Below are 56,887 nucleotides of genomic sequence, written 5' to 3' on the forward strand. Positions count from 1 at the left end.
GGGAGCGGAAGGGAGATCGAGGCGCATGAGGTCGGCGAACGAGGATCGAAAAAGACGGCGCGCACCCTGCACGCCGCTGTCAGGACCGCATCGTAGGCTTCGACATCTCATGAGACAAACGTATTTTTCTGATCAACTCATGTATTTTTCGAATACTAGAGCCACGACACCCCACAGCGGGGCATCGTGCCCCGCCGCTGCCGCCTCACTCCGGATAAGTCACCCGCTCCGGCTCGCGCCGCATGATCACCTTCCCGTGCCGCACCGACAGCGTGGCTTTCGCCTGCCGGCGCACCGCTTCGTAATCGCTGTCCGCGTCGAGCACGACGAGGTTCGCCGGGCGCCCGACCGCGATCCCGTAGCCGTCGCCGAGATGCATCGTCGTCGCGCTGTGATCGGTCACGAAGTCGAGGCAGCGCTGCAGGTCCTGGTAGCCCATCATGTGGCAGATATGGAGCCCCGCATCGAGCACCCGCAGGATGTTGCCGTTGCCGAGCGGATACCACGGATCCTTGATCGAATCCTGCCCGAAGCACACGTTCAGGCCCGCGCGGTCGAGCTCCGCGACGCGCGTGACGCCGCGCCGCTTTGGAAACGTGTCGAAGCGCCCCTGCAGGTGGATGCTCTCGGTCGGGCACGAAATGAAGTTGAGCCCCGCGCGCTTGAGCAGGCGGAACAGCTTCGAGCAATACGCGTTGTCGTATGAACCCATCGCGGTCGTGTGGCTCGCCGTCACGCGCGCGCCCATCCCGCGCACGCGCGCTTCTTCCGCGAGCACTTCGAGAAAGCGCGAATGCGGATCGTCGGTCTCGTCGCAGTGCACGTCGACGAGACATCCGGTGCGCTCGGCCAGATCCATCAGGAAGCGGATCGAGCTGACGCCCTGCTCGCGCGTGTTCTCGAAATGCGGAATCCCGCCGACGACGTCCGCGCCGAGCTCGATCGCCTGCTCCATCAACGCGCGCCCGTCGTCGAACGACTCGATGCCTTCCTGCGGAAACGCGACGATCTGCAGGTCGATCAGCCCGCGCGCCTCGTCCTTCACTTCGAGCATCGCCTTCAGCGCGGCCAGCGTCGGATCGGTGACGTCGACGTGCGTGCGCACGTGCTGGATGCCGTGATCGCGCAGCATGCCGATCGCCGTGTGCGCACGCGTCTTCGTATCTTCGTGCGTGATCGTCGCCTTGCGTTCAGCCCAGCGCTCGATCCCCTCGAACAGCGTGCCGCTCATGTTCCAGGCCGGCTCGCCAGCGGTGAGCACGGCATCGAGATGGATATGCGGCTCGACGAGCGGCGGGATCGCGAGGCGCCCGCCCGCATCGACGTCGTCGGCGCCGACGGGCGTGACCAGTGCGGTTTGCGCGTCGATCCGCGCGATCTTGCCGGCGTCGATGCCGATCGTGAACAGTCCGTCGCGGCCGCGCAGGCGGGTATTGAACAGGTTCATGTGGGTCCAGGCGTCATGCGGCCCCGGCGGGCCGCGTGGTGGGGAAAACCGGCTCGGGCAACGCGTCCGGCCGTTATCTGAAATCCTCGATCGTCAGGCCGGTCGCCGCGCTCATCTCGTCGTTCGACACATCGCGCACGTGCTTGCCGAACGTCCATACGTGCCGGCCCGGGTCGCGGGCGCGATACACGCGCTCGCCGTAGAACTGGTCGGCCGGCGCCTGCAGGATCTCCGCGCCGGCGGCACGCGCGCGTTCGCAATGCGCGTCGATGTCCGCGTCGTCGGGAAGATGCACGTGGACGTTCTGCGTGTTCCGGTCGCCGGTGTCTTCCGGCGACGCGATGAAATCGGCCCACGAACCGCCGACCATGACGACACCGTCGCCGAATTTCATTTCGGCGTGTGCGATGTCGCCTTCCGGCGTGGTGACGACGATCCAGCGCTGGAAGCCGAATGCGCGCTCGAGCCACGCGAGCGCGGCTTTCGGATCGCGATAGCACAGCGCGGCGCTGAAGGACGGACGGCGAGGCGTGGTCATGGGGTGTCTCCGGATCGTGTCGTCGGATTGCCCATTCTCCACGCACGCGCGGCGGCGATCAACTCCCATCCCAGGCAACGCGCGTGTTGTCGATGCGCGACACGGGGTGCGCGGCCATCGCGCGCCACATGCCGCATTTCGGGCGAAAACCCATGCCCCGCTGAGCGCGAGCCGGTTTGTGAACGCCGTGTGACGCACTCTTGCGCGACTCGCAATGGTGCACTCGGGCCCTCATCGCCGGAATCAGGCGAACGCGCCCCTACACTTGCGCCGAACTTGATCGACAGACCCACACGCAGGAGTCCTTACATGAAAAAAACCACCGCTACCGTCGCATGCACCGTCGTGCTGTTCGCCCCGCTCGCCCATGCGCAGAGCTCGGTCACGCTGTACGGCCTGATCGACGCCGGCATCGCGTACACCAACAACGTCGGCGGCGCGGCCCAGTGGCGCATGGCCACCGGCACGATCAACGGCAGCCGCTTCGGCCTGCGCGGCACCGAGGATCTCGGCGGCGGCGTGAAGGCGCTGTTCGTGCTGGAGAACGGCTTCAACGCGAACAACGGCGCGCTCGGCCAGGACGGCAAGCTGTTCGGCCGCCACGCATACGTCGGCCTGAGCGGCAACGGCTACGGCACGCTGACGCTCGGCCGCCAGTACGACACGATGGTCGACTTCGTCGCGCCGCTGTCCGCCACGTCCGGCGACTTCGGCGACACGGGCTTCGCGCATCCGTTCGACAACGACAACCTGAACCATTCGGTGCGCATCAACAACGCGGTCAAGTACACGAGCGACACGATCGCCGGCTTCAAGGTCGGCGCGCTGTACGGCTTCTCGAATTCGACGAACTTCGCCGGCAACCGTGCGTACAGCGTCGCGGCGAGCTACACGAACGGCCCGTTGAAGCTGGCCGGCGCTTATCTGCAGATGAACGGCACGAAGGGCTCGACGAGCGCGAGCGCCGGCGCGACCGACGTGGCCGAAGCGAAAAGCGTGAGCCAGGGTGGCTGGTCGGTCGGCGCGGATCGCATGCGTGCGTACGGCGGCGGCATCGGCTACGTGTTCGGCCCGGCGACGGTCGGCTTCGTCTATACGCGCTCGCAGTACGACAACTCGGGTTCGTTCGGCTCGACCGGCCAGGTCGCGTTCAACAACTTCGACGTAAACGTGCGCTATGCGGTCACGCCGGCCGTCAGCCTCGGCGCGGCATACGTGTACACGGACGCCACCGTATCGAACCCGGACAGCAAGCACGGCACCGATCCGAAGTGGCACCAGGTCGACCTGCAGGCCGTGTACAAGCTGTCGCGCCGCACCGACGTGTACGCGGAGGCGATGTATCAGCACGCATCGGGCCGCGGCTACCAGGCGTTCATCAACACGTCGGGTGGCGCATCGAGCACCGCGAACCAGATCGTCGGCACGATCGGCATGCGCACGCGGTTCTGATCGGCATCGGCATCGGCATCGGCAAGCGTTGCCCGCCGGCAGCGAACCGGCCGCACCCGGCGGGTTCGTTCGACGCGGGCGGCGCTCGCCAATGTTGTGCCATCTGGAAAGATGCCTGCCTGGAATCGGGGTTTTTGTGATGGCGCGCGCTGCCTAGACTGACGTCAGCGGTTCGGATCGAACCTCGATCGCCGAACCGGCCACACCCCGTCTACAGGAGAACATCGTGAAATCGCTCGTCGTTACCGCCGCCGCTGCCGTGCTGCTTGCTGCACCGGTCCTGTCGTTCGCCCAGTCGGCCCCATCGCACGTCACGCGCGCGCAGGTGCTGCAGGAACTGGTCGATCTTGAGTCGGTCGGCTACAACCCGGCGCGCGGTGAAGTGGGCAACTATCCGGAAGACATCCTCGCCGCCCAGGCTCGCCTGAATGCGAAGCGCGACGCCGCGCAAGCCGCATACGGCCCGGCAGGTGCGCCGGCAACGGAATCCGGCGCGGCGAAGCCCACGCTGTAACGACGTGACGACACGCGCCGCCCGCATCGAAGGTCTGCTGCGGGCGGCGCGCGTATTGAAGAACCGGGATGAAACGATCGGGCCGGACGAAGCGTTCAGCGTCCGGCCGGTTCGCGCTCAGGCGGCCTGCGCTTCGCGGCCGATCGCGTTGAGCATGTCGACGTCGCGCGCAATCATGCCCGGCACCTGCGCACGCAGCATCTCGACCCACGTGCGCACCTTCGCGTCGACGAAACGGCGCGACGGATACAGCGCATACACGTTCATCTTCTGCAGGATGTGCCCCGGCAGCACGCGCACGAGCGTGCCGTCGTGCAGCGCGTCGATCGCCGAATACAGCGGCAGCATGCCGATCCCGATGCCGTCGCGGATCGCGAGCGCGAGCGATTCGGCGGTGTTGGTCTGCACCGGCCCGGTGACGTGGATCTGCTCGACGCCGTCGGCCCCTTCGAGCACCCATTCGTGGGTCGGAAAGGCCGGCGTGCAGAGCGTCAGGCACGCATGCGCGCCGAGATCCTGCGGGCGTACCGGCGCGCCGTGCCGCTTCACGTACTCGGGCGACGCACACAGGATGCTGAAGGTCGAGCCGAGCAGGTGCGACACGAGTTCCGAATCGGGCAGCGACGACGCGGTCACGACCGCCATGTCGCTCGTGCCGTCGAACAGGTCGGGCATGCGCTGCGACAGCGACAGCTCGATCGACACGTCCGGAAACTGCGTGTGATACCGCGTGAGCGCGGGCATCACGTAGTGATGGCCGACGCTCGCGAAGCTGTGCATGCGCAGCACGCCGGCCGGCCGTTCGTGCGCACAGCTCGCTTCTTCTTCCGCGCGATCGACGTCGGCGAGGATCTGGCGGCAGCGCCGCAGATAGCTTTCGCCGGCCGACGTCAGCGCGAGACGGCGCGTCGAGCGATTCATCAGGCGGGTGCGCAGGCGCGCCTCGAGCTCCGAAACCGCGCGCGACATCGCGCCCGTCGTCGAATTCAGCGATTGCGCGGCCGCGGTGAAACTGCCCGTCTCGACGACGCGCGTAAACACCCGCATGTTTTGTAAGGTATCCATTCCTGTGAGCACCGGTAGCGGAACCGCTATTTTCCTCCAGCGGGTGCGACAGATTGTTACGTGGTCTGCAACTATCGTTTCCCCGTAGCTGCGTTAATGCGCGCGCGCCGCGCTCCTACAATCGGCGCCTCAACAGTCGAACGGACCCGTCCGGACGCGCCGCGGCACCGCACGCGCCCTTTTTCTTTCATGAAGCCACAACCTGCGATCGAGCGACCTTCCATCGAACCGGCACGATGGAGGAAATGGCTGGATCCGCTCGGCGACGCGGCGCGCGACTGGGCCACGAGCGACGGCCTTATCTGGCTGCACCTCGCGAAAACCGTGCTCGCCGCGCTGCTGGCGATGGGCATTGCGATGCGGCTCGAGATGTCGCAGCCGCGTACGGCAATGACGACCGTGTTCGTGCTGATGCAGCCGCTGTCGGGGATGGTGTTCGCGAAGAGCTTCTACCGCGTGCTCGGCACGGCCGCCGGCCTCGTCGCCGCGCTCGCGCTCGGCGGGCTGTTCGCGCAGCAGCCGGAGCTGTACATGGCCGGCATCACGCTGTGGATCGGCGCCTGCATCGCGCTCGCGGTGCGCAACCGCCACTTCCGCTGGTACGGGTTCGTGCTCGCCGGCTACACGGCCGCGCTGATCGGCCTGCCCTCGGTGATGACGCCTCAGACGCTGTTCCAGTCGGCGCTCACGCGCGCCGGGGAAGTCGCGCTCGGCATCGCCTGTTCCGGCGCGGTCAGCGCGCTGATCCTGCCGCTCAGTTCCGCGAAGACGCTGATGCGCACGCTGACCGCCCGTCACGTGAAATTCCCGGCGTTCGCGGCCGGCGCGCTGTCGGGCGAACTTGCACGCGGCGACTTCGAACGGCGCTTTGCCGATTTCGTCGACGAGATCGTCGGTTTCGAGGCCAATCGTGCCTTCGCGTCGTTCGAGGATCCGCATATTCGTGCGCGCAGCCGCCGGCTCGCGCGGCTGAACAGCGAATTCATGAACGCGTGCACGCGGCTGCATGCGCTGCACCAACTCATCAAACGCCTGCGCGCGAACCGGTCGGACGCCGTGCTCGACGCGCTCGCCCCGCATCTCGACGCGCTCGCGCACCGGATCACCGCGTTGCGCGACGAGCGCCAGCGCGGCATCGCATCGACGACCGGCGCGCTGCTCGAACTGCGCCGCTTTCACGACGCGCTGCCGAAGGCCGCGCGCGCGACGCGCCGCGAGATCGAAGCGCACGCGGCCGGCGGCGTGCTCGACTTCGATACCGCGATCGAGCTGATGTACCGCTTCATCGGCGAATACCTCGGCTATGCCGACACCTATGCGTCGCTCGACCAGGACAATCACGCGCTCGAACGCTCGGTCACGCACTACGCGGTGAAGACCAATGCGTTCTTCGTCGGCTTCGCGTTCCTGCGCACGCTCGTCGCCGTCGGCGCGATGAGCGCGTTCTGGCTCGCGTCCGAATGGCCGAGCGGCTCGCTCGCCGTGATTGCCACCGCCATCGCGTGCGCGCTGAGCTCGACGTCGCCGCGCGCGCCGAAGTTCGTCGCGCAGATGGGCGTCGGCGCGGCGTTCGCGACCGCCGTCGGTTACGTGTTCCTCTGCTACGTGTATCCGAACATCGACGGCTTTCCGCTACTGTGCGCGGTGCTCGCACCGGTGCTCGGTCTCAGCGCGTTTCTCGCGATGCGCCCGGGCCTGTCCGGCTACGGGATCGGCTTCGCGGTGTTCTTCTGCCTGCTCGCGGGCCCCGACAATGCCGTCGCGTACACGCCCGAGGTGCTGATCAACAACGGCTTGGCGATCGTCGTCGCGATGTTCGCGTGCTCGATCGTGTTCGCCGTCGTGTTTCCGACCCGCATGCCGTGGCTCACGGGCCGCATCGCGCACGACCTGCGCCGCCAGGTCACGCTCGCATGCGAAGGCGTGCGGGACGGCCTCGCGCCGCGCTTCCAGTCGAGCACGCACGACCTGATGGCGCAGCTTCGCACGCTGCTCGTGCAACGCACGCGCCAGCATCGCGACGCGCTGCGCTGGATGCTGGCGACGCTCGAAGTCGGTCACGCGGTGATCGACCTGCGCGACGAGCTGCATGCATTCTGCGACGCGAAACCGCCGCAGACGCTGCACTGGACCGCGTCGATCGACGCGGTGCTGCACGCGCTGCCGCGCTTCTTCGACGATCCGACGCCGAGCCACCACGCCCGCACGCTGAAATCGGTGAACCTGGCGATCCGCGCGGCGCAGCACACGCTGCATGCGTGGTATGCCGTGCCCGAAGCGCGTCATCGCATGCAGCGCATCGTCGGCTGCCTGCACTTCATCCGCAGCGCGCTGCTGGACAAGGACGCACCGTTCAACCATCACCGTCATTGAACGTCGACGGCGATCGGTGCGCACAACGTCATCCTTGTTCCGTTTGGAAATAAGCTCTGCACCCGCGGCGATTAATCTTCAAGCAGTGCGAGCCTATAGTTTCCTCACTGCCAGCGAGACTGGCAATCACCCAGGAGAAACCCAAATGAAGCCGCTGCACCTCGCCCTCGTTGCCCTTTCGCTCACCGCTGCTGTCGCACACGCACAGCCTGCGCCGGCCGAGCTCGCGCAACAGCAGGCGAACCGCGCCGAAGCCATCCAGGCTGCCGGCCGCGTCGATCGTGCGCAATCGAAGCAGGAAGACCCGAACGCATGCGTCGGCCCGGTCAGCTTCTGCAACATCTACTTCGGCAGCTGAGCATGACGCGTCGTCACGGCCAGGCCCGCCGCTCGCGCAGCGCATGCGCGAACGCACGGCGAGCCGGCCGATCGTCGCTCCCGCAACAAGACCGCACGCCACGCCGCTGTTGAAGCGGCGCATGCCGTTTCAGGCGCCGCGCCCCGGCCGCCACCCCACTTCGCGCAACGCATCCAGCAAGCGCGCCTGCCCCAGCCCTTCGACCCGCGCCCCGCGCGACGCGACGTCGCCGCCCGCCACCAGCGCATTCACGATCGCCTCTTCCACCGCTTCCGCCGCCGCGACGAACAGCGCGGAGATGTGGTCGTTGTTCACCATCCGCACGTCGGTCGTCGGCGCGCCCTTGCTGCCGTAGTTCGCGGCCGGCAGCCCGTCGTTGCCCGTTGCGAACGCAAGGAAGATGTCGCCGCTCGAATCCTCGGTGCCGCCGCCCACGCGCGCCAGCCCGACGCTCGCGCGCTGCGCGAGGCGCGTGCACTGATGCGGCAGCAGCGGCGCGTCGGTCGCGATCGTGACGACGATCGAACCCATCCCGGCTTCGCCCCGCGCATCGGCCGCACGAAACGGCGAATGCACGTGGCGCAGCACTTCGCCGACCGGATAGCCGGCCACGCGCAGCATCTCGCGCACGCCGTAGTTCGCCTGCACGAGCGCGCCGACGGTCCAGCCGCCCGCATCGGCCGCGGTCACGCGCGACGCGGTGCCGATGCCGCCCTTGAACTCGTGGCAGATCATGCCGGTGCCGCCGCCCACGCCGCCTTCGGCGACCGGCCCCGACTGCGCGTCGGCCAGCGCACGCTGCACGTGCGCGGCGCTCACGTGCTGCCCCCAGATGTCGTTGAGCAAGCCGTCGTAGGTTTCCATCACGACCGGCATGCACCAGTACACGCGGCCGGCCGCCGCTTTGCGCTCGTTCGCGACCAGCGCATCGCGTACCGCGCCGACGCTGTGGGTGTTCGTATAGGCGATCGGCGTCGTCAGCAGGCCGGCCTCGCGGATCCATTCGAGCCCCGTCGCATCGCCGTTGCCGTTCAACACGTGGACGCCCGCGAAGCACGGTGAATCGTGCGCGGCGAGCGCGCGCGGTTCGATCACGGTGACGCCGGTGCGGATCGACGCGTCGCCGTTCTCGACTTGCAGCGTGCAATGTCCGACCCGCACGCCCGGTACGTCCGTGATCGCGTTGAAGCGGCCCGGCGTGCCGAGTCCGATGCGGATGCCGAGATCCCTCGTGCGCATGATGCAGTTCCTCCAGTCTTTCAATGGTTCGATGTTTCGGTATGACAAGGTTTCGACGCGATGTTCAGAGCGAGCGGAACGCATCGCTGTGGCGCGCCCAGACGCCGTACATCACGAGCGCGGCGACCAGTAGCCCGCCGATGATGAGCAGGTCGGTCGACTTGGTTGCCGTCGCCAGCGTCGTGTAGAGCGTGTATGCGGCGCCCGCCACCGCGACGAGCGGCGTCACGGGCCACAGCGGCATCCGGTAATGATGCTCGACGTCGCGGCGCACGTACCGGCTCGCCAGCGCGGCCAGCCCGACGACGAGGTAGATCAGCAGCAGCAGGTCGACCGTGAATGCGGTCAGCTCGTCGAGGCTCGACACGAACACCAGCCCCGCCGACGGCACCGCCAGTGCGAGCGTCGCGAGCCACGGCGATTCGAGGCGCGGATGGATCGTCGAGAATGCGCGGTTGCAGGCGCGCGACCAGAGCTCATGGCGGCCGCTGCTGTAGAGCAGGCGCCCCATCGTGATCACGATCGCGATGATCGCGTTGAACACCGACAGGAAGATCCCGCCGCTGACGATGCGCGACACCACCGGATTGCTCAGCGAACGCACGACGTAGCCGATCGGGTCGGCGCTCTTCGTCAGCTCCGTGAGCGACGGCGCGCCGAGCACGATGGCCGTGAGCGGCACCAGTTCGACGACGAGGATCACCAGCAACGAATAGATCACCGCCTTCGCGACGTTGCGGTTGCCGCCGCGCAGGTCTTCCGCGAGATACGCGGCGGAGCCGAAGCCGTTGTAGCAGAAGATCGCCGTGCCGATCGCCGGCACGATCGCCGCGAGCGTGGCGGGCACCAGCGCAGTGCCGCTCACGACGACCGGCGCGACCAGCACGTCCGCGCCGCGATGCGGGGAGCCGAAGCCGAGCCCCGCGATCAGCATCAGCACGCCGATCTCGACGACGAGGAACGCGCCGGTGATCCACGCGTTCGTCTTGATGTTCAGCATCCCGAGCACGTAGCTGAGCAGCACGATCGTCAACGCGACCGACTGGTTGCTGAAGTGCGTGCCGAGCGCGTTGTTCAGGTACGGCGCGGCGCCGCTCGCGAGCACGGCCGGAATGAACACGCTGACGGACAGCACCGTGATGAAGGTCAGGTAGCCGGGCAGCGTGCCGAACACGCGCTTGGCCATCACGTACTCGCCGCCCGCGCTGCGGTGCGCGGCGCTCAACTCCGCATAGCAGAGCGCGAACGCCAGCGCGAGCACGCCGCCGAGCACGAACGACAGCACCGCGCCGCTGCCCGCCTGCTGGATCGCGAACGGCGCGATCACGAAGATCGAGCTGGCCGGCGTCACGCCCGACACGGTGATCATCACTGCGTCGCGCACGCTGAGCGTCTGCGACAACGCGCGCGGCGCGTCTTCCGTTGCAGGCGTCGCTTGCAGCGTGCCCGTCGATTCCGACATCATCGCCATTTCGTTCTCCTGTGCGCCTATGCTGCTTTTTTTTGAACGCCCATACTCGGGCCCGATGGATTGCGTGGCAGTCTAGGAAGCCAAATTCAGGACCGCTATTCCCCCTTCGTGTTACGCCCTCCGGTGGTGGTATGGATCGACTCTTCTCCGAAATCGCGATGCACCAGGCGCTTGGCCGCACCATCGATCATCTCGGCCAGCCGCGCTTCTGGCGTTTCCTGGTGCTGCTGCTCAACGAAATGGTGCCGTTCGACAATGCGCTCGCGACCGCGATCGGCCGCGACGGCGTGCCGCTCGTGCTCGACGAATACGACACGGGCGGCACCGACAGCGCGTCGCCGGTGCCGCTTTACCTCAATGGGTTATATCTGCTCGACCCGTTCCTGCAGGCCGCGCACGACGGGCTCGCCGACGGCTGCTACCGGCTCGAGGAAGTCGCGCCCGACCTGTTCCGGCAGAGCGAATATTTCCTCAGCTATTTCCGCGATGCGGTCGGCGACGACGAGATCCAGATCCTGCTGCGACCGAACCCCGACACGCTGCTGTCGCTGTCGCTCGGTGCGGCTGCACGCTTCGACGTCGAGCCGCTCGGCAAGCTGACGGCCGCGATGCCGTGGGTGCTCGCGGTGATCCGGCAACACTGGCGGCTGGTGGGTGATGCCGCACGCGCCATGCCCGACACCGACCTCGGCGCGCGCGTCGAGCAGGCGCTCGCGCGTTTCGGCGCGGGTGTGCTGACCGATCGCGAGATGTCGATCGCACGCATGGTGCTGCGCGGCAATTCGTCGAAGGCGATCGCGGAGCGGCTCGCGATTTCACCGGAGACGGTGAAGGTGCATCGCCGGCACCTTTACGCGAAGCTCGGGATCTCGTCGCAACCGGAGTTGTTCTCGCGGTTCATCCAGGCGCTGGGGGAAGATGCGGCCGTATGAGTGCATCGCCCAGGACGGATGGCAACGGGCGCGGCATCGGGCACGATCCGTGAATCGCCGCGAGCCGTGGTCATCCGGTGAAGCGGTCACGCAGGTTCCGTCGACAACAACATTGCCCCGAAACAGGAAACCCGATTCATGTCGCTCATTCCGCTCATCGGACTTGGCTGGTTGCTTCTGTGCGCCATCAGCGCCGCGTCGATCGTGCTCGTGCCGCCCGTGGTGCTGATCGCGTGGCTGACAGGAAACGATGTCTGGTCGATCCTGACCCGGGGCCGGCTGCAGTTCGCGTTCCTGGCGTACCTCGGCTCGGCGCCGGTGCCTGCCGTCTTCACGTTCCTGCTGGAAGCCGGCGCCGCGGCCGGGAGTGCCGGAGGCTCGGCATCCGACAGCCTGAACGCGTGGAACGCGCGGTGCCTTTTCGTTTTCCTCAGTGCGGCGGCACTGAGCGGCCTGCTATTGCTGTTGCGACCGAAAGACAGGCAAGCGGCCCACGTCGAGCCGTCACAGCCTGCGCGATAGTCGGCACGCGAACGCCACGCCATGCGTCCCGCCCGGTTGTCGGGCGGGGCATGGTCATGCGCAGTTTCCTGCTACTTCCACTTCGCGCCGAGTTGCGCAAGCCCGGCGTTCCGGAGATCGTCCGGCAGCATCACCACACGGAATTCGCAGTCCGCATTCAACATCAGGAACCACGGCTCCGCGAGCGCGGGGATCTGCGACGGGTCATCCAGATTGACGATCGCGACCGCGCCGCGCGCGCCGTGCTGCTCCGTGAAATACACGGCCTCCGGCTTGACCGCTTCGAGTATTCGCGAGATCACGTCGCCGACGCTGCCGTCACGCACCAGCGTGTTGAACGGCTCGTGAGGGATTCGTATGTTGAGAAGCATGCGCATGATCGTCCTCCTTGGGCTCCGCCCGGCCTGGGCCCTTCAAGCATAGGTGCTGCGCGATGCCGCGCCAGGGGCGCCGCAAGCCGTTGCCGGCATGCGCTCACATTCCGACGATTCGATGACGCCGAATCGCGCGAACGGCAGTCGCTCGCGCGAGGCAGGCCGGGTCGAATCGACCGCTCTTGCCCCTGTCATGCGGAGACCGTAACGGCCGTCAGCCCCGTCGGCGCGATCGTCAGATGCAACGGCTGCGCCGGCCGCAGCGTCACGTTCAGCACCGGTCGCGGCGGCGGCGTACCCGGCGGCATCGCCAGCACGTGCCGCTGCAGGATCATCGCGGCCACCACCGTCATTTCCGTCATCGCCAGATGCTGGCCGAGGCACACGCGCGGCCCCGTCCCGAACGGCATGTACGCGCCGCGCGGGATCGCCGGCGCATCGTCGGCGAAGCGCTCGGGGCGGAATGCGTGCGGCTCCGGAAACCAGCGCGCATCGTGATGCATCAGCTGAATCGGCAGCATGAACAGCGTGCGCGCGGGAAACTGCCACGCGCCCAGCGCGACCGGCCGCACGGCGCGACGGCTGATCAGGATCGGCGCGGCCGGATACAGGCGCATCGTTTCCTCGAGCGTCTGCGTCAGGTAGCGCAACGCCGGGCGCGTGTCGGCGCTCGGCGCGCGATCGCCGAGCACGCGCACGACCTCGTCGCGCGCGGTGGCCTGCGCGGCCGGATTCGCGGCCATGTTCCAGGCCCACCAGGTCAACGTGGCCGCGGCCGTCTCGTGGCCGGCCAGGAAGGCGGTCATGCACTCGTCGTGCACGGCCTGCAGCGGCCAGACGTGTGCATCGGCACGGTGCAGGTGCAACAGGCGCGACAGCAGATCGTCGGGCCAGTCCTGCGCCGGCAGATCGAGACGGGCCCGCAACTGCCGGTCGATCAACCCGTTCAGCACCGCCAACGCCCTCGCCTTGCCGCGCTTCCACGGCATCCAGTCCGGCGCGCTGGCCGGCTGGTAGAACTCCGCGTTCGCCGCCGCGCCCACCGTGCGCACGGCGTCCTCGGCAACCCGCGCCTCCGCGCCGATCGCGTCCGAAAACATCGTGCGCATGATCACGTCCATCGCCAGCGACGTCAGCGCGCTTTCGATTGGCCAGTGCGCGTCGTGCGCGGGCCACCGCGCGAGCGCCTGACCGGCGGTCGCGGCGATCGCCGGCACGAAGGCCTGCACCGGTTTCGGCATGAAATTCGGCTGCAACGCATGCCGCTTGTCGCGCCATGCATCGCCTTCGGCGACCAGCACGCTGTGTCCGTGCACCTGGGAAAACACGCGGATGCCGCGCTCCCAGCGCACGAGTGCATCGTGATGCGTGACGAGCAGTTCACGCACGAGTTCGGGATCGGTCACGACCACCGCCTGTTCGGGCCGCATGCGCAGGTGCACGACGTCGCCATGCGCACGCTGCCAGCCCGCGAGCGCACCGGTCAGGTCGCGCGACATCGCACGTAACAGCCGCCACCCCGTCAGGCCGGCGCGCGGCCCCGGCGGCCACACGCCGGGCGGATGACGGGCGGGCAACGCGCCGGCGGCGTCCGCGGCGAATGGGCATCGGGGAGAGGATCGTGTGTTCATGCGCCGGATTGTCCGGATCGACACACGCGCGGTCTTGAACGCAAACGACATCGACACGGGCGGTGCCGGTGCCTATACTCCGGCGTCATGCTCTCCGGTCCGTCTTCGACATTGCCGCCGTGTCCCGATCCGCTTGCACGTGCGGCGCGCGTGTCGTGCGACGGCCGGTCGCCGCATACGCGGCTGTATCCGCCGTCAGCCGCGCTGCAAGGCGCGGTCGTTGCGATCATCAGCCGCGACACGCGCGGCTTCACGTTGACCGACGCGCAGCGACTCACGCATTTCCCCGCGTCGCCGATCGTCTGCCTGTCGTGGTATCGCGGTTTCGATGCAGGGCTCGTCGCGCGCGCCGACGACGGCCCCGTGTGGCGCCCGTTCGGTGCATCGGCGACGCTGTCGGGCAGCCAGTCGATGCCGATCGCGAGCTGGGCGCCGACGAACGGACAAGGCGGCATCGTCTGTCTGCATGCCGATGCGGCGCGTGCGCTGTTCGGCATCGCGCTGCCGACGCTTCACGACACCTTCGTCGATGCGCGCGCGTGCCTCGACGATAGCTGGCGGCCACTGCTCGACGCGTTGGGCGAAGCCGAACACGACGACGATGCACTGGCCGCGCTCGACCACCACCTTGCTCCCCGCTGGCACGCGCTGCGCGGCAGCATGTCGCCGCTGTCGTCGCTGCGCGATGCGGGGCGCAGCTGGGTCGTGCGTCTCGCCTCCAAAGCGCGCGAATGGCGACACACCCACAGCCCGCGTCAGGTCGAACGGCGCATCAAGTCGTACAGCGGACGCTCGCTGCGCGACTGGCAAACGCTGGTGCGCACCGAAGGCGTGTTCTTCGCCGCCCGGGAAAAACAGGACGCCGGGCAGCCGGTCGACTGGGCCACGCTCGCGCTGGACGAGGGGTTCGCCGACCAGGCGCACCTGAGCCGTGCGACACGGCGCATCACGGGCTTCTCGCCGACCGAGTTCGTACGGCGCTTCGCCGAAGACGAATCGTTCTGGATGTACCGGCTCTGGGTGTGACGGACAACTGCCCGCCCCGCCTCAACTACCCGATTCGATGAACCCGCCGGCGGGCGCCGGGTGCGGCACGTACCAGCCGAAATACACCTCGGCCCCGACGATCCGGCCGTCGCGCACGCACAACCGCTCCGCGTTGCGGAACCGCCTGCCGGCGGTCGTGACGGCTTCGTACACGACGAACACGTATTCGCCGTGCACGGCGACGTCGACGAACTCGAAACCGGCGAGCATCGCGCTGTTCGGCCAGCAGCGCGCGAGATACGCGTCGCGGTCGAGCCGGTTGTCGAGCGGGCTCGTGAAATGGAAGTCCGGCGCGATCAGCGCTTCGATCGCGTCGCGGTCCTTGTCGACATACGCGCGATAGCTGGCGCGCGCAACTTCACCGGGGTCGTCAGGCATCGTCGCTACCTCCGCGAAGGGTCGGGGTACACGCCGCGGCACGCGCCGCGACGCATCGGTCAAACGAATCCGGGCGGCACGAACGACCGCGGCCGGTCCCGCGTTCGCAGATATGCGCGCACGCGTGGCGCGCGGCCATTCACGAAAACCCGCACGCGTCGCCCTGCAATCGCCACCACCGTCGGCCCATGCCGCGGTTGCCCGTTTCCATACGCACGGGCATGATGTCCGCCAGCCTGCCGGCCCGCATTCATCCGCTGCCGCGGTCATGGATCGCCCGATCTGCATGGCCCCATACGCCGCATCGGTCAACGAGCAATCCGCATGCCGGCCTTTCGCCGCCCACCTCATCGAGCCCATGTCACTACGCGCATTCAGAACCCTGGTCGCGATCGCCCGATACCGGACCTTCGCGCGCGCCGGCGAAGCGATCGGCCTCACGCAGTCGGCCGTGAGCCTGCAGATCAAGACGCTCGAAAGCGAATACAACGTCCAGCTGTTCGACCGCTCGCGCCGCCAGCCGGTGCTGACCGAAGCCGGCAACATCCTCGTCGCACAGGCCGAGCAGGTGCTCGCGATGGTCGACCGGATTCCCGATGCGCTCAGCGACGAGAAGAAGCTCGTCGGCCGCCTGCGGATCGGTGCGATCCAGACCGCGCTGTCGGGCCCGCTGCCCGATGCGCTGCTCTCGCTACGCGACGCGCATCCGTCGTTGCGCGTGCATGTATCGGCCGGCATGTCGGTCGAACTGGCGAACCGCGTCGCGGCCGGCGAACTCGATGCGGCCATCACGACGCGCCCGGTGCGCCCGCACCCGGCACAGCTGACGTGGACGACGCTCTACGAAGACCGCTTCTGGCTGCTCGCGCCGCCGGAATACGCGGAGCGCGACGCGGGCTCGCTGCTCGAAGCGCTGCCGTTCATCCGCTTCGACGCGCAGGCCTGGGCGGGCCGGATGATCGCCGCCGAACTGCGCCGCATCGGCGTCCGGGTACGCGAAGAGATGGTGCTCGACAGCGCGGAGACGATCGCGCGCATGGTGGCGCGAGGGCTCGGCGTGGCGGTCGTCGCGCTGCCCGACTCGACGCTCGCGCGCCTGCCGCCCGTCACGCGCTTGCCGTTCGGCGAACCTCAGATGGGCCGCGCTGTCGTGTTGCTCGAACACCAGTCGCGTCCGGCCGAGCGTTTCGCGCGTGCGCTGGCCGCCGAAGTCGCCGCGTCATCAATGAGAATTTCTCATTGAACACCCGATAATTAACAATTATTCCTGTTGCAAGCGCGTGTTAACTTGGCGCCATCGTCATTCTTTCGATCGCGTGCCGCCATGTTGTCCGCCGGATGGATTCCCGCTTCGTTCCGCCGCCCCGCCTGCAAGCCGTTCCGACCGGCCCGCCTGAAGGCGCGCCGATGATCGGCCCGATCCTGCTCGCGCTCGCGCCGGTCGCGCTGCTGGTCGCGTTCGGCCACGGGCTGAGGCGCACCGGCTTCATCGGCGACGCGTTCTGGCCGCACGCCGAGCGGCTGTGCTACTACGTGCTGCTGCCTGCGCTGTTCGCGGACGGTCTCGCGAACGCGAAGCTGCAATCGCTGCCCGTTTTACCGCTCGCGGCGGCGCTGGTCGGTTCGACCGTGCTCGTCGCGGCGCTTCTTCTGCTGGTGCGCCGCTTCGTGCAGGTCGACGGCGCCGGGTTCACGTCGGTGTTCCAGGGCGCGGTGCGCTTCAACAACTATGTCGGCACGGCGCTCGCCGCCGGACTGTTCGGCGCGCACGGCATCGCGCTCGCGGCGGTGTGCGTCGCGGCGATCGTCCCGACCGTGAACCTGATGTGCGTGCTGGTGTTCGCGCGCTACGGCGAAACGCGGCTCGGCGCGCTGGCGCTCGCACGCCAGATCCTGTCGAATCCGCTCGTCGTCGGCTGTGCGCTCGGGATCGCGATGCAGGTGAGCGGCATCGCGTTTCCGGCCGCCGTCGAGCCGGCCGTGCGCGCACTCGGCGCCGCCTCGATGCCGCTCGGCCTGCTGTGCGTGGGCGCGGCGCTGAAGTTCGACGCGGCGCGTGGCTGGATGCAGCCGATGTGCGTCGCGTCGGCGTTCAAGTTCATGGCGATGCCGCTCGTCACGCTCGCGGCCGGCCGCCTGTTCGGGCTCGGCGACGCAGCGCTGACCATCGCGCTGCTGTTCCAGGCGCTGCCCACGTCGTCCTCGTCGTACATCATGGCGCGCCAGCTCGGCGGCGATGCGCCGCTGATGGCCGGCATCACCGCGTTCCAGACGATCGCCGCCGCGCTCGCGATGCCGGCGGTGCTGACAGCGCTCGCGGCTGCGCCGGTGTTTCGCTGACGGCGCGGCAGCGGCAGCACGCCCTCTCAACAGCAATCGTCACCGCCACCGCCTGCTGCCGTCGACGCGGCCTGAATCCGCCCGTCGCGCGGGCCGGCGCCGTTCGCCCTGCGATCGCGCCCGCATCACCGCCGTCACCTTCCGGAACACGCCGCACATGAACGCTCCCGCTTCCTCCAGCGGCCTCGTCGCCGCCCGGCCGCACGCGGCCATCTACGTGAAACTCACGCTCGTCGCATTGTTCTGGGGCGGCACGTTCATCGCCGGCCGGATCCTCGCGGGAACGATGTCCGCGACCGGCGCGGCGACGGGCCGCTTCGCGATCGCGGCGGCGCTGTTGACGGCGCTCACGTGGACATTCGAAGGCGGACTGCCTAAGCTGAGCGGCCGCCAGATCGTCACGACCTTCGCGCTCGGCGCGACCGGCATCTTCCTGTACAACGTGTGTTTCTTCGCGGCGCTCGCGCGAATGCCGGCCGGCCGCACCGCGCTGTTCGTCGCGCTGAATCCGGTCGCGACCGCCGTGCTGCTGTCGATCGTCGAAAGGGAACGCCTGTCGCTGACGCGCTGGGGCGGCATCGCGGTCGCGCTGTTCGGCGCGCTCGTCGTGATCAGCCGCGGCCAGTTGCTGCGGGTGCTGACCGATCTCGGTGATACCTTCGGCGGCGGCGAACGCACCATGCTGTGCGCGGTGCTGAGCTGGGCCACCTATACGGTGATCGGACGCCGCGCACTCGACGGGCTGTCGCCGCTGGCCGCGACCACTTACGCGACGCTGTGGGGCCTCGCGCTCCTGATCGTCGCGCACCTGTTCGGCCCGCACGCGGGCGGCAACACCCCGCTCACGTGGCAGGCCGCCGCGTCGATGCTCTATCTCGGCGCGATCGGCACCGTGGTCGCGTTCGTCTGGTATTCGCAAGGGATCCGCGAACTCGGCGCGGCGCGCGCCGCCGTGTTCACCAATCTGGTGCCGGTGTTCGGCGTGCTGCTGTCGGTCGCGCTGCTCGGCGAGCCGTTGTCGGCGTCGATGCTCGTCGGCGGCACGTTCGTGATCGCGGGCGTCGCGCTGACCAATCGCGCGCGGCGCTGACCGCGCTGACGCCACGGTGCGGGCTTCCCGAGCGGTTCGCACCGGGCCTGGAACGACGGACGCCGGATGCCGTCACCCGGCTGTAAAACCCGCGTCGTTGCGTCAGACATACGCAACGCGGATACGCCCCCGGTTCTTCTCGCAGCCCCGCCAAAAACCGCCTATGGTGAAAGAGCGCGTCCGTTTTGCCGCCATTCGACTCCGCGTCGCTCGCACCGGCGGCCACGGCGCAGCGTTCCGGCACCATTCCCCGTCATCGCGCGCACGCCCGGCCATGCACGTGACGGCGCCGCCCACCGGACTACAAGGAGGCACCCATGAAAGCCGCGCTGTTCGTCAGTTCCGCCCTGCTCGCCCTCGCATCCGTTTCGGCTTCGGCTCAAGGCTCGATCACCAAGGTCGAAAACGGCGCACTCGTCGCCGCGAACGGGATGACCGTCTATGCGTTCGACAAGGACAAGCCCAATGCCGGCACCAGCGCCTGTTCGGGCCAGTGCGAAACCTTCTGGCCGCCATACAAGGCCAGCGCGACCGACGTTCCGGTCGGGCCCTACTCGATCGTCAAGCGCGAAGACGGCAGCCCGCAATGGGCGTACAAGGGCAAGCCGCTGTACTTCTTCTCGAAGGACATGAAACAGGGCGACCGCAACGGCGACAACTTCAAGAACATGTGGCACGTGGTCGCGCCGTAAGCGCTTCGTTCCCTGCCTTGCGCGGCGGCGTAACCGCCGCACACGTGAAAAGGCCCGCCCCGATCGAAGACCGGGGCGGGCCTGTGCGTCTTCACGCCGGCTGTGTCGCAGCCGCGGCGCGCGTCGGCAATCTCAGCGGTTCGACGGGAAGCTGAACACCGTGCCTTCGCGCACGCCGGCCGACGGCCAGCGCTGCGTGATCGTCTTGCGCTTCGTGTAGAACCGCACCGCATCCGGGCCGTACGCGTGCAGATCGCCGAACAGCGAGCGCTTCCAGCCGCCGAACGAGTGATACGCGACCGGCACCGGCAGCGGCACGTTGATGCCGACCATGCCGATCTGGATGTTGTCGCTGAAGTAGCGCGCCGCTTCGCCGTCGCGCGTGAACAGGCAGGTGCCGTTGCCGTATTCGTGCGCGTCGATCAGCGCCATCGCCTCGTCGAGCGACTTCAGGCGGATCACGCCGAGCACCGGCCCGAAGATCTCGTGCTGATAGATCGGCATGCCGGGCTTCACGTTGTCGAACAGGCACGGGCCGAGGTAGTAGCCGCCGTCGTGGCCGTCGACCTTCACGCTGCGGCCGTCGACGACGAGCTTCGCGCCCGCGTCCACGCCCGCTTCGACGAAGCTCGTCACCTTCTCGAAATGCTGCTGCGTGACGAGCGGCCCCATGTCGACGCCCGCGCCGTTGCCCGGCCCGACCTTCATCTTCTCGATCTCGGCCTTCAGCCCCGCGACGACCTTGTCGCCCGTTTCGTCGCCGATCGCGACGACCAGCGGGATCGCCATGCAACGCTCGCCGCACGAACCGTACGCGGCGCCCATCAGCGCGTTCACCGCGTTGGGGATGTCGGCGTCGGGCATCACGACCGCGAAGTTCTTCGCGCCGCCGAGCGCCTGCACGCGCTTGCCATGCGCGCAGCCGGTCGAGTAGATGTATTCGGCGATCGGCGTCGAGCCGACGAAGCTCACCGCCTTCACGCGCGGGTCGGTCAGGATCGTGTCGACGGCTTCCTTGTCGCCGTTCACGACGTTCAGCACGCCCGGCGGCAGGCCGGCTTCGAGCGCGAGTTCGGCCATGCGCAGCGTCGACGACGGCGTGCGCTCGGACGGCTTCAGCACGAACGTATTGCCGCACGCGACGGCCATCGGCCACATCCACAGCGGCACCATCACCGGGAAGTTGAACGGCGTGATGCCGGAGACGACGCCCAGCGCCTGGAACTCGCTCCACGAATCGATCGCGGGGCCGACGTTCTTGCTGTGCTCGCCTTTCAGCAGTTCGGGCACGTAGGTCGCGTATTCGACGTTCTCGATCCCGCGCTGCAGTTCGCCCATCGCGTCGGCGAGCACCTTGCCGTGCTCGGCGGTGATCAGCGCGCACAGTTCTTCCGCATGCTCTTCGAGCAGCGTCTTGAAGCGGCTCATCACGCGGGCGCGCTTCAGCGGCGGCGTGTTGCGCCACGCGGGGAACGCGGCCTGCGCGGACGCGATCGCGGCTTCGACGGTCAGCTTGTCGGCGAGCGCGACGCTCTTGTGCGACTCGCCGGTGGCCGGGTCGAACACCGGCTGGACGCGGCTGCCGCCGTCGACGCGCTTGCCGTCGATCAGGTGGCCGACGGTGGAAGTCACATTGCTGTCGTGTTTCATGTGTCTGGCTCTTTCGTGAATTCGGTTATCTCGGTGAACGCGCGGCGGCTCAGTCCACTTCGTTCAGCGCGTCGGACAGCGCGTTCACGAGATTGTCGATCTCGCGCTTCTCGGCGATGAACGGCGGCGCGAGCTGGATCGTGTCGCCGCCGTAGCGCACGTAGAAGCCCTTCGCCCAGCAGCGCATCGCGATCTCGTACGGGCGCCGTGCCGGCTCGCCCGGCAGCGCCGCGATCGTCAGGCCGGCCGCCAGCCCGTAGTTGCGGATGTCCGCGATATGGCGCTGGCCCTTCAGCCCGTGCACGGCCGCTTCGAAATGCGGCGCGAGATCGCGCACGCGGTTCACCGCGTCGTCCTTCACGAGCAGGTCGAGCGCCGCGACGCCGGCCGCGCATGCGACCGGGTGCGCCGAGTACGTGTAGCCGTGCGGGAACTCGAGCATGTACTCGGGGCCGCCCGCGGCCATGAACGTGTCGTAGATTTCCTTGGTCGCGATCACGCCGCCGAGCGGCTGCACGCCGTTCGTCACCTGCTTCGCGAAGTTCATGATGTCCGGCACCACGCCGAATGCGTCGGCGCCCGTCATCGCGCCGGCACGGCCGAAGCCCGTGATGACTTCGTCGAAAATCAGCAGGATGTCGTGCGCGGTACAGATGTCGCGCAGGCGCTTCAGATAGCCCTTCGGCGGAATGACCACGCCCGCCGAGCCGGAGAACGGCTCGACGATCACGGCCGCGATGTTCGATGCGTCGTGCAGCGTGATCAGGTCGAGCAGGCGATCGGCCAGATCGGCGCCGTTCTCGGGCATCCCGCGCGAGAACTTGTTCTCGGCGAGTTGCGTGTGCGGCAGGAAATCGGCGTCGATACCCTGGCCGAACAGCTTGCGGTTCGCGCTGATCCCGCCGACCGAGATGCCGCCGAAGTTCACGCCGTGATAACCCTTCTCGCGGCCGATCAGGCGCGTTTTCGTGCCCTTGCCCTTGGCGCGCCAGTACGCACGGGCCATCTTCAGCGACGTGTCGGCCGCTTCCGAGCCCGACCCCGTGAAGAACACGTAGTCGAGGCCGGCCGGCGTCAGGTCCTTGATCTTGTTCGCCAGCTCGAACGACTTCGGATGGCCGAACTGGAATGCCGGCGCGTAGTCGAGCTGCGCGACCTGGCGGCTCACGGCTTCCGTGATTTCGGCGCGGCCGTGACCGAGGCCCGTGCACCACAGACCCGACAGGCCGTCGAAGATCTTGCGGCCTTCGCCGTCCGTGTAATACGCGTCCTTGGCCGACACGATCATGCGCGGGTCCGACTTGAACTGGCGGTTCGCCGTGAACGGCATCCAGTGGGCGTCGAGCCAGGCGGCGTCGGTGCGGAGATTCGTCTCTTCGTGCTGGTTGGCGATGGTCGTGTCGGTCATGTCGGTCGGCGCGGCGCGCCCCTCCTCCTTGTGTTGATGTTGCGCATTGTCGGGACGCCAATTAGTCTTTTGAATATCGCAATATCAATGTTCACTTGCGCAACTATGCAAGCAAAGAAACCGAAGAGTCGCGCGCTGCTCGGGCAGCTCAGCGACATGGATCTGCGGCTGCTGCGGGTCTTCAAGGGCGTCGTGCAGTGCGGCGGGATGGCGGCGGCCGAACTCGAGCTGAATATCGGCATTTCGACGATCAGCCGGCACGTGAAGGATCTCGAAACGCGCCTCGGCCTCGTGCTGTGCCGGCGCGGCCGCGCGGGCTTCACGCTGACGGCCGAGGGCCAGACCGTGTACGAGGAAACGCTGCGACTGCTCGCGTCGATGGAGGCATTTCGCAGCAGGATCGACGGCATTCACGACAAGATGGGCGGAGAATTGCACATCGCCGTGTTCGACAAGACGGCCACCAACGCGAACGCGCGGCTCGGCGACGCGATCCGCCAATTCGCCGACGAAGCGCCTGACGTCGCGCTGAACCTGCATGTCGCGTCGATCAACGAAGTCGAGCGCGGGATCATCGACGGCAGCTATCAGGTTGGGATCATTCCCGCGCACCGCAGCTCGGGCAGCCTCGTGTATTCGGAATTGTTCGACGAGCGGATGCTGCTGTACTGCGGCCGCCAGCATCCGCTGTACGACGCGCCGCACGGCAAGCTCACGTGGACGACGATCGGCAACCATGCGTTCGCCGGGCTCGGCTTCCACTCACCGAACATGGAACTGAGCCATCGCGCGAAGCTCACGCGCAGCGCGACGGCGTCGGACCAGGAATCGATTGCGACGCTGATCCTGTCCGGCCGCTACCTGGGCTTCCTGCCCGACCATTACGCGGAAAGCTTCGAAAACAAGGGGTTGATGCAGGCGATCGCACCGCACCGGTTCAACTACCGGTGCCGGTTCGTGAGCCTGCTGCGGCGCTCGCCGCGGCCGTCACGGGCGGCGCTGCTGTTCCAGTCGTGCCTCGAGGCCGCGCATGCGGCGGCGCAGCAGCCCGGCCACGACGGCGACGCGTAGCCGGGCCCGTTCACGCGTCGCCGTCGGCCTGCGCGCGTTGCCGCATCCGCATCAGGAAATAGACGGCGACGAGCGCCGCCGCGAACCCGGACGCCGCGCCGACGCCGAGCGCCCAGCGCGGACCCAGATGGTTCGCGACCCAGCCCGCGACCGGTGCGCCGATCGGCGTGCCGCCGAACGCAACCGCGAGGCGCAGCGCCATCACGCGCCCGCGCATCGCCGGCTCCGTCGACAACTGCATCAGCGCATTGGTCGACGTGGTGAAGGTCATCGCGGCGACACCGGTCAGCACGAGCGCCGCCGCGAACAGCCAGTAACCCGGTGCGATCGCGCCGAGCGTGCAGCCGACGCCGAACATCGTCGCGCCGATCCACAGATGCCGGAACAGCGGCCGTTCGCGGCGCGCCGCGAGCAGCGCGCCCGAGATCGTGCCGACCGCCATCATCGACGACAGGATCCCGAAGCCGCGCGCGTCGACGTGGAATACGCCGGCCGCCATCGTCGAGATGAACAGCGGGAAATTCAGCCCGAACGTGCCGATCAGGAACAGCATCGCGAGCGTCGCTTTCAGGTCCGGGCGCCCCCACACGTAGCGAAAGCCGTCGAGCAGACTCCCTCGCGCATGGCCGGCGCGCGCGTTTTCGCGCAACTGGTCGGCACGCAGCAGCGACAGCGACGCGAGCACCGCGACGAAGCTGGCGCCGTTGATCAGGAACGCCCAGCCGGTGCCGACCGACGCGATGATGAAGCCGGCCGCCGCGGGCCCGATCATCCGCGCCGCATTGAACGACGTCGAATTGAGCGCGACGGCGTTCGCAAGCTCGCGGTCGCCGACCAGTTCCGCGACGAAGGTTTGCCGCACCGGCGCATCGAACGCCGATGCGCAGCCGAACAGGAACGCGAACAGATAGACGTGCCACAGCTGCACGACGCCCGTGACCGTCAGCAGCCCCAGCGCGAGTGCAAGGCCGCCCATCAGCGCCTGGGTCGTCATCAGCAGCCGGCGCTGGTTGAAGCGGTCGGCCGCATAGCCCGTCCACGGCAGCAGCAGGAGCTGCGGGCCGAACTGCAGCGACATCACGATGCCGACCGCCGACGCGTCGTGGTGCGTGAGCTGCGTGAGCACGAGCCAGTCCTGCGCGGTGCGCTGGATCCACGTGCCGACGTTGGACACCAGCGCGCCGGCTGCCCAGACCCGGTAGTTGAAGCTGCGCAGCGAGCGGAACACGCCCGCGGCCGGCACGCTCATGGCCGCTCCGGGGCATTGCCGCCGTGCAGCGCGCCGAAGTGCCGCGCGAGAAACAGGCCGATCGCCAGCACGCCGAGGCCGAGCGAGGCCGCGTCGGCCGTGCGCATCAGGTCGAAACGGCCGATCCGGCCAAGCAGCGCATAACCGATCGCGAGATTGACGACGCCCCACACGACGTTCACGGTGGACGACGACAGGCCGCGGCCGGGCGGCTTCGCGAACGGCGTCTGGAACGGCTCGCCGCGCAGCCCGCTGACGAGATGCGGAACGGCGTTCGCCAGAAAGGCGCCGCCGAAAAAGCAGCACACGAGATGCAGGATGTTCATGGTCAGGCGCTCCTCCCGCCGGGCAGGTCGATCGGGTGCACGGGCGCGCCGTCGTGGAATTCCGCGAGCCGCTGCAGCAATTGCACAGCCGCCGCGAGTTCGGCCTGCTCGTGGGTCGACAACTGCGCGTGCAGCGCGCGGAACAGCCAGTCGTCCTTGGCCGCACGGTTGGCCTGCAGCCGGTTGCGGAACGCGGGCGTGAGCGCGATCAGCGTCTGCCGGCCGTCGGTCGGATCGGGCGCGCCGCTGACGGCGCCCATCGACTCCAGCGTCGCCACCGTCATGCGCATCGACTGCGGCCGCACGCTTTCGGCTCGCGCGAGCGCGGACACGGTCGCCGCGCCGTCGCGGTCGAGGCGCAGCAGGACCGATTTCTGCGACGACGTCAGATCGTTCGGGTGGGTCTGCTCGCGCATCCGCCGCATCAGCTTGCTGACGGAGATGCGGAGTTCGCCGGCGAGCCCGGCCAGATGCAGCGCGTCGGGGGGCAAGGATGGTGTGTTCATAAATTCAAGATAGCATATATACAGCAAAACTGTACAGTTAGACTGTATATATGCCACCCGGGACGACGCGTGATGGATCAATCGGCGCTCCGCCCCCGTTCTTCGGTCCGATGCGGCTCTGCGATAATGCGGGCTTCTCGTTCCCGCACCGCCTTCCGCCATGACGCAGCCGCCCGCCCCGCTTCCCACCGACCTGCCGCCGATTTCGTGCCTGCCCGGCGACGCGTTGCCGTGGCTGCCGATGAGCGCGGACCTGCCGGGGCTCGCGATCAAGTATCTGCACATCAATGCGGCCGAAGATACGCTGACCGCGCTGCTGAAGATGCCGGCCGGCGGCACGCTGCCGCGCCACCGTCACGACGGCGAGGTGTTCGTCCATACGTTGCAGGGGGCGTGGCGCTACCTCGAATACGACTGGATCGCGCAGGCCGGCTCGACGGTGCTCGAACCGGCCGGGTCGGTTCACACGCCGGAAACGCTCGGTGCGCCCGGCGAAGACGTGATCACGCTCAACGTGATGCGTGGCGATCTGGTGCTGCTCGACGACGACGGCCGCGAGACCGCGCGCGAGAACTGCCGCGTCGCGCTGCTGCGCCAGCGCAAGCATGCGCGCACGGCGCCGAACGACGCGGCGCCGTTCGTCACGCGCTGAGCAACCCGTATCGAGCGAGGGCCCTTCAGGCCATCTCGCGTTCGTCCGCCCGTGCGCTGCGCCGAATCGCCTGCGGCGGCACGCCGAAGCCGCGCATGAATGCGTCGCGCAAATGGCGCCGGTCGCGAAAGCCGGTCTCCTTCGCGATCACGTCGAGCGGATGCCGGCTCTGCTCGATCATCAGCCGCGCCGCCTCGAGCCGCAGCCGCTCGATCGCCTTCGCCGGCGACTGCCCCGTTTCCAGCGTGAACACGCGGCTGAACTGACGCGGGCTCAGGTGCACGGCGTCGGCCAGTTCGTCGACGGTCAGCGCGCGGCCGAGGTTCTGCCGCGCATAGTTCAGCGCGCTCTGGATCCGGTCGGATTTCGGCGCGAGATCGAGCATTTCCGAGTGCTGCGACTGTCCGCCCGCACGCCGCTGATGCATCACGAGCTTGTGCGCGACCGAGCGCGCGGCCTCCGCGCCGAGATCCTTTTCCACCATCGCGAGCGCGAGATCGAGGCCGGCCGTCATCCCGGCCGACGTCCAGACCGGCCCGTCGACGATATAGATCCGGTCTTCCTCGACCCGAATGTCCGGGTAGTGCTTCTGCATGTCGCGGCCGTACGCCCAGTGCGTCGTCGCGCGGCGTTGCGCGAGCAGCCCGGCCTCGGCGAGCACGAACGCGCCCGTGCAAATGCCGGCGATCCGCCGTGCACGCATGTTCGCGCCGCGCAGGAACGCGACGACGCCGGCCGGCGGCGGCAACGCGAGCGGATCGTTGACGCCCGCGACGATCCACGTATCGACGTCGAGCGGCCCGCGCAGCGGCTGCGTGGCGACCGGCAGCCCGAGCGACGAGCGCACGTCGCCGCCGTCGACGGAGTAATTGGCCATCACGTAGAACGGTTCGCCCGTGCCCATGTTCGCGTACTCGAACACCGACTGCGCGGCGAGCGCCATGATCTGGAAGCCGTCGCTGATCAGAAAGCCGATTCGGTGCATGAGAATCTCCGGTGCCGGGCGTGGCGGTCGGGCCCGATGTCCGAAATCATACCCATCTACGTCATTTGTGTCGCAGCGCTTCGACGCCAGAATGGCTTCACGCCTTCACCCTTTTTCGAAACGGAGCGACATCATGACTCAAGCACATCGCGGTACCGCCGTCATTACCGGTGCATCGTCCGGCATCGGCGCGATCTACGCCGAGCGCCTCGCGCGCCGCGGCTACGACCTGATTCTGGTCGCGCGCAATCGCGACCGGCTGATCGCCCTCGCCGAGCGCATCACCAACGACACGCAGCGCAACGTCGAGATCGTCGGTGCGGACCTCAACGACCGCGCGGCGCTCGCCGCCGTCGAGGCGAAGCTCAGGCAGGACGCGAGCATCACGCTGCTCGTGAACAATGCGGGCGTCGGCACGCACGCGCCGCTGCTCGACAGCGACGTCGACGCGATGACGCGGATGATCGACCTGAACGTGACCGCTCTCACGCGCCTGACCTATGCGGCGGTGCCCGGCTTCGTCGCGCGCGGCCACGGCGCGGTGATCAATATCTCGTCGATCGTCGCGCTGTCGCCGGAAACGCTCAACGGCGTCTACGGCGGCAGCAAGGCGTTCGTGCTCGCGTTCAGCCAGTCGCTGCATCACGAACTTGCCGACCACGGCGTGCAGGTGCAGGCCGTGCTGCCCGGCGCGACGGCGACCGACTTCTGGCAAACCGGCGGACTGCCGCTCGAGCACCTGCCGAAGGAAATCGTCATGTCGGCGTCCGACCTGGTCGACGCCGCGCTGGTCGGCTTCGATCGCGGCGAACTCGTGACGATTCCGTCGTTGCATGCGGTCGGCGAATGGGATGCGTACGAAGCCGCACGCCGCACGATGGCACCGCACCTGTCGACGGATGCGCCGGCGCCGCGCTACGCGGCCGCGCGCTAGCCGGGCGGTATCGGCCTCGCGCCCGGGCCGCACCGGGCGCGGCGCTTTCGATTCGAATGGCGTCGATGGCACGCGGGCTGCGAGCCGGGAACCACGAGCCGCCGCTGCCGCGAAGCCCGCACGTCACCGCGTTTCGCCCCATCCCCGGCGCGTTCCGACCCGCTTGCCATGCCCTCCCCGCAACAGTAATCTCTACGATTGCAGTTTCCGGAGCTGCGCTCCGGCATTCGTCCGATCATCGGCGCTATCGACCGTTGCGAAATTCGACCATGCGGTTCCGTATGTTCACCACCGGGGCCGGCGACACGCCTGGCCCCTCCTGCGTGCCCGCCGACAGCCGGCCCGCGTTTGCGCCGTTGCCCGAGCTGGAAATCGTGTGCCGGATCGCACGTGCGCAGGTCGGCACGGCCGGCGCGCTGGTCGTGCATGGCGAAGCCGGCGCGCAATGCGTGCTCGCGTTCGACGGAACGCTGCCCGCGTCGCTGCCGCCCGTGTTGTTCCCGCCGCAGGTCGCCCGCGCGTCGTCTATCGGCAGACGATTCATCGCGCTCAACGCGAGCGCGCGTGCACGTCACGCACCGCACATCGCCGCAGCCTGCGAACTGATTGCGCCGGAAGGCACGAGCCTCGGCGCGCTGTGCGTCGTGAGCGACGGCGACTTCACGCTCGACATCGCGCAACGCACCTTCCTGGACGATCTGGCCACGCTGGCCGAACGGGCAATCGGCCGCGCCATCGCGGAAGCCGCGCTGCAGGAACGGCTCGGCGCGATCGAGGAACACAGCGCGCTGACCACGCTGGCGCTGACGGAAAGCGGCACCGGCGTCTGGGATCGCAACGTGGAAACCGGCGAAATCCATTACTCGGCGGCGTGGAAGGCGCTGCTCGGCTATGCGCCGCACGAGCTGACCAGCCGCATCGAGGACGCGTACGAGCGGCTGCACCCGGACGACGTCGACGACGTGAAAGCCACGATGCTCGCGCACTTCGAAAGCCGGACCGACAGCTACGCGGTCGAGCACCGCATCCGCTGCAAGGACGGCTCGTACAAATGGATCTGCAGCCGCGGCAAGGTCATCGCGCGCGACGACAACGGCCGCGCGCTGCGCATGGTCGGCACGACCACCGACATCACCGCGCTGCGCGAGCTCGCCGGCCGGCTGCGCGATTCCGCCACGCTGGTCACAAACCTGACCGACCAGGTGCCGGGCCTCGTGTTCCAGCTACGCCAGGCGGCCGACGGCCGCCGCTTCTTTTCGTATGCGAGCGCCGGCGTGCGCGACATCTACGAGCTGAGGCCCGAACAGGTCGCGCGCGACGCGGATGCCGTCGAAACCCGGATCCATCCGGCCGATCTGGCCGCGTACCGCCAATCGCTGCAAGCGTCGGCGGAGCGGCTGACGCCGTGGCGGCTCGAATATCGGGTGATGCTGCCGGACCAGGGCCTGCGCTGGCGCGAAGGCGATGCGCGCCCGCAACGCACGCCCGACGGCGGCACGGTGTGGCACGGCTTCATCACCGACGCGACGGAGCGCAAGCACATCGAGGCCGAGCTGCACCGGATGGCGACGACCGATCATCTGACCCAGCTGTCGAACCGCCACGCGTTCATGCGGGAAAGCGAGGCCGCGTTGCGCGCCGTGCGCGCGACCGGCCAGGACGCCGCGGTACTGATGCTCGATCTCGACCACTTCAAGGCGCTGAACGACCGCTGGGGCCATCCGCTCGGCGACCGCGCGCTCCGCCATTTCGCGCGGCTGCTGCTCGCGGAGATCGGGCCGAACGGCATCGTCGGGCGCATCGGCGGCGAGGAATTCGCGATCGTGCTGCCGCGCTCGGGGGTCGACGCGGCGTTCGCGCTCGCGCTGCGCGTGCAGCAGCGCGCGGCCGACACGCGGCTCATGCACGAGGATCAGCGCGTCGCGCTGACGGTCAGCATCGGTATCGATGCGATGCGGATGTCCGACTTCGGCGCGTACCAGTCGCTGTCGCGTGCCGACAAGGCGCTGTATGTCGCGAAGGAACACGGCCGAAACCGGATCGAGGTCTATCGGGCGTAACCCGCGCGCCGCCGTTCGCGCGGCCCACCGATGGGTCACGCCGTCGATCACGCGCTCAACGCGGCGATTGCGCCGCCTCGCGCGGCGTGGCGCGCACGCCCAGCAGCATCGCGACTGCACACGCGGCCAGCAGCGCGGCGATCATCAGCATCGCCGGATCCATGCCGCCGGTTCGCGTGCGGATCACCCCGACGATCCACGGCGTGATCATCCCGCTCGACACGCCGATACTGCTGATCAGCGCGATCCCGCCAGCCGCGCCGGCACCCGCGAAATACGCGGACGGCACGGCCCAGAACACCGGATGCGCGGCGAAGATCAGCATCGCCGCGATCGACAGCAGCGCCATCATCGCGACGATGCTCGACAGATGCAGCGTCAGCAACGCAAGCGCCACCGCGCCGCCGAATGCGCACGCGGCGAAATGCCAGCGCCGTTCGCGCTTGCGGTCCGAACGCCGCGCGATCGCGATCAGGCCGGCCGCGCCGACCGCGTTCGGCACGATCGACAGCAGGCTGATCTGCACGACGTCGTGAATCCCGAATTCGCGGATCATCAACGGCATCCAGAACAGCAGCATCAGCAGCGCGGTCGTCAGCGAGAAATAGATGAACGCGAACAGATAGGTGCGCGGCTCGGCCAGCGCCTGCCGCAACGAGCCAGCGACGTGCGCGGGCGCGCCGGCGCGATCGGCGGCGAGGTCGGCCGCGAGCCGTTGCCGGTCGTCGTCGGACAGCCAGCGCGCGTGCTCGGGACGGTCGCACAGCCAGAACCACGCGATCACGCCGAGCAGGATCGCGGGCGCGCCTTCGATCGCGAACATCCATTGCCAGCCGTGCAGACCGAGCACGCCGGACATCCCGCGCATCAGCCAGCCAGACAACAGCCCGCCGATCATCCCGGCCACCGCGACGCCCGCATAGAAGATCGACAGCACCGACGCGCGCCGGCGCGCCGGATACCAGTACGTCAGGTAGAACACGACACCGGGAAAGAAACCGGCTTCGAACAGCCCGAGCAGGAACCGCAGCACGTAGAAATGCTTCGCGCTGTCGACCGTGATCATCGCGACCGACACCGCGCCCCACAGGAACATGATCCGCGCGAACGTGCGGCGCGCGCCGAAGCGGCGCAGCAGCGCGTTGCTCGGCACCTCGAACAGCACGTAGCCGACGAAGAACAGCACTGCGCCGAGGCTGTACATCGCGTCGGTCAGGCCGAGATCCTGGCGCATCTGCAACTGCGCGAAGCCGATGTTGCTGCGGTCGAGAATCGACACGATGTAGCAGATGAACAGGAACGGCACGATCCGCATGCCGATGCGGCGATACAGCGCGTCGTTGTCCGATGCGCGGGAACCGGGCGCGACCGCTTGCGCGGCGTCCGCTTGAAGCTGGGCTGACATCAATCGTCTCCTCGATGGATGCGAATGCTGGGTACGAATGCGGGCCGCAAGATCGAACGCCGGTCGCCGCCGCCCGCCGGCAGCGACCGGCCGCGGGTCAGGCGCGTGACGCGGGTTCGCCCTTCACGCCGAGCATCAGCGCGGCGCCGCTCAGCGCGAGCAGCGCGGCAAGCAGGTACACCGCGAAATCCATGCTGCCGGTGCGCGTACGGATCATCCCGATCACCCACGGGCTGACGATGCCGCTCGTGATCCCGATGCTGCTGATCAGTGCGATCCCGGCCGCGGCCGCGTTGCCCGACAGGTAGCGGGTCGGCACGGCCCAGAAGATCGGCAGCGCGGCGAAGATCAGCGTCGCCGCGATCGACAGGCACGCGAGCATCGCCGCGAAGCTGTGCAGAGGCAGCGTCAATCCCGCGAGCGCGAGCCCGCCGCCGATCGTGCAGCACGCGAAGTGCTTGCGGCGCTCGCCGGTGCGATCCGAATGGCGCGCGATCAGGATCAGGCCCACCGCGCCGACCGCGTTCGGCACGACCGTGTACAGGCTCACGGCCACGACGTCGGTCACGCCGAAGTCGCGGATCATCAGCGGCATCCAGAAATTGAGCGTCAGCGACGCGCAGGTCAGCGCGAAATAGATGAACGCGAACAGGTAGACACGCGGGTTCGCGAGCGCGGCCGCCACGCTGCGTGCGTCGTGCGCACCACGCGCGGTGCCGTGCGTGCGGCTGTCCGCGCACAGGGCGGCCACCCGCGCCTTTTCGTCGGACGTGAGCCATGCGGCGTCCTGCGGCCGGTCGACCAGATACGTGAACGCGAAGAACGCGAGCACGATGGCCGGCGCACCTTCGATCGCGAACATCCACTGCCAGCCGTGCAGCCCGAACACGCCGCTCATGTCGCGCATGATCCAGCCCGACATCAGGCCGCCGAGCACGCCGGCGACCGCGACGCCCGCAAAGAACACCGAGATCGCCGCCGCGCGCCGGTTCGCGGGGAACCAGTAGGTCAGGTACAGCACGATGCCGGGGAAGAAGCCGGCCTCGAACACGCCGAGCATGAAGCGCAGCACGTAGAAATGCGACGGCTGCGACACGAACATCATGCCGGTCGACGCGAGGCCCCACAGCAGCATGATCCGCGTGAACGTGCGGCGCGCGCCGAAGCGGGCGAGCAACATGTTGCTCGGCACTTCGCAGAACACGTAGCCGACGTAGAACACCGCGGCGCCGAGGCCGTACATCGCATCGCTGAAGCCGAGATCGTGCTTCATCTGCAATTGCGCGAAGCCGATGTTGATGCGGTCGAGGAACGACACGACGTAGCAGAGGAACAGGAACGGCACGATCCGCCACGCGATCTTGCGGAACAGCAGCGCGTCGCTGGATTCGGACTCGTGTGCGGAAGTCGACGCCGCCGCACTCGCGTGCGCGATCGTCGCTTCGGCGGGAAGCGATTGGGGCATGTCTCTCTCCAAACGGGCCGCGCGAATCGAGCGCGCAGCAGTCTCCGAGGGCGTGCATGCGCCCTGCTTTCTTGTGAGATCGGAAATCGGCGCCGTGGGCGGCGGCGCAACGCCGCCGCCGTTCACGGGCCGTCAGGAAAACGGCGGGACGTCCACCCGGACGCCCCGCCGTCACGACCCGCTCAGTCCTGCAGCGCGGCCCACATTTCCTTGTCGCGCTGCGCGGTCCAGATGCGCGGATGCGTGATGCCGCTCGCCTCGTCGAACGCGCGCGACACGTCGAACGGCAGGCAGTGTTCGTAGATGAACACGTGGCCGAACTTCGGGTCCATCGCTTCGCGCGTGAGCGCCATCGACGCCTTCAGGTCGAGCTTGCGCTCCACCGCCTTGCGGCCCTGCGCGAGCAGCGTCGTCACGAAGTCCTTCGTGTAGTCGAGGCCCTTGTTCACGTCGGCCGGATTCAGCAGCGCGGGGCCGCGGCCCGGCACGAGCTTCTCGGCGCCCAGCGCGCGCAGCGCCTCGAGCGTGGTCGGCCATTGTTCGAGCTGCGCGTCGCCGCAATAGCAGGCCGCGTCGTATTCGACGAGGTCGCCCGAGAACAGCACCTTTTGCGACGGCAGCCAGACGATCGTGTCGCCCTTCGTGTGGCCCGAGCCGACGTGCATGATCTTCACTTCGAGCTTGCCGAGGAACAGCGTGATCTCGCGCTCGAACACGAGCGTCGGCCACGTGAGGCCCGGCACCGTCTCGACGCCCGCGAACAGGCGCGGGAAGCGTTCGATCTCCGACTTCATGTCGGCCTCGCCGCGCTCGACGATCATTTCGTACGTGCCGCGGCTCGCGATCACCTGCTGCGCGCCTTCGTCGAAATACGCCGATGCGCCGAGCACGCGCACCGCGTGGTAGTGCGACAGCACCACGTGCTTGATCGGCTTGTCCGTCACGCTGCGGATCTTCGCGATCAGGTCCTGCGCCATCGCGGGCGTCGCGGTCGTGTCGACGATCAGCACGCTGTCGTCGCCGATGATCACGCCCGAGTTCGGGTCGCCTTCGGCGGTGTACGCGTATGCGTTCTCGGACAGCTTCGTCCAGGTGACCTTCTTCTCTTCCAGATCGGCTTGGGATGCGAATGCTTTGGCCATGTGGCGTTCCGTGGCTGCGAGCCATGTGTTGAGGGGAGTGAGCGGATCATCGTACCGCGCCAAATATTTGTCAATGGCAAATCCGCTTGCTATTGTTTAATACGGGTAAACGTGTGGGCTGGTGCAGGAAATGGCGTCGGATACCATGCGGGGTTTCGTCAACGGAAGAATCATCGCGTGCAGAACCACGAAGTCAGCGCAGACGACGCGCCGCCCAAGGCGCAGCGCGGCATCCAGAGCGTCGAGGTCGGCGGCCGGCTGCTCGACGCGTTCGCGCGCCGGCGCAAGCCGCTCGGGCTGTCGGAGCTGGCGGGCGCGGCCGACTTGTCGACCGCTCAGGCGCATACCTATCTCGTGAGCCTGACGCGCCTCGCGCTCGTCAAACGCGACGCGATCACCGGCAACTACGAGCCGGGCCCGCTGTCGCTGCGGCTCGGGCTGATGTCGATCGAGCGCCAGCCGGCCTATCGCGCGGCGTTGCCGCATGCGGCGCGGCTCGCGGAGACGGTGGGCCTGAGCGTCGCGCTGTCGGTGCCGGGCGCGCTCGGGCCGACGATCGTGCGCATCGAGCACGGCGGCTATCCGCTGCACGTGAACCTGCACGTCGGGTCGGTGATGTCGCTCGACACGACCGCCACCGGCCGCGTGTTCCGCGCCTTCGGCGATCCCGCGCAGCTCGACGCGATGGCGGCCAGCCAGGCCGGTGCGGGCGACACGCTCGCCGGCGCGGAAGACGCGCCGCCGGCGACCGATGCCCCTGCGCAGCAGGCCGGGCTCGACGCGATCCGCGCGCGCGGGATCGAGCGCGGCGTCGATCGGCCGAGCCCCGGCGTCAGCGCGATGTGCGTGCCGGTGCTGGATGCCGGCGGGCGCCTGCAACTCGCCATGACCGTGATCGGTTCGACCGGGTCGATCGACGTCGGCTGGGACGGCCCGATCGCGACGGCGTTGCGCGACGCCGCGCGGCAGGCCACCGCGTCGCTCGACGCGGGATGCGACGCACCGCCGGCCGTGCCGGCCGCAGCGCCGGCCACGCCGCGCGTGCCGCCCGCGCTCGGCGACGATGCGAAGACGCAACGCGGCATCAATGCGCTCGACAGCACGGGCGAGCTGCTGCTCGCGCTCGTGTCCGCGGGCCGCGCGCTGCCGCTGCGCGATCTCGCGGCGGCGGCCGGGATGCCGGCGGCCAAGGCGTTTCCGCATCTGGTGAGTCTTCAGAAAATCGGCCTGCTGAGCCGCGACGACGCCGGCTGCTTCGGCGGCGGCCCGCTCGCGCAGGCGCTGGGCCTGATCGCGATGCAGCGCGTGTCGCCGACGCGCGATGCGGAAGCCGAAATCGTCGCGCTCGCCGGCGCGACCGACATGAGCGTGGCTGCCGCGACGCTCGGGCCGCTCGGACCGACCGTGATCCGGCTCGAGGAATCGGCACGGCCGCAGCACGTGAGCCTGCAGGTCGGCACCGTGATGTCGCTCGTCAATACGGCGATCGGCCGGATCTTCGCGGCCGGCATGTCCGACGACGTGCTGGCCGGGCTGCTGGCCGACGAACCGGTGCGCCTTGCCGGCAACACGTCGCCGGTCGACGACGCGTTTCGCGCGCGGCTGGCGGCGATCCGCGCGGGCGAACTCGATTTTGCGTTCGACGCGCCGGTGCCCGGCATCGGCACGATCGCCGCGCCCGTGTTCGATCACACCGGCAGCATCCGGCTCGTGATCGCGATCATCGGCTCGTCGCGCGGCTTCCCGCGCGGGCCGGACAGTGCGCTCGCGCATACGCTGCTCGCGGCGACGCGCCGGCTGTCGTGGCGGTTCGGGTGGATCGGCGCCTGATCGCCGTACGACCACCGCTCATCCGCCCCGACTGCCCTCCCTTTTTCCATTCCCTCGATGCGAGGCCGTGCTCGCCACGGCCTCATCGCACCGGCTCGCCACGACGGTCCGCATGGGTGCGCTCCGTGTTGCGCAGTAGCAACAGAGAATGTCAGTAATTCTCATATAACGAAATCGCATTTCACAAAGCGGTGAAGTTTCTTTATGATTAGGGTTATCCCTAATCCACCACTTATCTGGGGTTTCGTCATGCAAACGTCTAATGTTTCGAACCGTTCCACCGAATCCGCTGGCTGGCTCGCACGTGTTGGCGAGCTGATCGCAGAAGCCTGGTCCCTGCACCTGGAAAACTGCGAAGTCATCGCTGAAGCGCACGCTCGCCTGCCGCACTAAGCACGGCAACCGGCCGCCAGCCGGCGGCACGATGACCAGTCCGATCCGCTTGTCGGGACGCGCGCCGCAAGGCCGCCGCATCCGGCATCGGAGCGCCGGACGAATTTCATGAAACAGGGCCGCATGGTCCTGGTTCGAATGGCCTCGGCACGATGCGAGCGCCATGGATGAGTCGATGCCGACATGCCGTCGGCACCGTCTTGAGCGTCAGTGAGCGCAGCGGCTGGCGGCTGCGGGCGCTGGCGACGCGCGATCACGCAGCATCGTGTCGCGCCGGGTCGCCGCGGAAGATTCATCCGTTTTCCGGCCCCGTCGGCGTTTTTCCGCCCGTATTCGGTTGAGGGCCGCGCGCACGCGTCGCGCAGCCCGATCGCCGCCCCTCTTCTGCGCAGCCGAATCCATCGTCACCGCGACGGATCGTCGGCCCGACGCGATCCCGTCAGACCTGAATCGACGGCACATCCTTCATGCACCGCAGCGCGAACATCGAGCGGCTGTGGCGGATGCTCGAAATCCTGTACAGCTTCTCGCGCAGGAAACGTTCGTAGCCGGCCGTGCCGTCCACCGCGACCTTGATCCAGTAGTCGTATTCGCCCGACACGAGATACGCCTCGAGCACCTCGGGCAGCGACGCGAGTTCGGCGCCGAAGCGCGCCAGCGCGTCGTCCTCGTGGCGATCGAGCGTGACTTCGAGGATCACGATGTCCGCGTAGCCGAGCATCTTCTGGTTGACGAGCGCGACGTACCCGTCGATGTAGCCGTCAAGTTCGAGTTGCCGCGTGCGGTTCCAGCACGCGGTGGTCGACATGCCGATCTGCTCGGCCAGTTCGGCGTTCGACAGACGCGCATTTTTTTGCAGTGCACCGAGGATCTTGCGGTCCTGATTGTCGAGGGTTTTCGGCGAGCGTTCGCGGGTAGCCATGGCAGGAAGAATCTTCTACTGAAAATCGGCATTCTATCTGAACAGGATTCCGGTTTCGGGTCTGTTTTGCTGGAAAACAGGAAGCCTTTTAACCGGCCCGCTTGATACATTTTCTCCATGCCTGTTGTCTGGCACGCTCCCCGCGACAACCCCTTCGCACCGGGACGCCTGGCCGCAATCACGAGTTGCGGCGCCGGACCTGCAGGCATGCGATTCCCCGCCTCCCGCGCGGCCTATCCGGCTGCCGGGCCGGCGCCCGACTTCCCTGTTCCCGTACTATCCCGTCATGTCGTTCAGGCTTTATCTGTCGTTCCTCGCTGCATCCGCCGTCCTCATCTACGCTCCCGGCCCCGTCAACCTCCTCACGATGAACCAGGCACTGCGCACCGGCTGGCGCCGCGCGCTGCCGTGCGTATGGGGCGGCACGCTCGCCGTGCTGCTGCAACTCGCGCTGACCGCGCTGTGCCTGAATTCGCTGGTCCATCTCAACGAACATGCGTTGACCGTGCTGCGCTGGGCAGGCGCCGCGTACCTCGTATGGCTCGGCTGCAAGCAATGGCTCAGCCGCGCACCGGCAAACGCGCCTGCCGCGTCGGCCGCCCCCGGCGCTGCGGCATCCGACGCCGACACCGGGCGCGCGCTGTTCTGGCGTGGCGTGGCCACCTCCGGGCTGAATCCGAAGACGCTGCTGTTCTTTCCGTCGTTCTTTCCGCAGTTCATCGTCCCGAACGCCGACTGGAGCCTGAACGCGCAGTTCCTGCTGCTCGCGACGACCTTCGCGGTGCTGTTCGCCGGCGGCGTCGCGTCGATGGCGCTGTTCTCGCACCGGCTGAGCCGTGCGTTGCAACGGCCGGCGCGGATGCGCGCGATGAATCGCGTGACGGGCGGGCTGCTGGTCGGGATGGGCGCGATCATGGTCGGCTGGAACTGACGCCGGAGACCGGGCGGCTGCACAAGCGGGTGCCGCGTCGCCCGGCGGCGCCGCCCCTCGAAAAAGCAGCCGATCGCGGAATGCTTTAGGGTAGCGCCTGGTTCGTTGGACATGCCCGGCTCGCCCGGGCGAATGCATGAAGCACGTCACTACCCGCCTGCGGCGCCTGTTCGCGCCGATCGGCCTGCACTGGTATCTCGCTCTCCTTCTCGCGCTCGATGCACTGATGGTGCTGCGCCCCGTCGTCGCACATGCGAAGCTCGGCGTCCATCATGCGTGGCTCGCCGACGCGCTGAGCCTCGTCGACAACGCGGGCCTCGTCGTGTTGCCGCAGGTCGTCGTCGCGGCCGGCCTCGCGACGATGGCCATCGGCATCGTGCTGCGCGCACGCGTCGCGTGGGTGCTGTCGATCGTGCTGCTGGTCGCGGCCGCCGCGATCAGCATCGTCGGCGGTTACCGCAGTCATGCCGTGTTCGTCTACACGGCCGTGCTCGCCGTCGCGCTGATCTACTACTGGCGCCACTTCGATCGCGCGAGCGTCGCCGCGAGCAGCCTGTTCGCGCTGCTCAGCATCGTGTCGCTGCTGATCTACGCGACCTTCGGCGTGCTCTATCTCGGCGACGAATTCACGCCGCCGGTCCACGATCTCGCCACCGCCATCTACTTCTCGATCGTGTCGATGTCGACGGTCGGCTACGGCGACATCGTTCCGCACGCGCCCACCGCGCGCCTCTTTACCGCGTCGGTGATCGTGCTCGGCATCACGGTGTTCGCGACGTCGATCAGCGCGGTCATCGGCCCGGTGATCGGCGGCAATCTGAAACGGATCGTCCAGGGAGGCATTTCGAACGTGATCCGCAAGCATCATTTCCTGATCGTCGGCGCGACGCCCGTCGCGCATGCGGTGCACGACGGGCTGCGCAAGCGCGGCTACGCCGTGACCGTCATCGTGCCGGCCGGCGTCGAGCACAGCTATGCGGGCGGGACCGACCTGATCGTCGGCGACGCCACCGACCACGCGGTGCTGGAAGGCGCCGGCGCGGCAACGGCCCGCGCGGTGCTCGCGCTGCGCTCCGACGACGCCGAGAACGCGTTCATCATCCTCGCGATCCGCGAGATCGCGCCGACGGTGCGCACGGTGGCGCTCGTGAACCAGCAGCGCAACCTCGAACGGCTGCGCCTGCTGAAACCCGACATGGTGTTCTCGCCGCAGCAGCTCGCGGGCGAACTGCTCGCGAGCACGCTCAACGACGAACCGGTCGACAAGTCGATGATCTCGCACCTGCTGTTCGGCACCGCCGACGCCGCGTGAGCGATGCCGGCCGCTGCGCGGCCGGTACAATCGCGCGATGTCCGAATTGCTCACTTACGGCGGCCTGTTCGCCGTGTCGATGGTCGCCGCGACCCTGTTTCCGCTCCAGTCCGAAGCCGTGCTCGCCGGCCTGCTGCTCGCCGGGCGCGAGCCCGTGTGGGCGCTGGTGCTGGTCGCGAGCGTCGGCAACGTCGCCGGCTCGGCGATCAACTGGGCGCTCGGCCGCGGCATCGAGCATTTCCGCGATCGCCGCTGGTTTCCGGTGAAGCCGGCCGCGCTCGCGCGCGCCGAGGGCTGGTACCAGCGCTATGGCCGCTGGTCGCTGCTGCTGAGCTGGGCGCCGGTGATCGGCGATCCGCTGACGATGATCGCCGGCGTGCTGCGCGAGCCGCTACCGACCTTCCTCGCGATCGTCACGATCGCGAAGGTCGGCCGGTATCTGGTGATTGCGTGGCTCGTCGTGCATTGATGCGTTGACGCCCGGCGGCGTCGAACCGCACGACGCGCGCCGGCGACGTTACTTCTTGTCCCCCGCCAGATCGATCGCCTTGTCCGATCCGACCGCGTTGCGCAGCTGGAATTTCTGGATCTTGCCGGTCGACGTCTTCGGCAATTCGCCGAAACGCACGGCCTTCGGCACCTTGAACCCGGCGAGCAGCTGCTTGCAGTGCGCGACGATCTCCTCCTCGGTCGCGCTCGCGCCTTCGCGCAGTTCGACGAACGCGCACGGCACCTCGCCCCACTTCGGGTCGGGCATCGCGACCACGGCCGCGACCGCGACGGCCGGATGCCGGTACAACGCATCTTCCACCTCGATGCTCGAGATGTTCTCGCCGCCCGAAATGATGATGTCCTTGCGACGATCCTTGATCCGGATATAGCCGTCCGGCGTCAGCACGCCGAGATCGCCCGTATGGAACCAGCCGCCGTGGAAGGCTTCATCCGTCGCGTGCGGGTTCTTCAGGTAGCCCTTCATGCAGATGTTGCCGCGGAACATGATCTCGCCGAGCGTCTCGCCGTCGGCGGGCACCGGCGCCATCGTGTCCGGGTCGAGCACCGTCGCGCCCGCTTCGAGGTGATACCGCACGCCCTGGCGCGCATTGAGCCGCGCGCGTTCGTCGTCGGGCAGCACGTCCCAGTGCGCCTGCTTCGCGCACACGGTCGCCGGGCCGTAGACCTCGGTCAGCCCGTACACGTGCAGCAGGTCGAAGCCGATCTCCTTCATCTTCGCGATCACGGCCGGTGCGGGCGCCGCACCGGCGACCATCGCGTGCACCGTGTGACCGATACCTTCGCGGAACTCGGCCGGCGCATTCGCGATCGCGCTCTGCACGATCGGCGCGCCGCAGTAATGCGTGATGCGCTCGCGGCGGATCAGGTCGAATACCGTCTTCGCATCGAACTTGCGCAGGCACACGTTCACGCCCGCGCGCGCCGCGACGGCCCACGGAAAGCACCAGCCGTTGCAGTGGAACATCGGCAGCGTCCACAGATACACGGCGTGCTTCGGCATGTCCCATTCGAGGATGTTGCTGATCGCCGCGAGATGCGCGCCGCGATGGTGATAGACGACGCCCTTCGGGTCGCCGGTCGTGCCGGACGTGTAGTTCAGCGCGATCGCGTCCCATTCGTCGGCGGGCGGCGTCCATGCGTAGTCGGGGTCGCCGCCCGCGACGAACGCTTCGTAGTCGGTCGCGCCGGCGAAGCGCGCGGGGTCGGCCGGCATCGCGTCGGCGACGCTGATGATCTTCAGGCCCGGCACCTCGAGCGCCGCGCGATGCGCGAGATCCGCGTATTCGGTGTCGACGATCAGCACCTTCGCTTCGCCATGACGCAGCATGAACAGCACCGACGAAATGTCGAGCCGCGTGTTGATCGTGTTGAGCACCGCGCCGGCCATCGGCACGCCGAAGTGCGCCTCGACCATCGCCGGGATGTTCGGCAACACCGCCGCGACCGTCTCGCCGCGCGCGACGCCGGCCTGCGCGAGCGCGCTCGCCAGCTGCTTCGCGCGCGTGTAGGTCTCGCCCCACGTGCGCCGCACGTCGCCGTGCACGATGGCCAGGCGCGCGCCGTAGACTTCGGCCGCTCGGACCAGGAAGTCGATCGGCGTGAGCGGCACGTAGTTGGCGTCGCGGCGGCCGAGTCCGGCCTCGAACATCTGCGTCATGATCCTGTCTCCCGTTTTCTGTCGACCGGCGCGGGCATCGACGCCGCGGCGCACGCATCGGTCTCGTGTTCAGCCGGAGTGCATGCACCCCGATTCGTTTTGATGTGGTTCAATTGCCGATAGCCTAACGGGCGCTATTGTGAGCCGTCTGTCATCGAAACGACAGAGTGCCTTTCGAGCGCTGCGCGTTATCCCTATCCTCGCAAACCCGCACTCATGCACGACCACCTCGTTGCGCCGCCCGACGCGGCCGCTACCCCGCCCGGCACGGCCGGCACGCCGTTCGAACCGGGCCCGTTGCCGGCGCTGTCGACGCTGTTCGGGCAATGCGCGTGGTTCCGCGCGCTCGCGCCGGCGCATCAGGCGCTGGTGCTCGCGCAGTCGCGCGCCGAGCAGCGCGAAGCCGGCGACGTGATCGCGCAGCGACTCGCGCCGTCCGAGTACTGGATCGGCGTGCACCGCGGGCTGCTGAAGCTGGCGATCTTCAATGCATCGGGGCGCGGCTGCACGTTTTCCGGCGTGCCGTCGGGCGGCTGGTTCGGCGAAGGCAGCGTGATCAAGCGCGAGCTGCGCAAATACGAAGTGGCCGCAGTCCAGCGCTCGATCGTGCTGTTCGTACCGGTCGACACGTTCCATGCGCTGCTCGACACCAGCCTGCCGTTCACGCGCTTCGTGATCCACCAGTTGAACAACCGGATGGGCGAGTTCATCGCGTCGATCCAGAACAGCCGGCTGCTCGACGTCGATGCACGCGTCGCGCAGGCGCTCGCGCAACTGTTCAATCCCGATCTGTATCCGGACACCGGTCCGTCGCTCCCGATCTCGCAGGAGGAACTGGGCATGCTCGTCGGCGTATCGCGACAGCGGATCAACCAGGCGCTGCAGCAACTCGAGAAACGCGGCGTGCTGCGGCTCGCGTACAACCAGATCGAAGTCGTCGACCTGGCCGCGCTCGCGCGGGTCGGCATGGAGCAGATCTGAGCGCGGCGCGATGAACGAGACCGTCGCCGCTGCAGCGCGGGCCGCCGATCCGGCAGCCGTTTTCCGGCTTCCGCGCCTGCCCGCTTTCCATCGGACGAATCGGCCAACCCTCACCGCGCCCGAAACTGACAATTTCGCCAGTTTCATGTCAGTAACGCGTTCAGCCCCGACGCCTATCATTCGGGTTCCCTTCACCGACGCCTGATCACGCCTGTCCCGCTGCCTCCATGTGGATCGTCAATCTCGCCCTCAGGCGCCCCTACACGTTCATCGTGATGGCCATCATGATCGTACTGGCCACCCCGCTTACGCTGATGCGCACGCCCGTCGACGTGCTGCCGGCGGTCAACATCCCCGTCATCAGCGTGATCTGGAATTACAACGGGTTCTCGGCGACGGACATGACCAACCGGATCACGGCCGTTCATGAGCGGATCCTGACGACGACGGTCAACAACATCCAGCACATCGAATCGACGTCGCTGCCCGGCATCGCGGTCGTGAAGGTGTTCCTGCAACCGGGCGCGGACGTGCAGACGGCGATCGCGCAGACGGTGTCGTCCGCGCAGGCGATCGTCCGGCAGATGCCGCAGGGCGCGACGCCGCCGCTCGTGATCACCTACTCGGCGTCGAGCATTCCGGTGATCCAGCTCGGGCTGTCGAGCAAGACGCTCAGCGAGCAGTCGCTCGCCGACATCGCGCTGAACTTCCTGCGCCCGCAACTGATCACGGTCCGCGGCGCGCAGATCCCGTTCCCGTACGGGGGCCGCACGCGCGTCGTCGCGATCGACCTCGATCCGCAGGCGCTGCTCGCGAAGGGCCTCACGCCCGCCGACATCGTCAATGCGATCAACGCGCAGAACCTCGTGCTGCCGACCGGCACCGCGAAGATGGGCCAGACCGAATACCGGATCGACACGAATGCATCGGCCGACACGATCGCCGACATCAACAACCTGCCGATCCAGACCGTCAACGGCGCGACGACCTACCTGCGCGAAGTCGCGGCGGTGCGCGACGGCTTCGCGCCGCAGACCAACGTCGTGCGCCAGAACGGCCAGCGCGGCGTGCTGATCTCGATCCTGAAGACCGGCGACGCGTCGACGCTGAAGGTCGTGTCGGACCTGAAGGCGCTGCTGCCGAAGGTGATCCCGACGCTGCCCGAAGGGCTCACGATCACGCCGCTGTTCGACCAGTCGGTGTTCGTCAACGCCGCCGTGCAGGGCGTGATCCACGAGGCGCTGATCGCCGCCGTGCTGACCGCGATGATGATCCTGCTGTTCCTCGGCAACTGGCGCAGCACGCTGATCATCGCGATCTCGATCCCGCTGTCGATCTTCACGTCGCTGATCGCGCTGTCGGCGCTCGGCGAGACCATCAACATCATGACGCTCGGCGGGCTCGCGCTCGCGGTGGGGATCCTGGTCGACGACGCGACCGTCACGATCGAGAACATCGAGCGGCACCTGCACCTGGGCACCAACCTGCACGAGGCGATCCTCGAAGGCGCCGGCGAAATCGCGGTGCCCGCGTTCGTGTCGACGCTGTGCATCTGTATCGTGTTCGTGCCGATGTTCTTCCTGACCGGCGTCGCGCGCTTCCTGTTCGTGCCGCTCGCCGAGGCCGTCGTGTTCGCGATGCTCGCGTCATACGTGCTGTCGCGTACGCTCGTGCCGACGCTCGCGATGCTGCTGTTCCGCCCTCAGCAGGCGAGCACCGGCCCCGACCATTCGACGTCGCGCTTCGCGCGCATCCATCACGCGTTCAACAACGCGTTCGAGCGGCTGCGCGCGTGGTACATCGTGCTGCTGAGCATCCTGCTAGTGCGTCGCCGCTTCTACGCGATGTGCTTCCTCGGCTTCTGCGTGCTGTCGACCGGCCTCGTGTTCACGCTCGGCCGCGACTTCTTCCCGAATGCCGACTCCGGCAACATCCGGCTGCACATGCGTGCGCCGACCGGCTACCGGATCGAGGAAACCGCGCGCCTCGCCGACCAGGTCGAGCGCGTGATCCGCGAAGCCGTGCCGCCGGACGAACTCGGCGCGATCGTCGACAACCTCGGGCTGCCGGTCAGCGGCATCAACCTGTCGTACAGCAACAGCGGCACGATCGGCTCGCTCGACGGCGAACTGATGATCGCACTGAAGCCCGGCCACCGCGCGACCGAGCATTACGTGAAGACGCTGCGCGCGCTGCTGCCGCAGCGCTTCCCCGGCGTCGAGTTCTTCTTCCAGCCGTCGGACATCATCACGCAGATCCTCAACTTCGGGCAGCCGGCCGCGATCGACGTGCAGGTGCTGGGCAACGATCTCGCGAGTAACATGACTATCGCGAGCAGCCTGATGAAGAAGATCAGGCAAATCCCCGGCGCCGTCGACGTGCACGTGCTGCAGCGCAACGACGGACCGACCCTGCTGGCCGACATGGACCGTACGCGCATGCAGCAGCTCAATCTCTCCGCGCAGAACGTCGCGCAGAACATGCTGATCTCGCTGTCCGGCAGTGCGCAGACGACCCCGTCGTTCTGGATCAACCCGCGCACCGGCGTCCAGTACCCGCTGCAGATCCAGACCCCGCAATACAACATCTCGTCGGTCGACGACCTGCTCGCCACGCCGATTTCCGCGAGCGGCCGCGCGGGCACGCCGCTGCAACTGCTCGGCAACCTGGCGCAGATCCGCACGACCGAGACCCCGGCCGTGATCACGCACTACAACATCCGGCCGGCGATCGACCTGTACGTGAGCGTCGAAGGCCGCGATCTCGGTTCGGTCGCCGGCGAGATCGACCGGGTCGTGTCCGACGCGCGCGCGACGCTGCCGCGCGGCACCGACCTGTCGGTACGCGGCCAGGTCGAGACGATGCGCACCTCCTATATCGGCCTCGGCGCGGGCGTCGCGATGGCGATCGTCCTCGTCTACCTGCTGATCGTGGTCAACTTCCAGTCGTGGCTCGACCCGCTGATCATCATCAGCGCGATGCCGGCCGCGCTCGCCGGCATCGTGTGGATGCTGTTCATCACCGGCACGCACCTGAGCGTGCCCGCATTGACCGGCGCGATCATGACGGTGGGCGTCGCGACCGCCAACAGTATTCTGGTCGTGTCGTTCGCGCGGCAGCGCCTCGCGGCCGGCGCGCCGCCGCTCACCGCCGCGCTGGAAGCCGGCGCGACGCGGATCCGGCCGGTGATGATGACGGCACTCGCGATGATCATCGGGATGGTGCCGATGGCGCTCGGCCTCGGCGAAGGCGCCGAGCAGAATGCGCCGCTGGGCCGCGCGGTGATCGGCGGCCTGTTGTTCGCAACCGTTTCGACGCTGCTGTTCGTGCCGCTCGTGTTCGGCGGCGTGCATTCGCGGCTGGCCCGCCGGCGCGCGCGCCAGGCCGGACACTGACTTTCGCCTATAGACCGGTTAATTCATGGAAGAGAAACATCACAGCGCCGTCGGCATCCAGGTGGATGAACACGGCATGCACCTGCCGAGCCGCACGTCGGTGTCGCGGCGCGGGCGGATCGTGCTGATCGTGATCGGCGTGCTGCTCGCCGCCGGCGCGGCGCGCACGATCGTCGTCAACGTGCTGAACCGCAGCCAGCTCGACGCCGTTGCCGTGCAGAACACGCGCCAGTACGTCAACGTCGTGCATCCGGTCGATGCGGCCACCGGCGGCAAGCTGACGCTGCCCGGCACGCTGCGCGGCTTCATCGAGGCGCCGATCTACGCGCGTGCGAGCGGCTACGTGCTGCGCTGGCAGGCCGATATCGGCGCACACGTGAAGCAGGGGCAACTGCTCGCCGAGCTCGACACGCCCGAGCTGAACCAGGAGCTCGCGCAGGCCACCGCGCAGCGCCAGCAGGCGCAGGCCACGCTCGCGCTCGCGAAGACGTCGTTCGACCGCGCTCAGCAGCTGCGCCAGCGCGATGCGGTATCGCAGCAGGAACTCGACGACCGCCAGGGCGCGTTCAACCAGGGCACCGCGAACCTCGCCGCGGCCGACGCGAACGTGCGCCGGCTCACCGAGCTGAAGGGCTTCCAGCGCATCGTCGCGCCGATCGACGGGATCGTCACGCAGCGCAACGTCGACGTCGGCGACCTCGTGAACTCCGGCAACGCGGGCCGCTCGCTGTTCACCGTCGTGCAGGCCGACCGGCTGCGCCTGTACGTGCAGGTGCCGCAGGCGTATGCGCAGCAGGTGCAGGTCGGCCAGCACGTGAGCATCGCGCAAGCCGAACTGGCCGGCCAGACCTTCGACGGCACGATCACGCGCACGTCGCAGGCGATCGACGTCGCGACGCGTTCGCTGCAGATCGAGATCACGCTGCCGAACCCGGACGGACGGCTGCTGCCCGGCGCGTACGTGCAGGCGACGCTGCCGATGACGCCGGTCGGCCGCCTGCAGATTCCGGCCAACACGCTGCTGTTCCGCGCCGAAGGGCCGACGGTCGCGACCGTCGGCGCGAACGGCCACGTGCACCTGAAGGCCGTGTCGGTCGTGCGCACGATCGGCCAGACGCTCGAAGTCGACGGCCCGCTCACGCCGAACGACCGCCTCGTCGCGAACCCGAGCGACGCGCTCGCGGACGGCGACACGGTCGTCGTGCAGGCGCCAGCCGCGCAGCCGGCCTCCGCGGCTGCGGGAGCGAAGTCGTGATCGCGACGCGCGCCCGCCTGCGCCCGACGGCGGTTGCCGCCGTGGCGATGGTCGCGCTCGCGGCCCTCGCCGGCTGCACCGTCGGCCCCGATTACCGCCGCCCGGCCGTCGATACGCCGGCCGCGTGGCGGCTCGACCCTGCCGATGCGTACTGGCACCCGGCCGCGCCGGCCCGCGCGCCGCTCGATCCGGCGTGGTGGAGCGCGTTCGGCGATGCACAGCTCGATGCGCTGGAAGCCGACGCGCTGCGCAACAACCAGAACCTGAAGGCCGTCGCCGCGCGCTACGACCAGGCGAAGGCGACGCTCGCGTCGGTCGCGTCCGCGCAGTATCCGGCCGTCGGCCTGAACGCCAGCGGCCAGCGCTTCAAGATCTCCGCCGACCGGCCGCAGACCAACTATGCGACGGCAAGCACGTCGACCGTGCAGAACGACATCCAGGTCGGCGCGAGCGTCAGCTACGAGCTCGACCTGTTCGGCCGCGTGCGGCGCAGTGTCGAATCCGCGCAGGCCAGCTCGGAGCAGGCGCGCGACGATTTCGCGAACGCGCGCCTCGTGCTGACCGCCGATCTCGCGTCGAGCTACTTCGCGCTGCGCGAGCTCGATACCGAGATCGACGTGGTCAAGCGCTCGATCGACCTGCAGCAGAAGGCGCTCGACTACGTGAGCGCGCGCCACGACCTCGGCGCGGTCTCGGGCCTCGACCTGCTGCAGCAGCGCTCGCAGCTCGACGCAACGCGCACGCAGGCGCAGTTGCTGCTCCAGCAGCGCGTGCAGGTGGAAACCGCGATCGCGACGCTGGTCGGCACGCCGGCCCCCGCGTTCTCGCTGCCGCCGCGCGTCGTGCCGATCAACGCGCCCGAATTGCCGACCGGCATGCCGAGCGACCTGCTGCAGCGGCGGCCGGACGTCGCGTCCGCCGAACGCGCGATGGCCGCCGCGAACGCGCAGATCGGCGTCGCGCGCGCCGCGTATTTCCCGCGCATCGCGCTGTCGCCCGATATCGGCTGGGATGCGACGCGCTTCGCCGGCCTGTTCACCGTGCCGGCGCTGCTGTGGTCGGTCGGCGCGTCGGTCAGCCAGCCGCTGTTCGAAGGCGGCAAGCTGAAGGCCGGCGTCGATTACGCGCAGGCCGGCTACGTGGCCGCGCAGGCCAATTACCGGCAGACCGTGCTCACCGCGTTCCAGGAGGTGCAGAATGCCGTAACGGGCCTGTCGGTGCTCGCGCAGGCCGCGCAGCAGGCGTCGGCCGCCGTCGACGATGCGCGCAAGCTCGTGTCGCTCGCGCAGGACCGCTACGCGGGCGGCCTGACGCCGTTCATCGACGTGCTGACCGCCGAGCAGCAATTGCTGACGAGCGAGCGCCAGGCCGTGCAGATCCAGGGCCAGCGCGCGGCGCTCGTCGTGTTTCTCGCGAAGGCGCTCGGCGGCGGCTGGGACGGCACCACCGTGCCAACCGCCGTCGCGGCGGCCCCGCAGCACGATGCGGGCGTGGCCCCCTAACCCGGTTACGCGGACAAGCCTATGAAAGTCCTGATCGTCGAAGACGAACCGAAAGTCGTCGAATACCTGAAAAGCGGCCTGACCGAGGAAGGCTGGGTCGTCGATACCGCGCTCGACGGCGAGGACGGCGCGTGGAAGGCGGTCGAGTTCGACTACGACGTGGTCGTGCTCGACGTGATGCTGCCGAAGCTCGACGGTTTCGGCGTGCTGCGCGCGTTGCGCGCGCAGAAGCAGACGCCCGTCATCATGCTGACCGCGCGCGACCGCGTCGACGACCGCGTGCGCGGGCTGCGCGGCGGCGCCGACGACTACCTGACCAAACCCTTCTCGTTCCTCGAGCTGATCGAGCGGCTGCGCGCGCTGACGCGCCGCGCGCGCGTGCAGGAATCGACGCTGATCTCGATCGGCGATCTGCGCGTCGACCTGATCGGCCGCCGCGCGACCCGCGACGGCACGCGCCTCGACCTGACCGCGCAGGAATTCCAGCTGCTCGGCGTGCTCGCGCGGCGCAGCGGCGAAGTGCTGTCGAAGACGACGATCGCCGAACTCGTGTGGGACGTGAACTTCGACAGCAACGCGAACGTCGTCGAGACGGCGATCAAGCGGCTGCGCGCGAAGCTCGACGGCCCGTTCGCGGAGAAACTGCTGCACACGATCCGCGGCATGGGCTACGTGCTCGAGGCGCGCGAGGACGCCGACAGCGAGAGGCACGCATGAAACGCTCGATCACCCTGCGCCTGTCGGCGATGTTCGGCATCGTGTCACTGCTCGTGTTCACGCTGGTCGGTTGCGGGTTGTTCGTGATGATGGAGCGCCAGTTGTTCGCCGAACTGCGCGCAACGATCGACACGCGCGCGAAGGTCGCGCAGATGATCGTATCGCACGCGACCACGGCCGCGCGCGGCCGGCTGATGCAGGAAAAGCTCGCCGACCTCGAACCGCCCGACGGCTCGACGCGCTACCAGGTCGAGAGCCCGGACGCCGATTTCCGCTTCGGTCATCCGATCGACGGCGCGCCCGTCGGCAAACCGTTCGGCGCATTCCAGCAGTACGCGCTCAACCACAGCAGCTACGACGTGATGACGAAGACCGTCCCGATCGCAGGCAGCGGCGAGCGCCCTGACCTGAAGCTGATCGTCGCGTCGTCGTGCGAGCGCACGCAGCGGATGCTGCGCCGGTTCGTATGGACGCTCGCCGCGCTGATCGCGACGGCCACCGTCATTACGCTGCTGCTGAGCCGCGCGGTCGCGCGCTTCGGGCTCGCGCCGCTCGAACGGTTGTCGCAGGACGCAACGGCCATCAGCGCTACCAACCGCCGCCAGCGGCTGCAAACTGAAGCGCTGCCGACCGAGCTGCGCGATCTCGCCGCGTCGTTCAACGGCGCGCTCGAACGCATCCAGCAAACCTACGCGCGGCTCGAAGCCTTCAACGCGGACGTCGCGCACGAGCTGCGCACACCGATCAGCATCCTGATCGGCCAAACCCAGGTCGCGCTGACGAGCCGCGACCGCTCGGTCGACCGGATGCGCCAGACGCTGCAGTCGAACCTCGAGGAGTTCGAACGGCTGCGCGTGATCATCAACGACATGCTGTTCCTGTCGCGCAGCGATCGCGGCGAGCGCGCGACCGACCTGAAGCACGTGTCGCTCGCCGACGAGGTGCGGCGCATGCTCGACTTCCTCGAAATTCCACTCGACGAAGCGCAGTTGCGCGCCGAACTGCACGGCGACGCGCGCGCGGCCGTCGATCCGTCGCTGTTCCGCCGTGCGATGACCAACCTGCTGATCAACGCGATCCAGCATTCGGCGCCCGGCGCGGCGCTGAACGTGACGATCACGCGCCGCGACACCCTCGTCGACGTGTCGGTCGCGAACCCCGGCGAACCCATTGATCCCGTGCAGCGTTCGCACGTGTTCGAGCGCTTCTACCGGCTCGAGGAAGCGCGCGCGAACAGCAAGGAGAATCACGGGCTCGGGCTGTCGATCGTCAAGGCCGTCGCGGAGATGCATGGCGGCAGCGTGTTCGTCGCGTGCTCCGGCGGCATCAATACGTTCGGCTTCTCGGTGTCGACGCAACCGTGCACCGGCACGCCGCTGCGCGCGGCCGACGCAACCGACCCGCCTGCGCTGCATCCGACGCACGCGTCGCGCGCGATGCACTGACGGCGGCCACGCCGCCGAGGGCAGTTTTCTTCAATACGAGCCCGCCCCGCTTGTTTAGTCTCGATGCGACTTTCACATTCGCATGGAGATATCCGATGAGCATGCTGGTTTCGATGGCCGCGTTCGCGCTGGCGTCGTCGATCACACCCGGTCCCGTCAACATCGTCGCGCTCAGCGCGGGCGCGCGCCACGGTCTCGGCGCAAGCCTGCGCTATGCGGCCGGCGCGACGCTCGGCTTCGTCGCGCTGTTCCTGTTGATCGGCCTCGGGCTGCACGAGGCGCTCGCGCGCTGGCCGATGCTGACCACGGCCACCCAATGGTCGGGAATCGCGTTCCTGCTCTACCTCGCACTGCGGCTCGCGCTCGACGACGGCCGGCTGTCGGCCGACCCCGCCGATCCGGACGCGCCGGCCGTCGCCGGCCCGTCGGCGGCGGCCGGCGCGGCGATGCAGTGGCTGAATCCGAAAGCGTGGCTTGCATGCGTGGCCGCGATGGGCGCCTATGCAGCCGACGGCGACCGCACGCAGGTCTGGCAATTCGCGGCGCTGTATCTGGTGATCTGTTTTGCGTCGATCGCATGCTGGGCGTATGCGGGCGCATCGCTGCGGCACCGCCTCGCGAACGCGCGGCGGATGCGGTTGTTCAACCGCGCGATGGCGCTATTGCTCGCGGGCAGCGCGCTCTATCTGCTCGATATCTAGCGTGGTCGTGGCGCGATAGGCGCGTTGCGCCGCGGTATTTGACCGGCGTCGCAGAGGCCTGACCTTGCCCGCCGCTCAGCTCGCGGCGCTTCGATATTGCCCCGGCGTCGCGGCCGCGATGCGGCGGAACGCGCGCTGGAAATGCGCCTGGTCGGCGAAGCCCGCATCGAGCGCGACATCGGCGATCGGCCGGCCGCGGCGCAGTTCGGCGCGGCCGTACTGCACGCGACGATCGATCAGGAACGCATGCGGCGTCATCCCGTAGCGGGCGTTGAACGCGCGGATCAGGTAGGACGGCGACAGATCGGCGGCCGCGCAAATCGCATCGAGCGTGACGGCCTGCCGGCAATGCGCGGCGATGTAGTCGGCCGCGCGCGCGAGCTTCGCGTTGTCGGCGCCGCGCGCGGCGTCCGCAGGCAGGTCGCGATCGAGCGAGCCGTGCAGTCGCGTGAAGAATTCGACCGCCGCGCTTTCCTTGCCGAGCGGATCGACGCCGGGCGACACGAGCGTGCGGTAGAACCCGCCGAATTGCGCGAACAGGTCGCGCCGTTGCGTCAATTTCGGCGAAAAACCGCGAAAATCGCCATTCGGATCGCGTCCAAGCGAATGCTGCAGCCGCGTGAGCCACGGCACGTCGACGTAGACCATCCGGTAGGCCCACGCGTCGGGGCCGTACGGGTTGCACGCATGCACCTGTTCCGGATCGATGATCACGAGCACGCCGCGCCCGACGTGCTCCTTGGTCGCGCCGTTCAGGTAGGTGCTCGTGCCGCCGACGATCGCGCCGAGTGAAAACGTGTCGTGCGTGTGTTTCGCGTAGCAGATCGTCCGCCCGTCGTCGACGGTGCGCGCCTCGATGAACGGCAGCGCGGCATCGCGCCAGAATGGCGACGGCACGGCGATGGTGTTGGCGGAACGGCTCACGCGACAGGCTCCCGGATCGGATGGCGAACGCACACCGTACAAGACTGCGTCGCGCGACGCAACCGCGCGCCGACGCTTCGCGGCCGGATCGCCTAAGCTTTGAATTCCGGCCGCCGCGGCGCATGCGGCGGGTTCCGTTCCCTCTTCAAACCGGTACGTTCATGCACATCGATCTGAAAGGCAAGACCGCGGTCGTCACCGCCTCCACCGCCGGCATCGGGCTGGCGATCGCCGAAGGGCTCGCGCACGCGGGCGCACGCGTCGTGGTCAACGGCCGCAGCGACAAGTCGGTCGACGCCGCGCTCGCGCTGCTGCGCACCGCGGTGCCCGGCGCGGAGGTCGACGGCGTCGCCGCCGACCTGTCCGGCGCCGACGGCGTCGCGCGCATCACGCAGCACACGCCGGAGGCCGACATCCTCGTCAACAACGCGGGCATCTACGGGTTGAAGGCGTTCTTCGACATCGACGACGGCGAATGGGAGCATTACTTCCAGACCAACGTGATGTCCGGCGTGCGTCTCGCTCGGCATTACCTGAAGGGGATGCTCGCGCGCAACACCGGCCGCATCGTGTTCATTTCGTCGGAATCTGGCCTGAACATCCCGGTCGACATGATTCATTACGGCTTCACGAAAACCGCGCAACTGGCGATCGCGCGCGGCCTCGCGAAACTCGCGGCCGGCACGAACGTGACGGTCAATTCGGTGCTGCCGGGGCCGACGATGTCGGAAGGCGTGCGGGCGATGCTGAAGGCGACGGCCGACGAAACGGGCCGCAGCATCGACGATGTTGCCGTGGATTTCGTGCGCAGCGAGCGGGCAAGCTCGATCATCCAGCGGCCGGCGACGACGGAGGAAGTCGCGAACCTGGTCGTGTACGTGTGCTCGCCGCAGGCCTCGGCGACCACAGGCGCGGCGTTGCGCGTCGACGGCGGCGTGGTCGACACGATCGCGTAACGGCAAACCCGACCAATCTGGCAGGCGCGGCGGACGGCCGCCGCGCTATCGGGAAGCGGCCTTGCCCGGCTGCAGCGCGCCCTTGCGGTCGGCGTCCATGCAGGTATCGAAGCCGCGTTGCGTGACGGCGCCGGCCTTGTCGAACACGACGAAGTAAGGCCGATGATCGTTGCCGTGCTCGATGAAGTAGTTGTAGCAGACGCCGCTGCCGTTGCGGACCATCCACACGCTGCGCGGATTGCCGCCCGCGCGGACGACGTCGGTGCGCATCGCGCCATGCCGTGACGCGGCCCTTGCCAGCGGGGTACGTGAATACGAGAACGGCAGCCACGAATCGAACCACGCGCAGCCGTGCAGCATCAGGCAGCTGGCCGCCAGAGACAGCGTCGCTGCGGGACGGGACATCGGAATCAATCGCATGCTTGGAAGACTCTGCTGCGCCGTGCCGGCGCGATCGAAAGCCCCATGCTACTAGACCTTGGGGTTCGGATCGAAAAGAAATGTTGAGATCGGTGTCCGGCTGCGCGGATCATGCACGCCGCGCGCAAACCGGATCGCGGTGGCGCGCAGCGGTGCCGTACGGGCTTTGACCCGCCCTCGCCGATACCCCGATGCACCGTTACGCCGAGGTGGCCCGGCGCGGCGGCCGGCACCGTCATGCGACCCATTCGGCCCACAGCATCGTCAGCACCGTCATCAGCGCGGGGCCGACGAACAGCCCGATCAGGCCGAACGTCTCGGCGCCGCCGAGGATGCCGAACAGCACGAGCAGGAACGGCAGGCGCGTCGAGCTGCCGATCAGCACCGGCCGCACGAAATGTTCGGCGACGAACACGACCACGAAGCCGACCGCCAGCACCACGATCGCCCACACGGTCGCCCCCTGCACGAACAGCCACAGCGCCGCGCCGCAGAACACAACCGGCGCGCAGAACGGCAGCATCGCGGCGATGGCCGTCACGAGGCCGAGCAGCGCCGAGTGCGGGACGCCCGCCAGCGCATACGCGACGCCGAGTATGGCCCCCTCGCCCAGCCCGACGACGACCAGCCCCGTCACCGTGCCGTACACGGCCGCGACCATCCGTTCGATCAGGTCCGCCCCGCCGCGCCCGAACGCGCGCCGCGCGCCCTGCAGCAACGCGCCCGACAACTTGTGGCCGGCGCGCAGGATCACGAACAGCGTGACCAGCATGAAGCCGAATTCGAACAGCCCGTGCGCGAGCTTCGTGCCGAACTGGCGGCCGAACGCGATGAATTTCTCGCCGCTCGCGCTGTGCATCGCCGTGCCGGCATGCAGCGGATGACCGAGATTGGCCTGCCACCACTGGGTAATCTGCGCGGAGCCGTAAGGCAGCCGCCCGACCACGTCCGGCAGCGGAATGCCGTTGTCCTGGATCGAGTGCAACCACATGCGCAGGTCGTGCTCCTGCGCGAACGCCTGCCCCAGCGCGAGCGCCACCGGCAGCACGACGAGCAGCGAAACCCCGGCGGTGATCACCGTCGCGGTCAGGGTCGGCCGGTCGCGAAACCACCGGTCCGACTCGAAGCGCTTCAGCAACGGCCACAGCGCGATCGCGATCACGCAGGCCCAGGCAATGGCGGGAATGAAATCGCGGATCACCCACAGCGCGAGCACCAGCAACACCGCATACAGCACGGCGCGGGCGATCTGCTGCACGCGCGGTCGCACGGCGGCATCCTGGGAGGGCGAGACATGTGCGCGCATGGCACCTCTGTCGAAATGAAAAAATGGCGGTTCGCCCGGGCCGCAAGCCCGGTCGAAACCGCCATTCTATCCATCGTCGCCGCGATGGCATGCCGACGTCGCGCGCCACGTCGTCGAACGCGGGCCGCGAACGCCGCGCCGTCGCGCGACCGGACGCGTGCTCAGGCCACCTTGTCGGCGACGCGATAGCGCTCCAGCCAGTGCGCGTACGGCGCGGGCAGCATCCACGACGGACGCTCGACGCCGAGCTGCTTGGCCGCGTAGTACGGCCAGTGCGGATCGGCAAGATGCGCGCGGCCGACCATCACGAGGTCGAGCTGCTGCTCGGCCACGACCCGGTTGGCCAGTTGCGGCGTGTCGATGCCCCACGCGGACGACACCGGCAGGCCAGCCTCGCGGCGCACGCGTTCGGCGATCGGCGCGAGGAATGCCGGGCCCCACGGAATCTGCGCGTCCGGCGTCGAGAAGCCGACCGACACGCTCAGCATGTCCAGCCCTTCCTGCTTCATCCGCTGCGTGAGCGCGATCGACTCGGCGAGCGTCTCTTCATCGCGGCCGTCGTATTCGATCACGCCGAGGCGCGCGGTCAGCGGCAGGTGCTCCGGCCATACCTGGCGCACCGCCTTCAGCGTATCGACGAGGAAGCGGCCGCGGTTTTCGGCCGAACCGCCGTATTCGTCGTCGCGCTGGTTCGAATGCACCGAGAAGAAGCTCTGGCCGAGATAGCCGTGCGCGAAGTGCAGCTCGAGCCATTCGAAGCCGAGGTCGCGGGCACGCTTCGCCGATGCGACGAAGTCGGCCTGCACGCGCGCGATGTCGTCGTGCGTCATCGCGCGCGGCGTCTTCGGCAGATGCGCGCCGAACGGGATGGCCGACGGCGCGATGGTCGGCCAGCCGCGCGGATCGCCGTCGGCGATATGATCGTCGCCTTCCCACGGACGGTTCGCACTCGCCTTACGGCCCGCATGCGCGATCTGGATGCCGGGCACCGCGCCGGCCGCCTTGATCGCCGCGACCGACGGCGCGAACGCCTCGGCCTGCGCATCGGTCCACAGCCCGGCACAGCCCGGCGTGATGCGGCCTTCCGGCGACACGGCCGTCGCCTCCGCGATCACGAGGCCCGCGCCGCCGCGCGCGATGCCGGCCAGATGCACGTGATGCCAGTCGTTGACGACGCCGTCTTCGGCGACGTACTGGCACATCGGCGGCACCGCGATGCGGTTGCGCAGCGTGACATCCTTGAGTTTGAACGGTTCGAACAGGGCAGACATCCACCACTCCTTTGCTTGGTTCTGCGAAACGACTGGACGATCCACCGCGCGGGTGCGCGCGGCGGAACGATGCGGGCCGTCGTCGGGCCGGCTTGTGCCCGGCGACGGAAACGGCGCGGCGCCGGTCATGCCGGCGCCGG

The 56,887-nt window shown here is 68.3% G+C and carries 51 protein-coding genes (1 of these 51 only partly in view); 27 read left to right on the plus strand and 24 right to left on the minus strand.

Features of this window, described 5'->3' with window-relative positions; genetic code table 11:
- The 3 genes from BX604_RS19070 to BX604_RS19080 form a co-directional block, all read right to left on the minus strand.
- On the minus strand, positions 1-27 hold the start of the coding sequence (locus BX604_RS19070; RefSeq protein ID WP_098552166.1) for a chloride channel protein. It extends 1,308 nt beyond the left edge of the window; 27 of the gene's 1,335 nt are visible here — the first part of the coding sequence; its start codon is at positions 25-27; its stop codon lies beyond the left edge, outside the window.
- Between the two features lie 178 nt (positions 28-205).
- Positions 206-1,447, minus strand: a complete 1,242-nt coding sequence (codA, locus tag BX604_RS19075) for a cytosine deaminase (RefSeq protein ID WP_098552167.1) — start codon at positions 1,445-1,447, stop codon at positions 206-208.
- 73 nt (positions 1,448-1,520) lie between these two features.
- A complete protein-coding gene (locus BX604_RS19080) occupies positions 1,521-1,985 on the minus strand; it encodes a VOC family protein (protein WP_098552168.1) in 465 nt (154 codons plus the stop codon).
- Positions 1,986-2,294: 309 nt separating this feature from the next.
- Between BX604_RS19080 and BX604_RS19085 the strand changes: the two genes are divergently transcribed.
- The gene (locus BX604_RS19085; protein WP_096498768.1) at positions 2,295-3,437 is read left to right on the plus strand and encodes a porin; all 1,143 of its coding nucleotides are present in this window, start codon (positions 2,295-2,297) and stop codon (positions 3,435-3,437) included.
- Between the two features lie 226 nt (positions 3,438-3,663).
- Positions 3,664-3,951, plus strand: a complete 288-nt coding sequence (locus BX604_RS19090; protein ID WP_098552169.1) for a DUF4148 domain-containing protein — start codon at positions 3,664-3,666, stop codon at positions 3,949-3,951.
- Between the two features lie 117 nt (positions 3,952-4,068).
- Here BX604_RS19090 and BX604_RS19095 read toward each other — a convergent pair whose 3' ends face one another.
- On the minus strand, positions 4,069-5,016 hold the full coding sequence (locus BX604_RS19095; RefSeq protein ID WP_098552170.1) for a LysR family transcriptional regulator: 948 nt from the start codon (positions 5,014-5,016) through the stop codon (positions 4,069-4,071).
- 189 nt (positions 5,017-5,205) lie between these two features.
- Here BX604_RS19095 and BX604_RS19100 point away from each other — a divergent pair, with 189 nt between their 5' ends.
- Positions 5,206-7,389 carry an FUSC family protein gene (locus BX604_RS19100; protein ID WP_098552171.1) on the plus strand — a complete coding sequence of 728 codons (2,184 nt, stop codon included), beginning with the start codon at positions 5,206-5,208 and terminating at the stop codon, positions 7,387-7,389.
- 145 nt (positions 7,390-7,534) lie between these two features.
- The gene (locus BX604_RS19105; protein WP_098552172.1) at positions 7,535-7,747 is read left to right on the plus strand and encodes a hypothetical protein; all 213 of its coding nucleotides are present in this window, start codon (positions 7,535-7,537) and stop codon (positions 7,745-7,747) included.
- Positions 7,748-7,876: 129 nt separating this feature from the next.
- Here BX604_RS19105 and BX604_RS19110 read toward each other — a convergent pair whose 3' ends face one another.
- Together BX604_RS19110 and BX604_RS19115 are read right to left on the minus strand one after the other, a co-directional pair.
- Positions 7,877-8,986 carry a P1 family peptidase gene (locus BX604_RS19110; protein ID WP_098552173.1) on the minus strand — a complete coding sequence of 370 codons (1,110 nt, stop codon included), beginning with the start codon at positions 8,984-8,986 and terminating at the stop codon, positions 7,877-7,879.
- 64 nt (positions 8,987-9,050) lie between these two features.
- Complete coding sequence (locus BX604_RS19115) at positions 9,051-10,457, minus strand: APC family permease (protein WP_098552174.1); 1,407 nt, start codon at positions 10,455-10,457, stop codon at positions 9,051-9,053.
- A 131-nt stretch (positions 10,458-10,588) separates the two neighbouring features.
- Between BX604_RS19115 and BX604_RS19120 the strand changes: the two genes are divergently transcribed.
- Both BX604_RS19120 and BX604_RS19125 read left to right on the plus strand, forming a co-directional pair.
- The gene (locus tag BX604_RS19120; protein WP_098552175.1) at positions 10,589-11,389 is read left to right on the plus strand and encodes a helix-turn-helix transcriptional regulator; all 801 of its coding nucleotides are present in this window, start codon (positions 10,589-10,591) and stop codon (positions 11,387-11,389) included.
- Positions 11,390-11,527: 138 nt separating this feature from the next.
- On the plus strand, positions 11,528-11,911 hold the full coding sequence (locus BX604_RS19125; RefSeq protein WP_098552176.1) for a hypothetical protein: 384 nt from the start codon (positions 11,528-11,530) through the stop codon (positions 11,909-11,911).
- A gap of 71 nt (positions 11,912-11,982) precedes the next feature.
- Here the strand turns inward: BX604_RS19125 and BX604_RS19130 are convergent, their stop codons facing one another.
- Together BX604_RS19130 and BX604_RS19135 are read right to left on the minus strand one after the other, a co-directional pair.
- On the minus strand, positions 11,983-12,288 hold the full coding sequence (locus BX604_RS19130; protein ID WP_098552177.1) for a panthothenate synthetase: 306 nt from the start codon (positions 12,286-12,288) through the stop codon (positions 11,983-11,985).
- A gap of 188 nt (positions 12,289-12,476) precedes the next feature.
- Positions 12,477-13,916, minus strand: coding sequence for a cytochrome P450 (locus BX604_RS19135; RefSeq protein WP_098552178.1), 1,440 nt, complete (start codon positions 13,914-13,916; stop codon positions 12,477-12,479).
- Between the two features lie 87 nt (positions 13,917-14,003).
- Between BX604_RS19135 and BX604_RS19140 the strand changes: the two genes are divergently transcribed.
- Positions 14,004-14,942, plus strand: coding sequence for an AraC family transcriptional regulator (locus BX604_RS19140; RefSeq protein WP_098552179.1), 939 nt, complete (start codon positions 14,004-14,006; stop codon positions 14,940-14,942).
- A 21-nt stretch (positions 14,943-14,963) separates the two neighbouring features.
- Here BX604_RS19140 and BX604_RS19145 read toward each other — a convergent pair whose 3' ends face one another.
- Positions 14,964-15,341, minus strand: a complete 378-nt coding sequence (locus BX604_RS19145) for a nuclear transport factor 2 family protein (protein ID WP_098552180.1) — start codon at positions 15,339-15,341, stop codon at positions 14,964-14,966.
- Between the two features lie 358 nt (positions 15,342-15,699).
- On the opposite strand from BX604_RS19145, the gene BX604_RS19150 reads away from it, so the two are divergent.
- The 4 genes from BX604_RS19150 (at position 15,700) to BX604_RS19165 (ending at position 19,463) form a co-directional block, all read left to right on the plus strand.
- Entirely contained in the window at positions 15,700-16,584 is an 885-nt protein-coding gene (locus BX604_RS19150) for a LysR family transcriptional regulator (RefSeq protein ID WP_098552181.1), read from the plus strand.
- A 164-nt stretch (positions 16,585-16,748) separates the two neighbouring features.
- On the plus strand, positions 16,749-17,681 hold the full coding sequence (locus BX604_RS19155) for an AEC family transporter (RefSeq protein ID WP_098552960.1): 933 nt from the start codon (positions 16,749-16,751) through the stop codon (positions 17,679-17,681).
- A 157-nt stretch (positions 17,682-17,838) separates the two neighbouring features.
- Positions 17,839-18,771, plus strand: coding sequence for a DMT family transporter (locus tag BX604_RS19160; protein ID WP_098552182.1), 933 nt, complete (start codon positions 17,839-17,841; stop codon positions 18,769-18,771).
- 317 nt (positions 18,772-19,088) lie between these two features.
- Positions 19,089-19,463, plus strand: a complete 375-nt coding sequence (locus tag BX604_RS19165; protein ID WP_098552183.1) for a COG4315 family predicted lipoprotein — start codon at positions 19,089-19,091, stop codon at positions 19,461-19,463.
- Between the two features lie 132 nt (positions 19,464-19,595).
- Here the strand turns inward: BX604_RS19165 and BX604_RS19170 are convergent, their stop codons facing one another.
- Both BX604_RS19170 and BX604_RS19175 read right to left on the minus strand, forming a co-directional pair.
- Positions 19,596-21,113, minus strand: a complete 1,518-nt coding sequence (locus tag BX604_RS19170; protein ID WP_098552184.1) for a CoA-acylating methylmalonate-semialdehyde dehydrogenase — start codon at positions 21,111-21,113, stop codon at positions 19,596-19,598.
- A 49-nt stretch (positions 21,114-21,162) separates the two neighbouring features.
- Positions 21,163-22,521, minus strand: coding sequence for an aspartate aminotransferase family protein (locus BX604_RS19175; protein ID WP_098552185.1), 1,359 nt, complete (start codon positions 22,519-22,521; stop codon positions 21,163-21,165).
- 105 nt (positions 22,522-22,626) lie between these two features.
- Here BX604_RS19175 and BX604_RS19180 point away from each other — a divergent pair, with 105 nt between their 5' ends.
- Positions 22,627-23,592 carry a LysR family transcriptional regulator gene (locus BX604_RS19180; RefSeq protein WP_244108897.1) on the plus strand — a complete coding sequence of 322 codons (966 nt, stop codon included), beginning with the start codon at positions 22,627-22,629 and terminating at the stop codon, positions 23,590-23,592.
- Positions 23,593-23,602: 10 nt separating this feature from the next.
- Here the strand turns inward: BX604_RS19180 and BX604_RS19185 are convergent, their stop codons facing one another.
- From BX604_RS19185 to BX604_RS19195, 3 genes are read right to left on the minus strand one after another with little or no spacing between them, the layout of a single operon-like run.
- Positions 23,603-24,841 carry an MFS transporter gene (locus BX604_RS19185; protein WP_098552187.1) on the minus strand — a complete coding sequence of 413 codons (1,239 nt, stop codon included), beginning with the start codon at positions 24,839-24,841 and terminating at the stop codon, positions 23,603-23,605.
- Positions 24,838-25,167 carry a hypothetical protein gene (locus tag BX604_RS19190; protein ID WP_098552188.1) on the minus strand — a complete coding sequence of 110 codons (330 nt, stop codon included), beginning with the start codon at positions 25,165-25,167 and terminating at the stop codon, positions 24,838-24,840. Before BX604_RS19190 ends, BX604_RS19185 begins: the two co-directional genes overlap by 4 nt.
- Positions 25,168-25,169: 2 nt before the next feature.
- The gene (locus BX604_RS19195; RefSeq protein WP_098552189.1) at positions 25,170-25,673 is read right to left on the minus strand and encodes a MarR family winged helix-turn-helix transcriptional regulator; all 504 of its coding nucleotides are present in this window, start codon (positions 25,671-25,673) and stop codon (positions 25,170-25,172) included.
- Positions 25,674-25,833: 160 nt separating this feature from the next.
- Here BX604_RS19195 and BX604_RS19200 point away from each other — a divergent pair, with 160 nt between their 5' ends.
- Complete coding sequence (locus tag BX604_RS19200; RefSeq protein ID WP_098552190.1) at positions 25,834-26,325, plus strand: 2,4'-dihydroxyacetophenone dioxygenase family protein; 492 nt, start codon at positions 25,834-25,836, stop codon at positions 26,323-26,325.
- Between the two features lie 25 nt (positions 26,326-26,350).
- Here BX604_RS19200 and BX604_RS19205 read toward each other — a convergent pair whose 3' ends face one another.
- Complete coding sequence (locus BX604_RS19205) at positions 26,351-27,310, minus strand: GlxA family transcriptional regulator (RefSeq protein ID WP_098552191.1); 960 nt, start codon at positions 27,308-27,310, stop codon at positions 26,351-26,353.
- A 133-nt stretch (positions 27,311-27,443) separates the two neighbouring features.
- On the opposite strand from BX604_RS19205, the gene BX604_RS19210 reads away from it, so the two are divergent.
- Positions 27,444-28,244, plus strand: coding sequence for an SDR family NAD(P)-dependent oxidoreductase (locus BX604_RS19210; protein ID WP_098552192.1), 801 nt, complete (start codon positions 27,444-27,446; stop codon positions 28,242-28,244).
- A 281-nt stretch (positions 28,245-28,525) separates the two neighbouring features.
- On the plus strand, positions 28,526-30,304 hold the full coding sequence (locus BX604_RS19215) for a sensor domain-containing diguanylate cyclase (RefSeq protein WP_257146359.1): 1,779 nt from the start codon (positions 28,526-28,528) through the stop codon (positions 30,302-30,304).
- Positions 30,305-30,359: 55 nt separating this feature from the next.
- Here BX604_RS19215 and BX604_RS19220 read toward each other — a convergent pair whose 3' ends face one another.
- From BX604_RS19220 to BX604_RS19230, 3 genes are all read right to left on the minus strand, one after another.
- A complete protein-coding gene (locus BX604_RS19220; protein ID WP_098552194.1) occupies positions 30,360-31,709 on the minus strand; it encodes an MFS transporter in 1,350 nt (449 codons plus the stop codon).
- Positions 31,710-31,806: 97 nt separating this feature from the next.
- On the minus strand, positions 31,807-33,174 hold the full coding sequence (locus BX604_RS19225) for an MFS transporter (RefSeq protein WP_098552195.1): 1,368 nt from the start codon (positions 33,172-33,174) through the stop codon (positions 31,807-31,809).
- A gap of 182 nt (positions 33,175-33,356) precedes the next feature.
- Entirely contained in the window at positions 33,357-34,316 is a 960-nt protein-coding gene (locus BX604_RS19230) for an MBL fold metallo-hydrolase (RefSeq protein WP_098552196.1), read from the minus strand.
- Between the two features lie 177 nt (positions 34,317-34,493).
- On the opposite strand from BX604_RS19230, the gene BX604_RS19235 reads away from it, so the two are divergent.
- On the plus strand, positions 34,494-36,146 hold the full coding sequence (locus BX604_RS19235) for an IclR family transcriptional regulator (RefSeq protein WP_098552197.1): 1,653 nt from the start codon (positions 34,494-34,496) through the stop codon (positions 36,144-36,146).
- Positions 36,147-36,978: 832 nt separating this feature from the next.
- Here the strand turns inward: BX604_RS19235 and BX604_RS19245 are convergent.
- Entirely contained in the window at positions 36,979-37,461 is a 483-nt protein-coding gene (locus tag BX604_RS19245; protein ID WP_098552199.1) for an Lrp/AsnC family transcriptional regulator, read from the minus strand.
- 286 nt (positions 37,462-37,747) lie between these two features.
- Between BX604_RS19245 and BX604_RS19250 the strand changes: the two genes are divergently transcribed.
- The 3 genes from BX604_RS19250 to BX604_RS19260 all read left to right on the plus strand — a co-directional run bounded on the left by BX604_RS19250 (position 37,748) and on the right by BX604_RS19260 (position 40,173).
- Entirely contained in the window at positions 37,748-38,392 is a 645-nt protein-coding gene (locus BX604_RS19250) for a LysE family translocator (RefSeq protein ID WP_098552200.1), read from the plus strand.
- 136 nt (positions 38,393-38,528) lie between these two features.
- Positions 38,529-39,704 carry a voltage-gated potassium channel protein gene (gene kch / locus BX604_RS19255; protein ID WP_098552201.1) on the plus strand — a complete coding sequence of 392 codons (1,176 nt, stop codon included), beginning with the start codon at positions 38,529-38,531 and terminating at the stop codon, positions 39,702-39,704.
- Between the two features lie 37 nt (positions 39,705-39,741).
- A complete protein-coding gene (locus BX604_RS19260; RefSeq protein ID WP_098552202.1) occupies positions 39,742-40,173 on the plus strand; it encodes a YqaA family protein in 432 nt (143 codons plus the stop codon).
- A gap of 48 nt (positions 40,174-40,221) precedes the next feature.
- Here BX604_RS19260 and BX604_RS19265 read toward each other — a convergent pair whose 3' ends face one another.
- On the minus strand, positions 40,222-41,874 hold the full coding sequence (locus BX604_RS19265; RefSeq protein ID WP_098552203.1) for an acyl-CoA synthetase: 1,653 nt from the start codon (positions 41,872-41,874) through the stop codon (positions 40,222-40,224).
- Between the two features lie 216 nt (positions 41,875-42,090).
- On the opposite strand from BX604_RS19265, the gene BX604_RS19270 reads away from it, so the two are divergent.
- From BX604_RS19270 to BX604_RS19300, 7 genes are all read left to right on the plus strand, one after another.
- Positions 42,091-42,855 carry a Crp/Fnr family transcriptional regulator gene (locus BX604_RS19270; protein ID WP_098552204.1) on the plus strand — a complete coding sequence of 255 codons (765 nt, stop codon included), beginning with the start codon at positions 42,091-42,093 and terminating at the stop codon, positions 42,853-42,855.
- A 227-nt stretch (positions 42,856-43,082) separates the two neighbouring features.
- Entirely contained in the window at positions 43,083-46,250 is a 3,168-nt protein-coding gene (locus BX604_RS19275; RefSeq protein WP_098552205.1) for an efflux RND transporter permease subunit, read from the plus strand.
- A gap of 25 nt (positions 46,251-46,275) precedes the next feature.
- Positions 46,276-47,505 carry an efflux RND transporter periplasmic adaptor subunit gene (locus BX604_RS19280; RefSeq protein WP_098552206.1) on the plus strand — a complete coding sequence of 410 codons (1,230 nt, stop codon included), beginning with the start codon at positions 46,276-46,278 and terminating at the stop codon, positions 47,503-47,505.
- A 47-nt stretch (positions 47,506-47,552) separates the two neighbouring features.
- Positions 47,553-49,007, plus strand: coding sequence for an efflux transporter outer membrane subunit (locus BX604_RS19285; RefSeq protein WP_098552961.1), 1,455 nt, complete (start codon positions 47,553-47,555; stop codon positions 49,005-49,007).
- Positions 49,008-49,028: 21 nt separating this feature from the next.
- On the plus strand, positions 49,029-49,724 hold the full coding sequence (locus tag BX604_RS19290) for a heavy metal response regulator transcription factor (protein ID WP_057930191.1): 696 nt from the start codon (positions 49,029-49,031) through the stop codon (positions 49,722-49,724).
- A complete protein-coding gene (locus tag BX604_RS19295) occupies positions 49,721-51,169 on the plus strand; it encodes a heavy metal sensor histidine kinase (RefSeq protein ID WP_098552207.1) in 1,449 nt (482 codons plus the stop codon). The genes BX604_RS19290 and BX604_RS19295 overlap by 4 nt, the downstream gene beginning before the upstream one ends.
- Before the next feature lie 95 nt (positions 51,170-51,264).
- Positions 51,265-51,870: a LysE family translocator gene (locus tag BX604_RS19300; protein ID WP_098552208.1), complete on the plus strand. Its 606-nt coding sequence runs from the start codon at positions 51,265-51,267 to the stop codon at positions 51,868-51,870.
- Between the two features lie 75 nt (positions 51,871-51,945).
- Here BX604_RS19300 and BX604_RS19305 read toward each other — a convergent pair whose 3' ends face one another.
- The gene (locus BX604_RS19305) at positions 51,946-52,794 is read right to left on the minus strand and encodes an AraC family transcriptional regulator (RefSeq protein ID WP_098552209.1); all 849 of its coding nucleotides are present in this window, start codon (positions 52,792-52,794) and stop codon (positions 51,946-51,948) included.
- A 161-nt stretch (positions 52,795-52,955) separates the two neighbouring features.
- Between BX604_RS19305 and BX604_RS19310 the strand changes: the two genes are divergently transcribed.
- A complete protein-coding gene (locus BX604_RS19310; RefSeq protein ID WP_098552210.1) occupies positions 52,956-53,750 on the plus strand; it encodes an SDR family NAD(P)-dependent oxidoreductase in 795 nt (264 codons plus the stop codon).
- A 45-nt stretch (positions 53,751-53,795) separates the two neighbouring features.
- On the opposite strand, the gene BX604_RS19315 is transcribed toward BX604_RS19310, so the two are convergent.
- The 3 genes from BX604_RS19315 to BX604_RS19325 form a co-directional block, all read right to left on the minus strand.
- Positions 53,796-54,170, minus strand: coding sequence for a hypothetical protein (locus BX604_RS19315; RefSeq protein WP_098552211.1), 375 nt, complete (start codon positions 54,168-54,170; stop codon positions 53,796-53,798).
- A gap of 235 nt (positions 54,171-54,405) precedes the next feature.
- Positions 54,406-55,476 carry an AI-2E family transporter gene (locus BX604_RS19320; RefSeq protein WP_098552212.1) on the minus strand — a complete coding sequence of 357 codons (1,071 nt, stop codon included), beginning with the start codon at positions 55,474-55,476 and terminating at the stop codon, positions 54,406-54,408.
- A gap of 161 nt (positions 55,477-55,637) precedes the next feature.
- Complete coding sequence (locus tag BX604_RS19325; RefSeq protein ID WP_098552962.1) at positions 55,638-56,747, minus strand: NADH:flavin oxidoreductase/NADH oxidase; 1,110 nt, start codon at positions 56,745-56,747, stop codon at positions 55,638-55,640.
- Positions 56,748-56,887: the final 140 nt, after the last annotated feature.

It is taken from the genome of Burkholderia sp. JKS000303, assembly GCF_002563755.1.
GTDB classification, from domain to species: domain Bacteria; phylum Pseudomonadota; class Gammaproteobacteria; order Burkholderiales; family Burkholderiaceae; genus Burkholderia; species Burkholderia anthina_B.

Bases quoted from the DNA above. Each gene is read 5' to 3' on its own strand.
- codA (WP_098552167.1), bottom strand. From the start codon at position 1,447: ATGAACCTGTTCAATACCCGCCTGCGCGGCCGCGACGGACTGTTCACG.
- BX604_RS19080 (WP_098552168.1), bottom strand. From the start codon at position 1,985: ATGACCACGCCTCGCCGTCCGTCCTTCAGCGCCGCGCTGTGCTATCGC.
- BX604_RS19085 (WP_096498768.1), top strand. From the start codon at position 2,295: ATGAAAAAAACCACCGCTACCGTCGCATGCACCGTCGTGCTGTTCGCC.
- BX604_RS19095 (WP_098552170.1), bottom strand. From the start codon at position 5,016: ATGGATACCTTACAAAACATGCGGGTGTTTACGCGCGTCGTCGAGACG.
- BX604_RS19100 (WP_098552171.1), top strand. From the start codon at position 5,206: ATGAAGCCACAACCTGCGATCGAGCGACCTTCCATCGAACCGGCACGA.
- BX604_RS19105 (WP_098552172.1), top strand. From the start codon at position 7,535: ATGAAGCCGCTGCACCTCGCCCTCGTTGCCCTTTCGCTCACCGCTGCT.
- BX604_RS19110 (WP_098552173.1), bottom strand. From the start codon at position 8,986: ATGCGCACGAGGGATCTCGGCATCCGCATCGGACTCGGCACGCCGGGC.
- BX604_RS19115 (WP_098552174.1), bottom strand. From the start codon at position 10,457: ATGGCGATGATGTCGGAATCGACGGGCACGCTGCAAGCGACGCCTGCA.
- BX604_RS19120 (WP_098552175.1), top strand. From the start codon at position 10,589: ATGGATCGACTCTTCTCCGAAATCGCGATGCACCAGGCGCTTGGCCGC.
- BX604_RS19125 (WP_098552176.1), top strand. From the start codon at position 11,528: ATGTCGCTCATTCCGCTCATCGGACTTGGCTGGTTGCTTCTGTGCGCC.
- BX604_RS19130 (WP_098552177.1), bottom strand. From the start codon at position 12,288: ATGCGCATGCTTCTCAACATACGAATCCCTCACGAGCCGTTCAACACG.
- BX604_RS19135 (WP_098552178.1), bottom strand. From the start codon at position 13,916: ATGAACACACGATCCTCTCCCCGATGCCCATTCGCCGCGGACGCCGCC.
- BX604_RS19140 (WP_098552179.1), top strand. From the start codon at position 14,004: ATGCTCTCCGGTCCGTCTTCGACATTGCCGCCGTGTCCCGATCCGCTT.
- BX604_RS19145 (WP_098552180.1), bottom strand. From the start codon at position 15,341: ATGCCTGACGACCCCGGTGAAGTTGCGCGCGCCAGCTATCGCGCGTAT.
- BX604_RS19150 (WP_098552181.1), top strand. From the start codon at position 15,700: ATGTCACTACGCGCATTCAGAACCCTGGTCGCGATCGCCCGATACCGG.
- BX604_RS19155 (WP_098552960.1), top strand. From the start codon at position 16,749: ATGATCGGCCCGATCCTGCTCGCGCTCGCGCCGGTCGCGCTGCTGGTC.
- BX604_RS19160 (WP_098552182.1), top strand. From the start codon at position 17,839: ATGAACGCTCCCGCTTCCTCCAGCGGCCTCGTCGCCGCCCGGCCGCAC.
- BX604_RS19165 (WP_098552183.1), top strand. From the start codon at position 19,089: ATGAAAGCCGCGCTGTTCGTCAGTTCCGCCCTGCTCGCCCTCGCATCC.
- BX604_RS19170 (WP_098552184.1), bottom strand. From the start codon at position 21,113: ATGAAACACGACAGCAATGTGACTTCCACCGTCGGCCACCTGATCGAC.
- BX604_RS19175 (WP_098552185.1), bottom strand. From the start codon at position 22,521: ATGACCGACACGACCATCGCCAACCAGCACGAAGAGACGAATCTCCGC.
- BX604_RS19180 (WP_244108897.1), top strand. From the start codon at position 22,627: ATGCAAGCAAAGAAACCGAAGAGTCGCGCGCTGCTCGGGCAGCTCAGC.
- BX604_RS19185 (WP_098552187.1), bottom strand. From the start codon at position 24,841: ATGAGCGTGCCGGCCGCGGGCGTGTTCCGCTCGCTGCGCAGCTTCAAC.
- BX604_RS19190 (WP_098552188.1), bottom strand. From the start codon at position 25,167: ATGAACATCCTGCATCTCGTGTGCTGCTTTTTCGGCGGCGCCTTTCTG.
- BX604_RS19195 (WP_098552189.1), bottom strand. From the start codon at position 25,673: ATGAACACACCATCCTTGCCCCCCGACGCGCTGCATCTGGCCGGGCTC.
- BX604_RS19200 (WP_098552190.1), top strand. From the start codon at position 25,834: ATGACGCAGCCGCCCGCCCCGCTTCCCACCGACCTGCCGCCGATTTCG.
- BX604_RS19205 (WP_098552191.1), bottom strand. From the start codon at position 27,310: ATGCACCGAATCGGCTTTCTGATCAGCGACGGCTTCCAGATCATGGCG.
- BX604_RS19210 (WP_098552192.1), top strand. From the start codon at position 27,444: ATGACTCAAGCACATCGCGGTACCGCCGTCATTACCGGTGCATCGTCC.
- BX604_RS19215 (WP_257146359.1), top strand. From the start codon at position 28,526: ATGTTCACCACCGGGGCCGGCGACACGCCTGGCCCCTCCTGCGTGCCC.
- BX604_RS19220 (WP_098552194.1), bottom strand. From the start codon at position 31,709: ATGTCAGCCCAGCTTCAAGCGGACGCCGCGCAAGCGGTCGCGCCCGGT.
- BX604_RS19225 (WP_098552195.1), bottom strand. From the start codon at position 33,174: ATGCCCCAATCGCTTCCCGCCGAAGCGACGATCGCGCACGCGAGTGCG.
- BX604_RS19230 (WP_098552196.1), bottom strand. From the start codon at position 34,316: ATGGCCAAAGCATTCGCATCCCAAGCCGATCTGGAAGAGAAGAAGGTC.
- BX604_RS19245 (WP_098552199.1), bottom strand. From the start codon at position 37,461: ATGGCTACCCGCGAACGCTCGCCGAAAACCCTCGACAATCAGGACCGC.
- BX604_RS19250 (WP_098552200.1), top strand. From the start codon at position 37,748: ATGTCGTTCAGGCTTTATCTGTCGTTCCTCGCTGCATCCGCCGTCCTC.
- kch (WP_098552201.1), top strand. From the start codon at position 38,529: ATGAAGCACGTCACTACCCGCCTGCGGCGCCTGTTCGCGCCGATCGGC.
- BX604_RS19260 (WP_098552202.1), top strand. From the start codon at position 39,742: ATGTCCGAATTGCTCACTTACGGCGGCCTGTTCGCCGTGTCGATGGTC.
- BX604_RS19265 (WP_098552203.1), bottom strand. From the start codon at position 41,874: ATGACGCAGATGTTCGAGGCCGGACTCGGCCGCCGCGACGCCAACTAC.
- BX604_RS19270 (WP_098552204.1), top strand. From the start codon at position 42,091: ATGCACGACCACCTCGTTGCGCCGCCCGACGCGGCCGCTACCCCGCCC.
- BX604_RS19275 (WP_098552205.1), top strand. From the start codon at position 43,083: ATGTGGATCGTCAATCTCGCCCTCAGGCGCCCCTACACGTTCATCGTG.
- BX604_RS19280 (WP_098552206.1), top strand. From the start codon at position 46,276: ATGGAAGAGAAACATCACAGCGCCGTCGGCATCCAGGTGGATGAACAC.
- BX604_RS19285 (WP_098552961.1), top strand. From the start codon at position 47,553: ATGGTCGCGCTCGCGGCCCTCGCCGGCTGCACCGTCGGCCCCGATTAC.
- BX604_RS19290 (WP_057930191.1), top strand. From the start codon at position 49,029: ATGAAAGTCCTGATCGTCGAAGACGAACCGAAAGTCGTCGAATACCTG.
- BX604_RS19295 (WP_098552207.1), top strand. From the start codon at position 49,721: ATGAAACGCTCGATCACCCTGCGCCTGTCGGCGATGTTCGGCATCGTG.
- BX604_RS19300 (WP_098552208.1), top strand. From the start codon at position 51,265: ATGAGCATGCTGGTTTCGATGGCCGCGTTCGCGCTGGCGTCGTCGATC.
- BX604_RS19310 (WP_098552210.1), top strand. From the start codon at position 52,956: ATGCACATCGATCTGAAAGGCAAGACCGCGGTCGTCACCGCCTCCACC.
- BX604_RS19315 (WP_098552211.1), bottom strand. From the start codon at position 54,170: ATGCGATTGATTCCGATGTCCCGTCCCGCAGCGACGCTGTCTCTGGCG.
- BX604_RS19320 (WP_098552212.1), bottom strand. From the start codon at position 55,476: ATGCGCGCACATGTCTCGCCCTCCCAGGATGCCGCCGTGCGACCGCGC.
- BX604_RS19325 (WP_098552962.1), bottom strand. From the start codon at position 56,747: ATGTCTGCCCTGTTCGAACCGTTCAAACTCAAGGATGTCACGCTGCGC.